Raw genomic sequence first — 56,397 nt, 5'->3', positions numbered from 1 at the left:
TTACAAATCCCATGGCTTCCGACTCAACCCCCGGCATCCGCCGCGTGGTCCTCGCCTCCGGCAACGCCGGCAAGCTGCGCGAGTTTTCCGCGCTGTTCGCCCCGCTGGGCATCGAATTGATTCCGCAGGGCCAGCTGGGCGTGCCCGAGGCCCCCGAGCCGCATTGCACCTTCATCGAAAACGCCCTGGAAAAGGCGCGGCACGCCAGCCGCATCACGGGTTTGCCGGCGCTGGCCGACGATTCGGGCCTGTGCGTGGATGCCTTGGGCGGCGCGCCCGGCGTCTATTCCGCCCGGTATGCCAGCATGAACGGCGGCGAAAAGTCCGACGCGGCCAACAACGCGCTGCTGGTGCGTGAGCTGGCCGGACGGTCGGACCGGCGCGCCTGTTATATCGCCGTCCTGGCGCTTGTACGGGCCGCGGACGATCCGCGGCCGCTGCTGGGCGAGGGTATTTGGTACGGCGAAATCGCCGATGCGCCGCGCGGCGGCCACGGCTTCGGCTACGACCCCCACTTCTACCTGCCCGACCTGGGCAAGACGGCCGCCGAACTGGCGCCCGCCGAAAAGAACGCCGTCAGCCACCGCGCGCAGGCCTTGCGCGAGCTGCTGGCCAAGCTGCAACGCGCGGCGCGCTGAACGCGCCGGTATTCGCCATGCCTATCACCATTCCCATCCGGCAAGCCGGCGCCCCGGCCGCCGGAACCGCTACGCTCGACGCGACGGCCGTGACGCGTCCCGGACTGGCGCGTCCCGGACTCATGCGCCCCGGATTGACGAGCCTGCCGCCGCTGTCTGTCTATGTGCACGTGCCGTGGTGCGTGCGCAAATGCCCGTATTGCGATTTCAATTCGCACGCGGCCGACGGCGACATCCCCGAACGCGCCTATCTGGACGCCCTGCGCGCCGACCTGGAGCAGGCCTTGCCGCAGATATGGGGCCGCCAGGTGATTTCGGTATTCATCGGCGGCGGGACGCCCAGCCTGTTGTCGGCCGCCGGCCTGGACGAACTGCTGGCGATGCTGCGGGCCTATCTGAACCTGTGGCCGGACGCCGAAATCACCATGGAGGCCAATCCCGGCACCGCCGAGGCCGGCCGCTTCCGCGACTATGCCGCCAGCGGGGTGAATCGCCTGTCGCTGGGCATCCAGAGCTTCGACGACGCGCAATTGCGCGCGCTGGGCCGTATCCACGATGCCGACCAGGCGCGCCGCGCCATCGCCATGGCGCAGTCCGCGGTCGCGCGCGTCAACCTCGATCTGATGTTTGCGCTGCCGGGGCAGTCGCTGCAGGCCTGCCTGGCCGACGTCGGCGTAGCCCTGTCCCACGGTACGGAGCATCTGTCGCTGTATCACCTGACCATGGAGCCGAACACGGTTTTCGCCAAGTACCCGCCGCAAGACCTGCCGGATGACGACACCGCGGCCGCCATGCAGGACGAAGTGGAAGCCCTTGCCGCCCGGGCAGGGCTGGCGCGCTACGAGGTGTCGGCCTACGCCCGGCCCGGCGCGCGCTGTCGCCACAATATGAATTATTGGGAATTCGGCGACTACCTCGGCATCGGGCCCGGCGCGCACGGCAAACTTTCATTTCACGACCGTATCCTGCGCGAGGCCAGAACCCGCAACCCGGAGCGCTGGATGGCGGCCGCGGTCGCCCGCGACGGCTCGCACATCGCCGAGTCGCGCGAGATCGCCACCGACGAGCTGCCCTTCGAATTCATGCTCAACGTGCTGCGGCTCAAGGAGGGCGTGCCGGCCACGTATTTCGCCGAGCGCACCGGTCTGTCGCTGGCGGCCGTCGCGCACCAACTGGAGGCGGCCGCCGGCAAGGGCCTGCTGGACACGGACCCGACGCGGCTGAAGGCAACGCCTCGGGGTTGGGCATTCCTCAATGACCTTCAAGCACTGTTTTTGAACTGATGCACCAAGTTGGGCCATTTTGTGCGTCGTATTTTGCACATTAATGGTGCATTATTCCGGGATCCGTTCCGCGGCTGGCGGCTCTCCCCGGGATTCCCATGTGAAAACATGGCACGGATGTTGCTTTTTAGCCGAGTGCCAGTCGAGTTGCAGCACTCGACCCTTTATCAACGGAGATGACATGGCAAGTCCTAAAGAAGTCCTGAAACAGATTGCTGACGCGGAAGTCAAGTTCGTCGACTTCCGTTTCACCGACACCGCCGGCCGCGAGCACCACGTTTCGGTGCCGTCCCACGTGATCGACGAAGACAAGTTTGAAAGCGGCCACGCGTTCGACGGCTCCTCGATCCCGGGCTGGAAGGGCATCGAAGCCTCCGACATGCTGCTGATCCCGGACGCCACCACGGCCCGGATCGATCCGTTCATGGAAGAAACCACCCTCATCCTGACCTGCGACGTCGTCGAACCGTCGGACATGAAGGGCTATTCCCGTGATCCTCGCTCGCTGGCCAAGCGCGCCGAAGCTTATTTGAAGTCCTCCGGCATCGGTGACACCGCTTACTTCGGTCCCGAGCCCGAGTTCTTCGTGTTCGACGGCGTGACGTGGAACACCGACATGTCCGGCACCTTCGTCAAGATCAAGTCGGAAGAAGCGCCCTGGTCGACCGGCACCGAATTCGAAGGCGGCAACCTGGGTCATCGTCCCTTGGTCAAGGGCGGCTATTTCCCCGTGCCCCCGGTCGATTCCTTCCAGGACATGCGCTCGGAAATGTGCCTGCTGCTCGAACAGCAAGGCGTTCCGGTCGAAGTGCACCACCATGAAGTGGCCGCGCCCGGCCAGCTGGAAATCGGTACCAAGTTCAGCACGCTGGTCCAGCGCGCCGACTGGAACCAGGTCCTGAAGTACGTCGTGCACAACGTGGCCCATGCCTACGGCAAGACCGCCACCTTCATGCCCAAGCCCGTGGTCGGCGACAACGGCTCCGGCATGCACGTGCACCAGTCGATCTGGAAGGACGGCCAGAACCTGTTCGCGGGCAACGGCTACGCCGGCCTGTCGGAGTTCGCGCTGTACTACATCGGCGGCATCATCAAGCATGCGCGCGCGCTGAACGCGATCACCAACCCGGGCACGAACTCCTACAAGCGTCTGGTTCCGCACTTCGAAGCGCCGGTCAAGCTGGCCTACTCGGCGCGCAACCGTTCGGCTTCGATCCGCATTCCGTACGTCGGCAACCCCAAGGGCCGCCGCATCGAAACGCGCTTCCCGGATCCGCTGGCCAACCCGTATCTGGCTTTCTCGGCGCTGATGATGGCCGGCCTGGACGGCGTGCAGAACAAGATCCACCCGGGCGATCCGGCCGACAAGAACCTGTACGACCTGCCGCCGGAAGAAGACGCCAAGATCCCGACCGTGTGCTCGTCGCTGGATCAGGCCCTGGAAGCGCTGGACAAGGATCGCGAGTTCCTGACGCGCGGCGGCGTGTTCACCGACGACATGCTGGACGGCTATCTGGCGTTGAAGGAGCAGGAAGTGCAGCGTCTGCGCATGACGACGCATCCTGTCGAATTCGACATGTACTACAGCCTGTGATCGCCGGCTGAGTTCCCGGGGGCGCGCAGGGGCGGACCGGGGCACCGGTCCGCCTGTACACCGCCCCGGGTGATGACGATGAATGTAGAAGCCTTTGAACTGCTCGCGACATCGGTACTGCTGGTGAACGAGCGGGGTTGTATCGAATACGTGAATGCGGCGGCCGAGGATTTACTGGGCCGCTCGCGTCGCCAGCTGACCGGTCAACTGGCCGAGGCATTGTTCGACGACCGCGAGGCCATGCAATCCTCGATCGATCTGGCGAAGGCGGGCAATGTCGCCGACGTTCGCCAGATGACGTCGCTGCGGCGCGGAGCCGAGTCGGTCGGCGTTGCGGTGACCACCGTCGCCCTGATGGGCCAGCCCTGGCCCGTGCTGATCGAGGTGCGCGAAATCGAACTGCGGGTGACCGCCGACCGCAATCACCGGCTGGTCGACGAAATCGAGACGCACCGGCAGTTGTTGCGCAACCTGGCGCACGAAGTCAAGAACCCGCTGGGCGGCCTGCGCGGCGCCGCCCAATTGCTGGAAGGCGAGCTGCCCGATCCAGCGCTGGCGGAATACACGCAAGTGATCATTTCGGAGGCCGACCGCCTGCAGGCGCTGGTCGATCGGCTCATCGGGCCGCAGCGCGTGCCCTTGAACGCGCGCGCGGTGAATATCCACGAGATCTGCGAACGCGTCAGCGCGCTGATCCAGGCCGAATTCCGCGACGGCCTGACCATCGTGCGCGATTACGACGCGTCCATGCCGGATCTGCAGGGCGACGCCGCGCGGCTGATGCAGGCCGTGCTGAACGTCGCGCGCAACGCGGCGCAGGAATTGTCCATCCAGCCGGCCGGCGACGACGTGCCGCCGCCGCAAATCACGCTGCGCACGCGCGTGGCGCGGCGCGTCATGCTGGCGCATCGCCAGCACAGGCTGGCCGCCGTCCTGTCCATTATCGATAACGGTCCCGGCGTACCCGAGGAAATCCGCGACCGTATTTTCCATCCGCTCGTTACCGCCCGTCCCGGCGGCACGGGCCTGGGCCTGAGCCTGGCCCAGGACTTCGTGCAGCAGCACGGCGGCATCATCGAATTCGAATCCCGACCCAGGCACACTGAATTCCGCCTGGTACTGCCGATGGAATCCGCATGAAACCTGTATGGATCGTAGACGATGACCAGGCGATACGCTGGGTCCTGGAAAAAGCCCTGGCGCGGGCTGGCATCAGCACCCGCAGCTTCTCCCAGGCCAACGATGTCCTGACGGCGCTGGAAGGCGACGAGCCCGCGGCGCTGGTATCCGACATCCGCATGCCGGGCGGCAATGGCCTGGACCTGCTGCGGCAGATCAAGGAAGGCCATCCGGCGCTACCCGTCATCGTGATGACGGCCTTCGCCGATCTGGACAGCACCGTGTCGGCGTTCCAGGGCGGCGCTTTCGATTACCTGGCCAAGCCTTTCGACGTCAATGAAGCGGTATCGCTGATCCAGCGGGCGGCGCAGGAGTCGGTCGACGGGCAGGGCGGCGATGCGTCCGGCGCGCAGGTCGAATCGGGCGAACGCTGGATGATGACCCAGTCGGCGTCGCCGGCCATGCAGGAGATCTTTCGCGCCATCGGGCGCCTGGCGCAGTCCAAGGTAACGGTGTTGATCACCGGCGAATCGGGTACCGGCAAGGAATTGGTGGCGCGCGCCCTGCATGGCCATGGCGCGCGGTCCAAGGGGCCCTTCGTCGCGCTGAACGCCGCGGCGATTCCGCGCGACCTGCTCGAGGCCGAATTGTTCGGCCATGAACGCGGCGCCTTCACCGGCGCCAATACACTGCGCCGCGGCCGCTTCGAAGAAGCCCACGGCGGTACGCTGTTCCTGGATGAAATCGGCGATATGCCGATCGAATTGCAGACGCGCCTGTTGCGCGTGCTGGCCGAAGGCACCTTCTACCGCGTCGGCGGGGCGCAACCGGTGCGCGTGGACGTGCGCATTGTCGCCGCGACCCATCAGCCGCTGGAGCAGCGCGTCGAACAGGGCCTGTTCCGTGAAGACCTGTTCCATCGCCTGAACGTCATACGCCTGCGGCTGCCGCCCTTGCGCGAGCGTGTCGAGGACATCCCCGCGCTGGCGCAGCATTTCCTGACGCTGAGCGCGCGGCAGCTGGGCGTATCCGCCAAACGCCTGACGCCGGAGGCGCTGGCGGTGCTGACGCAGTTCGATTTCCCCGGCAATGTCCGCCAGCTGGAAAACTTCTGCCACTGGTTGACCGTGATGGCGCCGGGCCAGACGATCGAACGCGCCGATTTGCCGCCGGAAATCCGCGCCATGGAACATGGCGGCGCGCCGCACTCCGCGACGCCGCAATCGGCGCCGCGCGTCATATCGGCGACTCCCGCCGCCGGCGCGCCTGTCGGCGACGCCGCGCCGCAGAACTGGCAGGAGTCCCTGTTGCGCGATGCGCAGAACCGTCTCGATCGCGGCGAACCGGCGATCATGGCGACGCTGACGCGGCAGTTCGAGCGGATCCTGCTGCAGACGGCCTTGCAGGCCAGCCGCGGCCGGCGCGTCGAAGCCGCGTCGCGCCTGGGCATAGGCCGCAATACGATCACGCGCAAGCTGCGCGATCTGGGCATGGAAGACGAATAGCATCGTCTGGCGGGGCGGGTGGCGCCGTCCCTGGCCTGCTTCAGAATAATCACCTTCTTGGTTGGAATGGGCGGTGTCAAGATGCGCCCGCTTACCTCAACACCTCCGACCAGTATGAGAAGGACATGCCTATCCGTATGATGCGCAAGGGCTCCGCGCGAGTCCATATGTTCAGGGGCGCCAGCTTCGTCGAAGATCGCGGACAATATTCACCGGCCTTGCGTTCGTCGCGCACCAACTGCTACCACTTCGATGACAACGCCGTGGGGGCGCGGCCGCTGGTCCTGATCGGCACCCTGGCCGAGATCAGTGATTTCCTGGTGAACGAGTCGCGATATGGCATCGTGAACGATATCGAGGGGCTCCCCCATATTTACGTCAAGGCCGCGCGCTACCGCGCCAAGGAGCGGTTCAGCGACCTTTCCGCCGGGCGTGCGCTGGCGGCGGGCGCGACCGATACCATCAAAACCCTGGCCGGTATCGTAGGCGACCCGGCGGTCGCCAACGCGACCGGCATCGCGGGACGCATGGGCGGGAGTGTCACCCTGGTCGACGCCTTCAAGGCCGGGCTGGATACCACCATGGCTTTCGATGGCGCGCGCGGCGCGTTCAAGAGCATCTTCGGCATGGGCGACGCGGCATCGGAAGCCGATCCCAGGTTCTACGTCGAATTCACCCCTATCAAGGGAGACGGGACGGAATGGGTGGGATGCTATCGGGTGTATTTCGCCGCCGATAATGTGGTCCAGGCGGTCGCCGAGTCGATGCGCAGATGCCGTTAGGTGGCCGCCGGCGCGTCCACCAGGCTGCCGCGCAGGCGCGGCGACTCCAGCTTCTTCAACCACCATTTCAGGGCCTCGCCGCGGGCGGGCGCGCGCCACGCGCAGGACAGGCGTTCGTGCATGTCGCCGTCGCGGGTGGCCTTCGCCACCAGTAGCCCCTGGTCCAGGTACGGCGCGGCCAGCAGCCGGGGAATGTAGCCGCAGCCCACGCCGCGTATCTGCGCGTCTATCTTGGCCTGCATGGTGGGCATGACCACGCGCTGCTGGGTGTCCAGCAGGTTGCGGGTCAACGGGGGCAGGGCGCGCGATGTGTCGGCCACCACGACGGCGCAATGCGCGCCGATGTCCGCCGGCGTCAGGGGCCGCGCGACCTGGGCCAGCGGGTGATGCGGCGCGACGCAGAACAACAGATGCACCTCGCCCAAGGGCTGGGTGGCGAAGCGTCCCGGCGGCGCCAGCGCGGCATCGCCGCCGATCAGCAGATCGGCGCGGCCGCCCGCCAGGGCGTCCCAGGTACCGCTGAGCACTTCGCTGGTAAACCGCAGCTTGGTCGTGCTGCCCAGCGATTGAAACTCCTCTATCAGATCGTATAGCGGCGGCCACGGCAGCACGCCGCTGACGGCGATGCGCAGTTCCAGCTCCCAGCCGGTGGAGATGCGGCGCACCCGGCGGGTCAGGTCTTCCAGCGATTTCAGCAGCAGGCGGCCATCGTCCAGCAGGGCCTGGCCGGCGGGCGTCAACACCGCGCGGTGGCCGCTGCGGTCGAACAGCAGCACGTCCAGGCGGTCTTCCAGGCCGCGGATGGCGTAGGTGACCGCGGACGGCACCTTGCCCATCTCGCGCGCGGCTTTGGCAAAGCTGCCGTGGCGGGCGATGGCGTCCACCAGCAGCAGCAGTTCGGGGGTGATGAGCGCGTCGGACGACGGCGCGGGGACGGGCGTGGACATGTTCCGAGACCATTCAAATTTATTGAATGATGTCTTCAAAGCGCTTCAGCCGCAAGCGGTCCGCGGAAGCCGAGAATGACGTTCATCGACAACGTTCACAAGGAGTCCACGCCATGCTTACCCTGCGACGCAGCGAAGAACGCGGCTATGCCGACCACGGCTGGTTGAAGAGCCACCATACTTTTTCCTTCGCGAATTACTACGATCCGCGGCATATGGGTTTCGGTCCGCTGCGCGTGATCAATGACGATCACATCGGCGCCGGCCGGGGGTTCGGCACGCACGGCCACCGCGATATGGAGATCCTGACCTACGTGCTGGACGGCGCCGTCGCGCACAAGGACAGCATGGGCAACGGGTCGACCATCCGTCCGGGCGACGTGCAGCGCATGAGCGCCGGGCGCGGGGTGCTGCACTCCGAATTCAACCCGCAGCCCGACCGCGGCACGCACCTGCTGCAGATCTGGATCGAGCCCAATGCCGTCGGCATCGATCCGGGCTACGAGGAAAAGCGCTTCGAGGAAGCCGACAAGCGCGGACGCCTGCGCCTGGTGGCGTCGCCGGATGCGGCGGACGGCTCCGTCCTGATCCATCAGGATGCGCGTCTGTACGTCGGCCTGTTCGAAGGCGATGAAAGCGCGACGCTGCCCCTGGCGAGCGGGCGGCGCGCCTGGGTCCACGTGGCGCGCGGCAAGATCACCGTCAACGGGCAGGCGCTGGTCGACGGCGACGCGCTGGCCGTCGAAGACGAAGCGCTTATCTCCCTGGAAAAGGGCGAGGACGCCGAAGTCCTGGTGTTCGATCTGCCCTGACGCCGTATCGTCCCATCCCGCGGTTTTCCGCGCGGGTGGGACGAAATTCGAATTCCAGCGCGCCGACCTGGCGTATCGTGATCATCGTTTCCGGATGGAGAAAACCATGTCCCAGCTCACGCCCCCGTTTCCCGCATCGGTCGAAACCGTGGTGATTCCCCGCACCAGCGATATCGGCAATTTCGAGGTGCGGCGGGCCCTGCCGTCGCGCGAGCGCCGCACCGTCGGCCCTTTCGTCTTCCTGGACGAGATGGGCCCCGCCATGCTGGCCGCCGGCCTGGGCATCGATGTGCGGCCGCATCCCCATATCGGCCTGGCGACCGTGACGTATCTGTACGAAGGGGCGATCATGCATCGGGATGGCGCCGGCAACGTGCGCACCATCCTGCCCGGCGAGGTGAACTGGATGACGGCCGGGCGCGGCATCGTCCATTCGGAACGTTCGTCGCCGGAAAGCCGCAAGCAGCCCCAGCGGCTCGCGGGGTTGCAGTCCTGGGTGGCGTTGCCGGCCAGCCTGGAGGAAACCGACCCCGGCTTCGTCCACTACGACCGTGACCAGCAGGCCGTGGCGGAAGGCGAGGGCGTGCGGGCGCAGATCGTCGCCGGCTCGCTGTTCGGACAGACGTCCTCGGTGCGCACGCTGTCGCCCCTGTTCCTGGGCGACGTGGCGCTGGAAGCGGGCGCGCGCGTGCAGCTGGACCCGGAATATGAAGAACGCGCCGCCTATATCGCCCGCGGCGAGGTCGAGATAGACGGGCAGCGTTTCGACGCCGGCCGCCTGGTCGTGTTCGCGCCCGGCAAGGCAGTGACGCTGAAGGCCGCCACCGCCGCGCGCGTGGCGCTGCTGGGCGGCGAGCCGCTGGACGGTCCGCGCTACCTGTGGTGGAACTTCGTATCGAGCCGGCGCGATCGCATCCATCAGGCGCGCGAGGATTGGGAGCGCGATCGTTTCGGCCAGACCGTGCCGGAGGATACGACGGAGTTCATTCCCGCGCCGGCCTGGGCGCCGTTGGCGCCGCTGCCCGAGCGATAGTGGCTGGCGCCGGTATGCCTGTCCGGGCGCCGCTGGCGGCGAATCGCGTCGCGGCGTGACGCGTATTGGCGGCGGGCGCGCGCAGGTGTGGCCCACCCTGCGCGAGCTTCATGGCCCCGGCCGCAAGGCGCCGCGCGCGTAGGCCGCGGCGCGGCGTTCGGCCAGGGCCTCGCGCCGGATGAAATCCGCCACGAAAGGCGTGGCCGGATGGTGGCGCAGGTTATAGGGCGTGTCCCATTGCGCCACGCGGCCTTCGCTCATCACGCCGATGCGGTCGGCGATGGCGAAGGCTTCCGCCTGATCGTGCGTCACCAGCATCGCCGTATGGCCGGTCTGCTTGAGGATGTCCCGCACTTCGAAGGCCAGCCGTTCGCGCGCATCCGCATCCAGATTGGAAAACGGCTCGTCCAGCAGCAACAGGTCCGGCGAGGGCGCCAATGCGCGCGCCAGCGCCACGCGTTGCTGTTGTCCGCCGGACAGTTCGTGGGGATAGCTGTCGCCGGCCTGCGCCAGTCCCACCAATTCCAGCATTTCGGCCACGCGCCTTTCCTGCCGCGCGCGCTCCATGCGACGCAGGCCGAAGGCGACGTTGCGACGCACGTTCAGGTGCGGAAACAGCGCATAGTCCTGGAACATCATGCCCACGCGCCGTCGTTCCGGCGCGACGCAATGCGTGGGCGTGGACAGCTCGGCGCCATCCAGCAGAATGCGTCCGTCCACGGGCGGTTCGAAGCCGGCGATGGCGCGCAGCACCGTGGTTTTGCCGCAGCCGGACGAGCCCAGCAGGCAGCCGATATGCCCGCCGGGCAAGGCCAGGGTAAGGCCGTCCACCACCCGGCGCGTGCCGTGCGGCGTGTCGTAGGCCAGGCTCAGGCGGTCCAGTTCCAGTGCCGCGGTCATGATGTGGATGCCGTTATGATGAAGATGCTTGTTCGGTTGCCGCGTGTCGGCGCGGGCGCGCGGCGCGGGCCGGCGGCCGTTCCTGGCCGTGCGCCAGCAGGATGACCGGGATCAGCCCGGCGGCGACGATGGCCAGCGCCGCCACCGCCCCTTCTTCGTAGGTGCCGCGCGCGGCCTCCGCATACAGCCAGGTCGCCAGCGTATCGAAATTCATCGGCCGCAGCAGCAGGGTGGCCGGCAGTTCCTTCATGGCGTCGACGAAGACCAGCAGGGCGGCCGACGCCATTGCCGGCCTCAGCAGGGGCAGATGCACGCGCCGCAAGGTGCCGCCGGCGGTCTCGCCCAGCAGGCGGGAGGCCTGTTCCAGCGACGGCGGGATGCGCGCCAGGCCGGCCTCCAGTCCGCCGGAAGCGATGGCCAGGAAGCGGATCGCATAGGCGCACACCAGCGCCGCGGACGAACCCATCAACACCAGGCCGGTGGTGCCCAGGGTCGCCGACAGGGTGCTGTCGATCAGGTTGAACGGCGTGAGCAGCCCGATCGCCAGCACCGTTCCCGGCACCGCGTAGCCCAGGCCCGCCGCTCGCGCATAGAGCGCCGTCAGGCGGCGCCGGCCGCCTTCGCGTAGGGTCCGTGCCGCCCAGGCCACCACGATGCCGCAGGCCAGCGTCAGTATGGTCGCCGCGCCGGCGATGGTGACCGTATTGCCCGCCGCGGCCCAGAGCTGGCGCGACACGCCGCCGACCAGGTGCAGGCGCTTCTGTGTTTCCCACAGCAGGTACAGGGCGGGGGCCAGGAACCCCAGCGTTACCGGCAGCGCGCCCAGCGCGGCGGCAAGCGCCGCGCGCCAGCCGTGCAGGCGCACCGGCTGCATCGGCCGCATGCGCTGCGCGCCCGCATAGCGCTGGCGGCGGCGTCCATGCCGTTCCAGCAGGATCAGCGCGACGACGATGACCAGCATGGTCAAGGCGATCTGCGCGGCCGAGGCCAGGTCGGAACGGGTTACCCAGGTGGTATAGACGGAGACGGTCAGCGTCTGCACGCCGAGAAACTCCGATGCGCCGATATCGTTGAGGGTCTCCAGCAGCGCCAGGCTCAGGCCCACCGCGATGGCCGGGCGCGCCATCGGCAGGGCCACGCGCCAGAATGCGGCAATGCGCCCGGCGCCCAGCGTGCGCGCGGCTTCCAGCACATTGGCCGCCTGCGTCATGAACATGGCGCGGGTGGTCAGATAAACGTAGGGATAGAGCGCGCAGCCCAGGACGAAGATGGCGCCCGGCAGGGAGCGCAGCTCGGGCAGGCGGAACTGGCGCGGGCTGTCGTAGCCCAGTAGCGCGCGTATCGCGCCTTGCACCGGTCCGATGGGATGCAGCAGATCGAGGTAGGCGAAGGCCACGATATAGGTGGGCACCGCCAGGGGCAGCAACAGCGCCCAGCTCAGGACGCGCCGTCCGCGGAACTCATAGGCGCTGACCAGCCAGGCGCTGCCCGTGCCCAGCACCGCCGTTACCGCGCCCACGCCGAGCAGCAGCAGCCCCGTATTGGCGGCCGCCTGCGGCAGGACGTAGTGCGCCAGGTGCGACCAGTGGCCGGCATCGCCGCCCCAGGCCTGCCACCCCAGCGCCGCCAGCGGGGCGCATACCGCCAGCGCGATCAGTGCCGCGCCCCACGACCAGGCCATCAGTTATCGAAGCCCACCTTGTCGACGAGCTCGCTCGCTTGTTTGCGGTACTTGGCGATCTCGGCCACGGACAGGGCGTCGACCTTGAGCGGACCGAAGCTGGCCACCACCGGATCCAGCTTGACGCCTTCGCGTATCGGATACTCGTAGTTGGCCTGGGCGTAGAGCGCCTGGGCCGGCGCCGACACCAGGTATTCCAGCAGCTTGACCGCCTCGGCCTTGTGCGGAGCATGCCTGGCAACGGCGGCGCCGCTGATGTTGACGTGCGTGCCGCCATCCTTGGCCTTGGCGAAAGTGGGACGCACGACCTTGATGGCGTCGCCCCACTTACGCGCGTCGGTACCGGGCTCGGCATTCTTCATATGGCCGACGTAGTAGGCATTCGCCAGGCCGATATCGCAGATGCCGCCCAGGATGTCGCGCGCCACGTCGCGGTCGCCGCCGGCCGCCTTGCGGGCCAGGTTGGCCTTGACGCCGCGCAGCCATTTTTCGGTGGCTTCGGCGCCGTCGTGGGCGATCATCGCGGCGATCAGGCCGGTGTTGTACGGGTGCTGGCCGGAGCGTATGCAAACCTTGCCTTTCCATTTGGGATCGGCCAGGTCTTCGTAGTGGAAGCTGTTCACCGGCAGGTCTTTTTCGACGTACAGGACGCGGTCGCGCAGCGACAGGGCGTACCAGCCGCCGCCCGCGCCGCGCAGGTTGGCCGGCACCACGGATTCCAGCGTCTTCGACGGCGCGGCCTGGGTGACGCCGCCGTCCACCAGGTCCAGCAGATTGCCGATGTCCACCGTCATCAGGACGTCGGCGGGCGACTTGTCGCCCTCGGCCTTGACGCGTTCCAGCAGGCCGTCCTTCACGAAGACGGTATTGACCTTGACGCCGCTTTCCTTGGTATAGGCGTCCAGCAGCGGCTGGATCAGCTTGGGCTCGCGGGTGGTGTACAGGGTGACTTCCTCGGCGGCCAGCGCCGGGGCGGCATGGGTGGCGCCGGCCAGGCACAGGGCGCCCAGCAGCTTCGAGACGGTGGAACGGCGGAATTTCATGGTCGGCTCCGGACTTGCTCTCCGGCACGCCCGCGTCGCGGCCGGAAGGTTGTTAACGAAAATTATTCTCAGTCAGAGGCTGGGCACGATAGCAAGAATTCCTGGTTTGTTCAACTTTATGTAAGTTTGTCGCCATGCCCGGCAGGCATATGGGGCTGGCAGCGGGTTTATGTTTGGTTATTTGCTTACAACCAATCTGTCTCTATAAATACGGCTCGCACGCGTCAGTTGAGAACCTTTATCAACAGAAACGGTTAAAATCGGGTTATCCCTCACTCTGTTGGGCGGGTCTTTTTTCCGTCCGGCGGCCGCGCCTCCAACGACGCTGCCGCGTGTCATCTTCGATCACCTATGGCAGCCTTCAACACCGAGCGCGTCCTGAGCGTGCACCACTGGAACGACACCCTGTTTTCCTTCAAGACCACCCGCGACGCGGCGTTGCGCTTCCATAACGGTCATTTCGTCATGATCGGCCTGGAAGTCGAAGGCAAGCCTTTGCTGCGCGCCTACAGCATCGCCAGCGCCAACTACGAGGAAAACCTGGAGTTCCTCAGCATCAAGGTGCCCGACGGCCCATTGACGTCGCGCCTGCAGCATTTGAAGGAAGGCGACACCATCCTGGTCAGCCGCAAGCCGGTCGGCACGCTGGTGGTGGATGACCTGAAACCGGGCAAGAACCTGTACCTGTTCGGCACGGGCACCGGCCTGGCGCCGTTCATGAGCATCATCAAGGACCCGGACGTCTACGAGCGCTTCGAAAAAGTCGTGCTGGTGCACGGCGTGCGCTGGAAGAGCGAGCTGGCCTATGCCGACTACATCCAGAACGAGTTGCCCGCCAATGAGTTCTTCGGCGACATGGTCAACGGCAAGCTGATCTACTACCCGACCGTGACGCGCGAACCTTTCCGCAACCAGGGCCGCATTACGGAGCTGGTGGAAAGCGGCAAATTGTTCCAGGACATCGGCCTGCCGCCGCTGAATCCCGACACCGACCGCGCCATGATCTGCGGCAGCCCGCACATGCTGGCCGACATCAGCGCCATGCTGGACAAGCGCGGCTTCACCGTATCGCCGGGCGTCGGCCAGCCGGGCGACTACGTGGTGGAACGGGCTTTCGTCGAGAAATAACTGGCCCTGCTACAGAAGCCGGCACTGCTGTCGTTCTTCGAGTGGTGCTTGATGCCCTTGGGCGAGGCTACGTAGCTGCCGGCCTCCGCTAAATACGCGTCATCGCCGATTTCGATGGTCAGCGTGCGTGCCAGGATCAGGCGGCCGGCTTCTTCATGGCGAAGCGTCGCAAACTTTCGATGGCGTGGTTTCAGCCCGTATAGCCGTCATTTGCGCCGGCGAGTCGGCCAGTACCGCGTCCATGCCCAGGCATGCCGCCGCACGGTAGTCGGCGGCGTTGTTGACCGCGATGGCGATCAGGCGTACGTCCGGTTGGCGGCGGAAGCATGCGACCGTGGCGGGGGTCCACAATGTTGCGTGGATTTCCGAGCGGCCTTCGCCCAAGGTGTACTGTTCGGCGACCGTGAGGGTACGGTGCAGCTCGAACGCGCTGCGCGTATGCGCGGCGGGCGGGTCGATGCAGCCTTCGTTGAGCAAGACCTGCAGCAGCCGGGTACGCGTCGCATCGCGGGACTCGAACATTCTGGCCCGCGGATAGGCGGCGAAGGCCTGCTGGTAGGCGGCTTCCGTGGAATAGAGCGTGACGCGGGACCAGGCGTTTTCTTCGGTCAATACCTGGGCGACGGCGCGCGCCTGCGGTTCCGCGGGCAGGGCCTTCATGTCCAGGATGATGGGCATGTCCGGCGCTATGGCGTGCAACGCTTCCCGCAGCGTCGGAATGCCCACGGGCGCGCGGCGGTAGGGATGATCTTCCCGGCCTTGCGCGTCCACCGCCTTGAAAGCCCAACCCGCATTGATGCGCGCCAGCTCGGCGGCGGTGCGGGTGTTGACGGCGCCGCTGGCATCGGTCTGCGCGGACAGGTCGGCGGGGCGATAGAGCACCGGCACGCCGTCCTTGCTGAGCTGGACGGTCAGCCACATTTCGTCGGTGTGGTGCGCGATCGCCGCGCGGATGGCTTCCAGCGTGTTTTCCGGCGCATCGCCGGTGCCGCCGCGGTGCGCGATGATGCGGGGCAATCCGGGCGCGGCCACCGCGCCGGGATGGCTATCCGGCTGGGCGCGGCCGGCGGGGCCGGCGCAACCGGAGAGCGCGCCGGCGCAGATGGCGATAGCGAGTTTCTGGAGGATCAGGCGGGGCATTGCGTATCGCGGCGGTAGAAATACACCGCCGGATTCTAGCCGGCCGGGCCCTTGCTTACTCGGGCTCGATGCCGGCCTGCTTGATGATGGTCTGCCACTTCTTCGATTCGGCCTTCTGGAAAGCCGCCAGCTCCGCCGGCGTGGAGGTCGCCGGCTCGGTTCCGGTGGTGCCGTAGAACTGCTTGGCGGGCGCGCCTTCCGTGGCCTTGGTCAGCAGCGTATTCAGGCGCTTGACGACGTCGGCCGGCGTGCCGGCCGGCGCGTAGGCGGCGAACCAGTAGCCCATTTCGTAGCCGGGCACGCCCGATTCCGCGATGGTGGGCACGTCCGGCGCCAGCGACGAGCGCTTCAGCGTGGTGACGCCCAGGGCGCGCAGCTTGCCCGATTGCACCTGCGGCAGGCCGGTGGCCATGTCGGTGATCATGGTGCTGATCTGGCCGCCCAGCAGATCCGTTATCGCCAGCGGGTTGCTCTTGTAAGGCACGTGCAGCAGCTTCACATTGGCCATCTGCTGCAGCAGTTCCCCCGCGATGCGGCTGCTGGAGCTGCCGCTGCCGAAACTCAGCTTGCCGGGTTCCTTGCGCGCCATGGCCAGGAACTCGCCCACCGTTTTCGCCGGAAAGGACGGGTTCACCACCATGATCTGGCTGCCTTTGCCCAGCAGCGTGATGGGTTCGAAATCCTTGACCGGATCGTATTGCAGCCGCTTGTACAGATGCTCGTTGGCCGCGTGCGTGGTGTTGGTGGTGATCAGCACGCGGTAGCCGTCGGGCTTGGCGCGGGCCACGTCCTGCGCGCCTATCATGGCGCTGGCGCCTGGCTTGTCTTCGATCACTACCGCCTGGCCCGTCTGTTCCGTCACGCCTTGCGCCAGCGCGCGGGCGATCTGGTCGGTCGCGCTGCCGGCGGCGAATGGAACCACGAAGGTAATGGGGCGGGTGGGAAAGTCCTCGGCGGCGGCGGTCAGCGGTGCACAGGCGGCGGCGAGCCAGGCGGCCAGGACGGGCAGGGCATGTATTTTCATGTTTCGTCTCCTTCGCGGCCACTATAGGTAGCCGTCGTTGATCCGTAAAATAGAAATAGCAAATTGATTGATAGATACGCTGGATCAATCTACCGCCCATGGGCAAAGCGTGAAGTTCTCGTCCCGGTTGCACATGCACCGGGACTTTCACGGTAGCCTATGGCTGATTAAACTTCGATAGAAGTTTTCCTATGTCTTTCCGCCACGGAGCCGCCCCATGAACAAGCAGATCATTCACACCCAGGACGCCCCCAAGGCCGTTGGCCCTTATTCGCAGGCCGTGGCCGTCAGTGGCTCCAAGACGATTTACCTGTCCGGCCAGATCGGCCTGGAGCCGCATAGCGGCGAACTGGTGTCCGAGAGCTTCGAGGGCCAGGTCAAGCAGGCTTTCGCCAATATGCTGGCGGTGGTGCAGGCCGCCGGCGGCGCCAAGGAAAACGTGGTCAAGCTGACCTTGTTCCTGACCGACCTGGGCAAGTTCGCCACGGTCAACACCATCATGTCCGATGTCTTTCCTGAACCGTATCCGGCGCGCTCCACGGTCGGCGTCGCCAGCCTGCCCAAGGGCGCGCAGTTCGAAGTGGAAGCCGTCGTCGTCCTGTAAGCGTCGCCTTTCGCCGTCCGTACGCTGATCGCCACGCCGTCACATGCCTGCCGCCGCGGCCCCGGGCAAAACACGCGCATCCCGTAACACCGCGCCGGCCGCGCCCGCCGACGCGGTGACGCGCCGCCTGCACGCGCTGGGACTGGTCGAGCCCGCCGACCTGATCCTGCACCTGCCCTTGCGCTACGAGGACGAGACCCGCGTCACGCCGATCGCGGCGCTGCGGCCCGGCTACGCCGCGCAGGTGGAAGGCGAAATCATCGGCAGCGAAGTGCAGTACCGGCCGCGCCGCCAATTGACGGCCAAGATCGCCGACGAAACCGGCGAGCTGCAGCTGCGCTGGCTCAATTTCTACCCCAGCCAGCAGCGCCAGCTGACCGTGGGCCGCCGCCTGAGGGCGCGCGGCGAAGTGCGCGGCGGCCTGTTCGGGCGCGAAATGGTGCACCCGCGCATGGCCAGCGCCGACGCGCCGCTGGCCACCGCGCTGACGCCGGTCTATCCCACCACGGAAGGCCTGCAACAGCCGGTGCTGCGCAAGGCCATCGCCCAGGCGCTGGCGCAAGCGGACCTGGCCGATACGCTGCCGGCCGAGGTGCGCGAACGCTACGGGCTGGCGCCGTTCGACGAATCCATCCATATCCTGCACGCGCCGCCGCCGGGCGTGTCGGAATATGAGCTGGTGGAACGCGCCCATCCGGCATGGCGCCGCATCAAGTTCGACGAACTGCTGGCCCAGCAACTGTCGCTGGCCGCGGCGCGCGCCGCCCGGCGGCTGCACAAAGCGCCGCCGCTGCCGCTGTCGGGCGATGCCAAGGGCTTGCTGGCACGGCTTTACGAAGCCCTGCCGTTCACGCTGACCGGCGCGCAGCAGCGCGTCGTCGCGGAAATCGCCGCCGATCTCGCGCGGCCTTTTCCCATGCACCGCCTGTTGCAGGGCGACGTCGGCAGCGGCAAGACCGTGGTGGCGGCGATCGCCGCCGCGCAGGCGATGGAAGCGGGCGTGCAAGTGGCCATGATGGCGCCGACGGAAATCCTGGCCGAACAGCATTTCCGCAAACTCGTGGACTGGCTGGAACCGCTGGGCGTGCGCGTGGCCTGGCTCAGCGGCAGCGTCGGCGCCAAGGCCCGGCGCGAGGCCGCGGCGGCCGCGGCCGATGGCAGCGTCCAGCTGGTGGTGGGTACGCAGGCGCTGATACAGGATCATGTCGCCTTCCAGCGCCTGGGCCTGTCCATCGTCGACGAACAGCATCGGTTCGGCGTGGGCCAGCGGCTGGCGCTGAACCGCAAGGGCGAAACCGCGCGCGGGCGCGTCGTGCCGCATCAGCTGAATATGAGCGCGACGCCGATCCCGCGCACGCTGGCCATGACCTTCTTTGCCGATCTGGATGTGTCGGTGATCGATGAACTGCCGCCGGGCCGTACGCCGGTCGTCACCAAGCTGGTCGCCGATGGCCGCCGCGAAGAGGTCATCGCCCACATCGCCCAGGCGGCTCGCGGCGGGCAGCAGGCCTACTGGGTATGCCCGCTGGTCGAAGAGAGCGAAGCGCTGGAATTGCAGACCGCCGTGGATACCTACGAGGCCATGCGCGCCGATCTGCCCGACCTGCGGATCGGGCTGGTGCACGGACGCCTGGCCCAGCACGAAAAGGCGGAGGTCATGCAGGCCTTCCGTGAAGGCAACATCGACGTGCTGGTGGCGACCACGGTGATCGAGGTCGGCGTGGACGTGCCGAATGCATCCTTGATGGTGATCGAGCACGCGGAACGGTTCGGGCTGGCCCAGCTGCATCAATTGCGCGGCCGGGTAGGGCGCGGTACCGCCGAGTCGGTCTGCGTGCTGTTGTACCAGTCGCCCTTGTCGCGCATCGCGCGCGAGCGGCTGCGCGCCATGTTCGAGACCGCCGATGGTTTCGAAATCGCGCGGCGCGACCTGGTGCAGCGCGGACCCGGCGAATTCCTGGGGACGCGGCAGTCCGGCCTGGCGCTGCTGCGTTTCGCCGATATCGAACTGGACGCGGCCATCGCGGAACAGGCCCGCGAGGCCGCTGCCTGGCTGCGCAAGGACCATCCCGACGCCGTACAGGCGCACCTGGCGCGCTGGATGCGCGGCCGCGAGGATTTCCTGCGGACGTGAAGATCGATCGAGACCAACGAGCCGCGCAGGCGGCCATGATACGGAATCCACCATGACCCTTACCGAACTCAAGTACATCGTCGCAGTGGCGCGCGAACGCCATTTCGGCCGGGCGGCGGAAGCCTGTTTCGTCAGCCAGCCGACGCTGTCGGTGGCGATACGCAAGCTTGAGGACGAGCTGGGCGTCACCATCTTCGAGCGCGGCGGGGCCGAAGTGGGCGTCACGCCCATCGGGCAGCGCATCGTCGCGCAGGCGCAGAAGGTCCTGGAAGAAAGCGCCAGCATCAAGGAAATCGCGCGGCAGGGACACGACCCGCTGGCCGGTCCGCTGCGCGTGGGCGTGATCCACACCATCGGCCCCTACCTGCTGCCCCGGCTGGTGCCGGTGCAGATCGAACGCACGCCGCAAATGCCCTTGCTGCTGCAGGAGAACTTTACGCTGCGGCTCGTGGAGCTGCTGCGCCAGGGCGAGATCGATTGCGCCATCATGGCCTTGCCGCTGCCGGAGGCCGGCCTGGTCATCCAGCCGCTGTACGACGAGCCTTTCCTGGTGGCGGTGCCCAAGGACCACCCCTGGGCGGACCGCAAGGCGATACCGGCGCAGGACCTGAAGCAGCAGACCATGCTGCTGCTGGGCAGCGGTCACTGCTTCCGGGACCAGGTGCTGGAGGTCTGTCCGGAGCTGTCGCGGTTTTCCGCGGCGAGCGACGGGATCCAGCGCACTTTCGAAGGGTCGTCGCTGGAGACCATCCGGCATATGGTGGCCGCGGGTATCGGTATCACGGTATTGCCGGTGACCGCAGTGCCGGAGAAACCGCCGGCCGATAGCCTGCTGCGCTACGTGCCCCTGGAAGCGCCGGTGCCGGATCGCCGCGTGGTGCTGGCCTGGCGCCGCAGCTTTCCGCGGCTGGCGGCCATCGAGGCGCTGGCCCAGGCGGTGTACGCGACGCCCATGCCGGGCGTGCGCATGCTGGAAGGCGTGGCGGCCGCGCACCAGGATTAGCGCGCGGCGGGCCGCGGCTAGGCGCGGTTCCAGCGGCTGGCGCTGTTCCGCGCCAATGTGCTTTTCAGGGCGGCGAGCAATCCGGCGTCCACCGTGGGCGCCGTGTCTGGCTGCTTGAAAGTGCTCATGCTCTTGAGCGTACCCGTACTCGTTGCCGTTGGCGTGGTTGTGTCCCTGACCGTGCTCGTGGTCCCGCTCATGCCCGCGCGCAGCTTCGTCACCGTGTCCGTGGCGCGCCGCGGGGGCGGCGGGGCGGGCCGCACAGGTGTCCGCGGCGCGTGGAGGACTTCGTACAGATGCCCGTCCAGCTCCAGCTGCGAACCGCGGTTGTCGTTGAAACCGCTGTCGTCGGACAGGGCGGTGCTGACGCGGCCGCGGGCGCCGGGCGGCGCGTCGCCGGTCCGCATGCCGACCGGCCGTTCCATCGTGTCGTAGCCGCTGTCCCCGCTATGTACGCTGGCCGCGCTGTCGGAAACGTGGTCGCTGCCATCGTTGATATCGCTGACATCGCTTGGCACGGCATAGATCGTCTCCGTGGAATGCCGGCGGCTGCCGGCGTATCCCGGCTCCGTCGAAGACTTGCGGATACTGGCGTAGATCGGCTCGCCGGACGGTGTGGCGGCGTCCGTGCCGGTCTCCGCCGCCGGCGCGGCGCGGCGTCGGCTGAACAGTCCTTTCACTTTGGCATAGCCGTCCGCGGCGACCGACTGCGTCGACCTGGCGCTCGCGCGCACGCCGCCTCGTTTCAGCGTGGCGTCGCCGTCCGCCGCCCACAACCGCGGCGTATCCATCTGTCTGCCCCCATCGCGCGGCAAGCGGCGCGCAAAAGCATTCAGCTCATCCCATATCCCGGTTTGCTCGAGGATATGGCCCACCGCGGTATCGCGCCATGCGTCCGTGATGGCGCCGGACTGGAATCGCGCGATGCCCAGCACCTTCATCCCGGCATCGAGCCGCGCATGCAGCGCGGATATATCGCGGCACAGGCCGTCGATCAGGTCCCGCACGACGTCATAGCCGTTCGGCGTACGCAGGAACCTCGTTCCCATCCGGCCGGCTGCCGCCTGCCCGCCATGTTCATGGTTGAGGCGTCCCAGTATCGCCGCGTCGCGGATCAATTGCTCCAGCGTTTGGGGCAGCGACCCGTTGACGGCGAGCATTTCCGGCTTGTCCAGCAAGGTTTCCAGCGCGCCCGCGTGCTCGAACAGCCGGGCGCCGAAGTCCGGTATCAGCGAGTCGCGCAGCGCATCCATGCGCTTTTCCGCCTGCGCTCGCGCCGCGTCGTTCAACTGGATCAGGAAAGCATGCATGCGAGCTTCCTGACGCGCGGGCAGGGCGGAATCCGCGGCGGCGCGGCGGAAGCTGCCGCGCAGATATCGGGTCATTCGCTGGCCGAGCGACGGCCTCCATGAACCGTCCGGCGCTGGCGGCGTCACGGCCAGCGCCTGGATCAGGGCGCCCAATTCCGTATCGCCGACCTCTTCCAGCCCCGCGTTCAGCAGCGTCGCGGGATCTACTTTGTCGTCGGCCAGCATGCCGATACGATCTTGCAGCCCATTGAGCTGAAGATACAGCGTGGTACCGGCGGCCATGCCGCCGGGCGCCGCCAGGGACGCGCACCATGTCTTCAGGAAGGGGCCGGCATTGCGCCTGGCCGATGCGGCGCGTATCGACGTCCAGATGTCGCCCAGCAGCTTGTCGCTTTCAGCGCGCGCGGCGCTGTCCGCCACGCTGGCCGTCAGCTCCCCGGTTCCGCGTATATGGGCGTGCAAGGCGCCGCTGTTCAGTGTTCGCAGCTGGCGGTCCTTCAGACGCATGGTCTCGCGGTCGATCAGGCGGCGCCATAGGCCGGGAGCCGCCTCCGCGTGCAAGGCGGCCAGCGCGGCATAGGCTTCCCTGAGCGCTTCCAGCTTGTGCGCGGATAACGGCTTGCCGTCCGGGCGCGTGCTGGCGTCCAGCAACTTTATGACCGCGCGCTGCGCATTCTTCTCGGCGTTCCTCACATGTTTCGCGAATACGTCGGCACGCCGCGCGGCCCGGGCCTGGTAGGTCCGTGACGACAGGCGCGCGCCACGGGATGCCGCGGCGGCCAGCGGCCTTCTGGCCGAACCCTCGGCGCGCCTGTCCGCGCTTCCATCCGCGCGCGGGTCCGCGGCGTCCGCCCGCAGCCGATGGGTTTCGCCAAGGATGCCCGTTTCTTCCAGCACATCGAGCATCAGCGACTGGCGCAACGCGTCGATGTCCGCCTCGGATGCATGTCCGGCAACCCGGTGCCGGTCCAGCGCCTCCTGGATACGGTCCGTGATCTGCTTCAACTGCGGCCGCAGGCCGCGCAGCAATGGGGTCACGTTACAGGGCGGCACGGCCGTGGTGCCCAGGGCTTCGTTGACGGCGTGCTCCAGCACCATCCGTACGGCATCGGCGGGCCGCGCCTGGAGCAGGGCATCCTTGCTGCCCTGTGCCAGGCCGCGTTCATGCCAGCGCTGCACGCTGGCGTGCAGTATCGCGGCTTCCTTGAACAGGCCCGCCTGGACTTCGTGAGCCCATGCGGGCACCTGGGCGCGCAATTGTTCACGCAACACCTTGCCGGCGGCCCCCGCCATGCCATCCAGCAGCTTGTCGATGTCGGCGGTCAATCCCTGCCGGGCGGCGTCGCCATGACGGCCATGCGAGTCGGGGGCACCGCTTGCCGGCCAGACATCGAACCAGCTTTTGTCCGCTCGCAGATCGGCGCGCAGCCCGTGCGGACTGTCGCCTCGCGCCTGCAAATCCTGCAGCAGGTTGCGCAGCATCGCGTCGCCCGCGCCGGGGCCGGCCCTGCTGCTTTCCTCATAGACCAGTTTCATCGCCGGATACAGGAAGTCAGCCGCGTCGCGGTCCTGGCCGCGCAGCATTTTCATGCCATCCAGCAGGCCGGCCAGGTTCCGGACGAAAGGAGCCGTCAGGGGCATGCGACCGCCATCCTCGCGGTATGGGGCGCATAGCGCCCTCATCGGCTGGGCTGTCGCCTGCAGCGCGGTGGCGGATTCCAGCGCGCCGCGAACGGCGCCCGGCGCGGCGCCGGTCTGCCGGTGATCGCCCAAGGCACTTTGCCGCAGCTTGATCAGCTTCTCGCAGCGCTGCCCGGCCTGCCGCGGGCCGGCGTCGGGCAGGCAGGCGCGTACCGTCCGGTCGAGCAGTACATCGCGCAGCGAATCATGGACACGCGTCTGCCTGCGCAGCTTGGCTTCGTCGCGTTGCAGTTTCGCCAGATCGCCCGCGGCCGGCGGATGGCGCGCATCCGCATACAGGCGTTGCGTCGTCGCGGCCAGCCGCTGGCGGCAGCGCGCCGCCTTGTTCATGCGCGCTTCGTGTTCGCCGCGCACCAGCGTATACGGCGCGCGCGCGGGGGTGCCCGAATGCCAGGCCTGTATTCGTTTGGACAGTCCCTGGACCGCCTTGAACGCCAATCCGTGCGGACGGCGGGTGGGCTGGATGGAAAGGGGGGAGGTGACTAGCGAGAGGGGAGCCGGGACGGCTCCGGTGATGGGGGGCATGATGCGTGATCGTGATGCTTGCAAATCGCGCAGCAAGTCTAGGCGCGCCATCGGCCCCTAGCCATAAGCAGCACGGCAGGCACGGCGGCGATTTGCCGACAAGCCTTGTAGGGCGAGCCTGAAGCGACGGCCCGTCGTTTTACGGGCGCGGTCGCGCCATGGGGGGTATGCGGCGCGCCGGCGCCGGTACCCGCCAGGCCGAACGGCGGCGCAGCGCGCGCAATATCTTCAGGCCATCGGGCCAGGGGCCGTAGCCGGCCGCGGCATTGATATGGCCGGCGCCGGACAGCACCACCAGCCGGCTGCCCCAGTGCCGCGCGAATTCGCGGGCGCGAGGCAGGGTGCAATAGGGATCGTCGTCGCTGGCGACCACCACGCTCTGGAAGCCCAGCGAACGCAGGGTGATGGGAGCGAAGGCCGCCAGGCAGGGCGCGGCGCCCTCGCGTTCGATATCGGCGGGGGCCACCAGCAGCGCGCCCGCAACGCGGCCGTGCAGCGCGGGCGGCAGGGCGGCCGTGGCGACACAGCCCAGGCTGTGGGCGATCAGCAGCGCCGGCCAGGGCGCGGCTTCCACACACGCGGCCACCGCGGCGATCCAGTCCCGCGGGTCCGGGGTTTCCCAGTCGCGCTGGGCCACCCGCACGGCGTGGGGCAGGCTGTCTTGCCACAGCGTCTGCCAGTGATCGGAGCCGGAGTTTTTCCAGCCCGGGACAATGATCGGTTGAAATCGCATAAGACGATAATGCCGCCCCGCCTTCATTGCACAAACAACTTAATTTCTGTTTGGTTATATGACTTCCGTTATATAACGGAGGCATTGAAACCGTGCATTACTTCGTTTAAAGGGAGCTGACCGATATTTGCGGCAAGCACCCGGAGGGCCGGGATCCGGCCTCGCTTTACGGTATCCTTTGGACCCTTCCGGCGGCTGGCGAAATCGCCCTGGAGAACCCGTGGAGGACCACAAGTCCGCCATTTGGCATGGAGCGCAACAGGAGATGACGATGAAAAAACACCATCAAACACCCCTTCGCTTGGCGGCCGTGGCCGCGCTCGCACTCGCGGCCGGGATGGCCGCCATTCCGGCACAGGCCCAGACGCTGAAGATCGCCGCGGTGGGCCCGACCACCGGACCCGTCACACAATATGGCGATATGGTCCGCGAAGGCATCAGCACCGCCGTTGAGCAGGTCAATGCCGCGGGCGGCGTCAACGGCAGGAAGCTGGAAGTCGTGGTGGTCGACGACGGCTGCGAGCCCAAGCAAGGACCGACGGCGGCCAACCGGGTGGTGAACGAGCACATCGGCTTCGTGGTGGGCCCCGTCTGTTCCGGCGCCAGCATCGCGGCGGCGCCGATCTACGAACAGGAAGGCGTGGTCATGATCACGCCGTCGGCCACCGCGCCCGCGCTGACCGATGGCAAGAAGTACAACTTCATCTTCCGCACCATCGGCCGCGACGACCAGCAAGGCCCGGCGGCGGCCGCCTATATCGTCGACAAGCTCAAGCCCAAGAAGGTCGCCGTGCTGCACGACAAGCAGTCGTATGGCCAGGGCATCGCCACCTCGGTCAAGAACCAGCTGGAGAAGGCCGGCGTCCCGGTCGCCGTTTTCGAAGGCATCAATGCCGGCGACAGCGACTATTCCGCCATCATCACCAAGCTGAAGAGCGAGAACGTCGACTTCGTCTACTACGGCGGCTATCACCCCGAAATGGGCCTGCTGATGCGGCAGGCCGCGGAACAGGGGCTGAAAGCCCGCTGCATGGGACCGGAAGGCGCCGGTAATCCGGACATCAACGCGATTGCCGGCCCGGCGGTGGAAGGCATGCTGCTGACGCTGCCGGCCGACTTCTCGCAGGATCCCAAGAACGCCGATCTGGTCAAGGCCTTCAAGGACAAGCAGCGCAACGCGGCCGGCGCGTTCCAGCTGACGGCCTATACGGCGACCATGGCCATCGTCGACGGCATCAAGGGCTCGGGCTCCACCGATCCCTCCAAGGTCGCGGCCTGGCTGCATAAAAACAGTATCGATACGCCGATCGGCAAGGTGTCGTGGAACTCGCAGGGCGACTTGAACAACTTCGCCTTCAAGGTTTACGAGTGGCATAAGGACGGCACGCATACGCTGGCGAATTGACACCCGTGGCCGACACCCGCGGTCGACACCCGCGGTCGACACCCGCGGCGCGGCATCGGCGGGGCGGCGAGCTCGCCGCCCCCGGTCCCTGAGCCGCGCGAGCTGTACAGGAGCTTCATTCATGAGTAGCGGTGATGCAGTGTCCCCAACCGTAAGGCCCGATTTCATGCCGTACGAGGCCTTCGACAGCGCCTCGGCGGCGGTCGAGCGCCTGATCGAAATCTACGAGCGCAACACCGCATACCTGCGCGCGGGTCTTCAGCGGGTCACCCAAGGCGACGATCTGCAAGGCGTGCGGGTGCGCGCGTGCTATCCCAGCGTGCGCATCGCGGTTCACACCTACGACCAGGTGGATACCCGGCTTTCGTACGGCCACGTGGCCGAGCCCGGCGTCTACCAGACCACGATTACCCAGCCGGGGCTTTTCAAGGACTACCTGACCGAGCAGATCGGTCACCTGTTGCAGAACCACAAGGTGCCTGTGGAGGTGGGCGAGTCCAACGTGCCCATCCCGCTGCATTTCGCCTTTCCCGACGGCGCCTACGTCGAAGGCGAACACCTGGAAGCCCTGAAGCGCCCGCTGCGCGATATCTTCGACGTGCCGGACCTGGCCATCACCGATGACGCCATCGTCAATGGCACCTGGTACGGGCGCGAAAACGAGCCGCGCCCGCTGGGACCATTCACCGCGCCACGGGTGGATTACTCCCTGCATCGCTTGCAGCATTACACGGCGACGGCGCCCGGGCATTTCCAGAACTATGTGCTGTTCACCAACTATCAGTTCTACGTCGATGAATTCTGCGCCCGCGCCCGCGCCATGCTGGCCGCCGGCGAAGGCGATTACGACGCGCTGATCGAGCCCGGCAACCGCGTCATGCGCCGTGGCGAACCCATCTCCACGGATGCCGTCGCCGGCCGCCTGCCGCAGATGCCGGCCTACCATCTGACCCGCGCCGATCACTCCGGCATCACGCTTGTGAATATCGGCGTCGGGCCGTCCAACGCCAAGACCATCACCGACCATATCGCCGTGCTGCGGCCGCATGCCTGGCTGATGCTGGGACATTGCGCCGGCCTGCGCACGTCCCAGCGCTTGGGAGACTACGTGCTGGCGCACGGATATGTACGCGACGACCACGTGCTGGACGCCGACCTGCCCACCTGGGTGCCGGTGCCGCCCCTGGCCGAAGTGCAGGTGGCCCTGGAACAGGCGGTGGAGGAAGTCGCCGGCCTGTCGGGCTGGGAGCTGAAGCGCATCATGCGCACCGGTACGGTCGCGACCATCGACAACCGCAACTGGGAACTGCGCGACCATACCGAGCCGGTGCAGCGCTTCGCCCAATCGCGCGCCATCGCCCTGGACATGGAATCGGCCACCATCGCCGCCAATGGCTTTCGCTTCCGGGTCCCCTACGGCACCTTGCTATGCGTGTCCGACAAGCCGCTGCATGGCGAATTGAAGCTGCCCGGCATGGCCACGGCCTTCTATCGGCGGCAAGTGGGCCAGCATCTGGAAATCGGCATCCGCGCGCTCGAACGCCTGCGCGAAATGCCGCCGGAGCGCCTGCACTCGCGCAAGCTGCGCAGCTTCATGGAAACGGCGTTCCAGTAGGTGGCTGGGGCGGTGGCTGGGGCGGTGTCTGGGGCGGTGTCTGGGCAGGCGCCTCGGCGCAGGCCTCTCCAGCGCCTATCCTGCACAGGTCGGCGCCTGCTTCCAGCCTCAGCGGCGTGCCGGCGGGCAGCGCCGCCAAAGCCTGCCACGTGGCTTCGTCGACCACCGCGATGGGCACGTCGATGCCATATAGCTCGGATGCCACGATGCAGCCCAGCGCCACGATCAGGTCGCGTTCGCGCATGACGATGGCGGCGGGCCCGGTGCCGTTGCGTATGGCTTCCGCCAGTACGCTGCTGCTGGAGCTCGAGCCCTTGGCGCGCGCCATCAGCAGGCAGCTGCCCTTCAGCGCCGCGCCGAACTGCGGATGGCGCGGTTCGATGATCCGGCCTGCCTGGGCGTCGTAGCCGCCCCAGAAGCTGAGCGGCTCCCGCAGCACCAGCAGGCCGCCATGAGCGCTGCCCGGTACGACCGTGACGCCGGCATAGGGCCGCGGGCCCGGCGCGATGGGTTGGACGGGATCATGCTTCATCGAAACATACCTTGCCGGCCAGCGCCGATCGCACGCATTCGCGCAGGCTGCCGTAGGCTACCTGTACGCCGATATTGGCGGGCGCGTAGTGCGCCCATTTGCCGGAATTCGTCATGACCAGGCCGCGTGTCTGCCGCATGATGGGCGTGATGTAGGTACAGGTGTCGGTGACGAACTGCACCCCCGCCGCGCGCAGCCGGTCGGCCCGGCCGGAGGCTTCCAGCTCCCACAGGATGTAGCGGCTGGTATTCACGTAGAAGTCCACGGCGAAGCGCTGCGTACCCCGCGGCGACGACGGATCCAGCAGCCGTTCCAGCGCGGCGCATTCGGCCAGGGAAAAATGCGGCGTGCCGACGCTGACCGCGGCCAGCGGGGCACCGGGGGCCGCCTGGTTCAGCGTCGCGCGTACGGCGCCCAGCGCGGCGCGATCGACGGTGACGGACGTACCGGACGGGCGGCCGCCCAGGGCCGCTTCGAGCGTGGGCGCTTCCGGTGTGATGCCGACCGCATGGAAGAGCGCGATGGCGCCGCTGGAGGCCGCCGCCGCGCCCAGGGCCTTGAGTTCGTCTTCCGTCGTGTCGCCGGGCAGCCCCGTGATGGCGGGAATGGCGCCGCCCGCGCGCTGCCCCACGAGCAGGCCCAGCGCGGCGTACCAGATATCGCGGCTGGCCGGATCGCGTGGAAAATCGCCGGCCACCGCGAAGACGACGCCGGCGTGGCGGTTTTCCGTCAGATGCAGGCCGCAGCGCGGCGCGCGGCCGGTCAGCGCGGCGCACAAGTCCATGAAATCGCCATAGCGATTGGTACGCGCGCCCAGCACGGAATTGGCGAAGACGATGGCATTGGATTCGGCCCAGGCGATCTGCTGGCCCAGGCGCGGCCGGTGCTTCAATTGGTAGGGCGCACAGGTAAAACTGGACTCGCAGCCCAGCTCGATATGGGCCTGCATTAGCCGGGTACCCGCGTTGCGCAACGCATCGTCGCCGCGGAAGAGCTCGGGATGGATCAGGTCCATGGAGCCGACGTTCAGCGTGGTTGGCACCACGACCTTGCCGCCGCCTTCCACCAGCTTTTCGACGAAGTCCAGGCTGGCCTGGCCATGATAGAGGCAGCCGTCGATATGCGCGCTGTCGATGTCGATCAGGCTGTCCGCGCCCATCACCGCCGCCGAGCGCACCAGTATTCGCATGGCCAGGGCGGCGGCGGGACCGCGCTCGCCCTGGAGCAGGGCCTGGTCGTAGTCGGAAAGCGCGATCACGGATCTTCCTTGCGCGGGGCGGAACCGCGATTGTAGGCGAGGCCGCCGGGCCCGGCCCAGCCGCGGAAACTATCTTAAAAAAAGAATGAAGATAGCAGTAGTATTCCGCATAAAGAATCAGGAATTCAGATGGAAATCGCCGAACTGGAAATCTTCCGCGCGGTAGCCCAGGAGCAAAGCGTGACCAAGGCAGCCAGGCGCCTGCGGCGGGTGCAATCCAACGTGACGACACGGGTCAGGAACCTGGAGGAAGACCTGGGCGCGACGCTGTTCCGGCGCGGCGGCAGGCGCATGGTCCTGACGCCCGAGGGGCAACGCCTGCTGGACTATGCCGACCGCATCCTGGCCCTGACGGCCGAGGCGCGCCAGGCCGTGCGCGACGAGGCGCCGCGCGGCCCCTTGCGGCTGGGTTCGATGGAAGCCGCCGCCGCCAGCCGGCTGCCCGGCGTGCTGGCCAGCTTCAACCGCAAGTGGCCGGCGGTGCGTATCGACATCAAGACCGGCACCACGCAGGCGCTGGCGGATGCGGTCGGCGCGCACAGACTGGATTGCGCCATCGTGGCGCACCCGGCGGCCGGCCGTCCGCAGCAGGCCGATATGGCGCGCCTTGGCCCGGAACTGGAAGGCAGCTATCTGTTTTCGGAACGCCTGTTGCTGGTGGCGCCGCCGTCTCATCCGCGCATCCGGCGCGCGCGCGATATCCGCGTGCGCACCATCGCGGCCTTTGGCCAAGGGTGTACCTACCGCAATTGCATCGATGACTGGCTGGCGCGGGACGGCGACAGCCTGGACGGGTGGGGCATCCTGGAGCAGGGGTCGTACGCCTCCATCCTGGCCTGCGTAATGGCCGGCACGGCGGTCGCGGCGGTGCCGCAGTCGGTGCTGGACATGCATCCCGCCGCGGCGTCGGCGTCGACGACCTATCTGCGTTCGGTCAATAGCTTCCTGATCCGCCGTGCCGGGTTCGGTACGTCCGCCTACAAGGCCTTTTACGAGGAGATGCGGCGCGCGGCGGATTGAGTTCCGGCGCCGCATTCCTTATCGCGATCGAGCCGGCCGGATGCCGGCATCCGGCCAAACCCGTCGAAGGAGCGCATCATGGCTGCCCGTATCAGTACCCCGCTTACCGAACGTCTGAGCATATCCACGCCCATCATTCAGGCGCCCATGGCGGGCGTCACCACGCCGGCGCTGGCGGCGGCGTCCGCCAATGCCGGCGCCCTGGGATTCCTGGGCGTGGGCGCCATGGCGGCGCCGGCCGCGCGCAAGGCGATCGCCGATACGCGCGCGCTGACGCAGCGGCCTTTCGGCGTGAACGTCTTCTGCCATGCTCCCGCCGTCGCCAACGCCGCCGGCGAGGCGGCATGGCTTTCCTATCTGGCGCCGGTGTTCCGCGAATTCGGCGCCGAGCCGCCGGCGTCGTTAAGCGAGATCTACAAGAGCTTCGTGCAGGACGATGAAATGCTGCAGGTCTTCCTGCAGGAGCGGCCGGCCGTGGTCAGCTTCCATTTCGGCCTGCCGGACGCCGGACGCATACGCGCGCTGCGCGATGCCGGCATCTACCTGATGGCCAGCGCCACCAGCGTGGAAGAGGCCCTGCGTATCCAGGAAGCCGGCGTCGACGCGGTGGTCGCCCAAGGCTATGAGGCCGGCGGCCATCGCGGCGTATTCGATACCGAGGCGCGCGATGAACGCCTGGGCACGCTGGCCTTGACGCGGCTGCTCGTACGCCAATTGCAGGTTCCGGTGGTGGCGGCCGGCGGCATCATGGACGGCGCGGGTATCGCCGCCGTGCTGGCCCTGGGCGCGCAGGCCGCGCAGCTGGGTACCGCGTTCGTGTCATGCCCGGAGTCGTCCGCCGACGCGGCGTTCCGCGCCGCGCTGGCCGATCCCCGGGCCGTGACCGCCATGACCGCCGCCATATCGGGGCGTCGCGCGCGCGGCCTGTACAACCGGCTGATGCGCCTGGGAGAAGCACCGGAAAGCCCGCCGGTGCCGGATTATCCGATCGCCTACGACGCGGGCAAGGCCTTGAACGCCGCCGCCAAGGCGCGCGGCAATAGCGACTTCGCCGCCCAGTGGGCGGGCCAGGCGGTGCGCCTGTCGCGGGCCCTGCCGGCGGGCGAGCTGGTGGAGACGCTGGCTGCCGAGCTGGAGGAATCCATGCGCGGCGTAGGCGCTTTGCGGGGATAGCGCGGCCGTCCGCCCCACCGCGGCGATGCCGGGCATTGGCTGGCCGCGCGCCATGCCGTTATGCGTCTCCGCCTTCCTTATCGAAGTGTCCGAGCAGATTGCGCAGCAGCGGGCCGATGGCGCGCAATTCCTCGAAGTGCGCGGACGATAAGGCATCGAGCTTGTCCTGCGCCGCCTGCGTCAGCCCGATATGGACTTTGCGCCTGTCCGACGCATCCGGGTGGCGCTCCACCAGCCTCATGCGTTCCAGCCGGTCGATCAGCTCGCCGGCGCTATGCGGCCGCAGCAATAGCCAATCGGCGACTTCTCCAACCGTCATGGTTTCGTCGGGCGCGGCCTTGATGGCCAGCAGGGCCTGATGCTGCTGCGGCGTCAGGCCGCAGCCGGCGGCCGCGTTTTCGCTGAACGCCATGAACCGGCGCAAGGCGAAACGCAGTTGCGCCAGGGCGACGAAGTCGGCTGGCCGCAGGGTGCGGCTCTTGCCGTCGGAACGACGGCGCGCGGGTTCCGCCGGAGTGGGGTGGGGCAGGCGTGACATGCGCCTTATCGTACCGCGCGCACCGGCTGCCGCGTCACCGTAGGGGAACCCCTACAAAAACTATCCCCGAAATGCCGATAGAGGCCACCCGCCCGAATCCGGACAATGCCTGCATCTGCACACGGGAGCCGCTACTATGGACAGCCTACAAACCGACATGCTCGTACATTTCGATGCCGCCATCGGCTCGGCGCCGTGGCGCGACACCACGCCCAAGGCCGCGCCCGCCACCCGGCCGGCGTGTGACGGTTGCGGCGCCCGGCGGCTGTGCCAGGCGGCCCAGCTCTGCCGCGGCGACGGCGAACGTCGGGTATCGTTGCCGCTCTGCTCCCGCAAGGTCAACGCGGGCGAGGCGGTCTACCGCGCCGGCGACACGTTGCGCAACCTCTACGTATCGCGCGCCGGCACCTGCAAGACCACGCGCTTGTATCGCGACGGCCGCCAGCAGATTACCGGCTTCCATCTGGGCGGCGACTTCCTGGGCATGGACGCGATCGCAACAGGGCGCCATGAGACGGAAGCGATCGCGCTGGAAGACATGGTCGTCTGCGTGCTGCCGTACCACGAAATCGACGCGCTGGCCGACGAGTTCAGCGACGTGCGCCGCGGCATGGAGCGCATGCTCAGCCGCGAGATCGTGCGCGAATCGCGCCTGCTGATGCTGATGGGCAACCTCAGCGCGGAAGAGCGCGTGGCCGCCTTCCTGGTGGATCTGGCCGACCGCTATGCCGAACGCGGCTATTCGCCGGTCGCCTTCACACTGCGCATGAGCCGTGAAGAAATAGGATCCCACCTGGGCATGAAGCTGGAAACCGTCAGCCGCATGTTCTCGCGTTTGCAGCAGCGCCGTCTGATCGCGCTGCATGGCAAGGAAGTCCGCATACTGGATATGGACGCGCTGCGACTCATCTGAAGCGCAGTCCGCATACAGGCGGTTTTCAGCGCCGCGCCGGTAAAGTCCGCGCCGGAATCCGCTGAAGGCCGCGCGTCTTTGCCGTCCCCGCCATGCTTCGCGGCATGGCGGGATGGGGCGCTTGCCGTCATCGGGGCTTGCAGAATCCGTCCCGTCACTTTCCGGCATGTCGACCTCTTCGAATCCAGGCGCTGTACCGCGGCTCGCGGGTGAACAATGGCTCGCGCTGGGACGTGCGATGCACGGCGCCGGCCGATATGGCGAAGCCGTCAACGCGCTGCAGCGCGCGGCCGCGCAACTGCCGCTGGACCTGGACGTCTATCGCGCATTGGTGGCCGCGCTGGATGCCGGCGGACAGGTCGCCGATGCGGCGTCCGCGCGCATCGGCATCGACGCCATCGAGCGGCGCCGCGCGGTGGATCTGTTCGAGATCGGCCGCGTATACGCCCGGCACAAGCAGTGGGATGCCGCCGGCCACTGGCTGGAGCGGGCTTTGATGATTGAGCCCGGGCTGCACGTCGCGCACATCTGCATGGCGTGGGTATTGCGGCAGCTGGGCTTGCGGCACGGCAGCGGCCGGCACGCCTGCCGCGTGTACCGCGGGCAGCGGGCTTTCGCCGAAGCCCGGCGCGGCCGACGCCGCCGCACGGTGCTTATCGTATGTTCGAGCGGATACGCCAACGTGCCGTTCCGCCACCTGGTGCCACCCGCCTTGAACCGCGTCATCCACTGGGTAATCGACCTGGGCGCCGTGGGCATAGGCTGGGGACGCAGCCGCGCGCTGCCGCCGTACGACATCGCCTTCAATGTGATCGGCGATGCCGATCTTGGGGCCTTCTGCCGCGCCGAGCTGGCGCAATTCGCCGAGCGTGCGACCAGGCCCATGCTGAATCGGCCGGAGCGCATCGCAGAGACCACGCGCGAACGGATCAAAGGGCTGCTCGACGGGATACGAGGGATATACGTGCCGACGACGTGCCGCTGGGATGGCGGCCACCGGACGGCCGGAGACGTGCATGCCGCGATCGCGGCGGCCGGCATCGGCTACCCGGTCATCACGCGGCCGGCGGGCGAGCATGGCGGCAAAGGCGTGGTGTTGCTGACGGGGCCGGAAGACGCGCCTACGCCGCCGCAGGCGGCTTCGCACGACTCATCCGCGACGCCGGCGTCTTCGCATGATTCGTCCGCGGCGCTATCTTCCTCCGAGCCGCCCTTGGTCCCGCCGACGGGCGAGATCTACCTGACCGCGTACCACGAGTACCGGTCCGCCGATGGCTACTACCGCAAGTACCGGGTTATCTTCATCGACAGGCAGCCATATCCGTACCACCTGGCCATCGGCAAACAATGGCTGCTGCATTATTTCTCGGCCGATATGTTGTCCGAGCCTTGGAAGCTGCAGGAAGAACGCCGCTTTCTGGAGAATCCGCGGGCCGCCCTGGGCGCGCAAGCCTGGACGGCCCTGTGCGCCATCGGCGCCCGCATGGACCTGGACTATTGCGGCATCGATTTCACGCTCCTGCCGGACGGCCGCGTCCTGGTGTTCGAAACCAACGCCACCATGCTCGTGCATCCCGAGGTCGAAGACGATGGACTGCGTTTCAAGAACGTCTACATCCAGAAGATATTCGACGCGCTCGACGAGCTGATGCGGCGCCGCATGGCCGCCGAGGCGGCTGCGTAACAGACGTTGCCGCCGGATCAGGGTGTTCTGACGTAGTCCGGATACCGCTTGCAGATATCGTCCACCTGGTTCAGCGTGCCGGACAGGTGTTCGCGCAGGGCCTGCTGCGCGCGTGGGGCGTCGCGGGCGATGATGGCGTCCAGCACGCGCTGGTGGTCTTGCAGGATGCGTTGGGCCTTGCCGGTTTCGGGCAGGTGCAGGCGGCGCAGGCGGTCGACGTGGCCGCTGTAGCGCTGCTCCAGTTCCCATAGCTGGGCGACGCCCGCGGCCTCGTGCATTTCGCGGTGGAAGGCCTGGTCAGCCGCGATGAACCGGGCGTACTCATTGGCCTTCAGGCTGGCGCGCTGCAGGTCGATGTGGCTTTGCAGGCGGGCGGCCAGCAGCGGGTCATCGCGCTGCGCCAGTACGTGGACGATCTCCAGCTCCAGCGAGCGGCGCAGAAAGTGCGCCTGCCGGGCCGCCGCGATATCGATGCGGCTGACCTCGGTGGTGTGCTGGGGAAAGATGTCCACCAGTCCTTCCTCGCTCAGCCGCAGCAGCGCGTCGCGTATGGGGGTCTGGCTGAGGCCGAAGGCTTCGGCCAGTTCGGGGCGGGGCAGGACGGTGCCGGGCGCGAGTTCCAGCGACACGATCAGTTCGCGCAGTTTCTCGAAGACCTGGGGCGCCGCATGACGCGAGCGGTCCAGGCGCAGGGTCGATAGGGTTTCCGTCAGGGACATGGTGTTTCTTCAGTAAGCGCCGAATTGTAGCGGCTGGCTTGCGTTGACATACTAATACATTAGTGTTTCAATGCGCTCGAGACAATGCTCCGAACCGGATAGCCATGTTGCGCGGCCCGCCAGGGCGGCCGACATTGGGCCCACCGCGTTGGACCTACCTAGAGCCACACTCGGCCCCATAACCCTTATACGAGTGAAATCCATGACACGTACTTACGACAGCCTGCGCAGCGCGCGCTGGATGGCCAAGGACGACCTGCGCTCATTCGGCCACCGTTCCCGCATGATGCAGATGGGCTACGGGCCGCAGGACTGGGAAGGCCGTCCCATCATCGCCATCATCAATACCTGGTCCGACCTGCAGCCTTGCCATATGCATTTCCGCGAACGCGTGGCGGACGTCAAGCGCGGCGTGCTGCAGGCAGGCGGGTTCCCGGTGGAGCTGCCGGCGCTCTCCGTGTCGGAATCCTTCGTCAAGCCCACCACCATGCTCTACCGCAACATGCTGGCCATGGAAACGGAAGAGCTGCTGCGCAGCCATCCGGTCGATGGCGCGGTGCTGATGGGCGGTTGCGACAAGACCACGCCGGGCCTGATCATGGGCGCGATCAGCGCGGGCCTGCCCTGTGTCTACGTTCCGGCCGGCCCGATGCTGCGCGGTAACTGGAAGGGCAAGGTGCTGGGCTCCGGGTCGGATGCCTGGAAGCTGTGGGACGAGCGCCGCGCCGGCAACATCAGCAAGGTCGAATGGACCGAGGTGGAAGGCGGCATCGCGCGCAGCTACGGCACCTGCATGACCATGGGCACGGCCAGCACGATGACCGCCATCGCCGAGGCGATAGGCATGACGCTGCCGGGCGCGTCGTCGATACCCGCGGCCGACGTCAACCACATGCGCATGGCCGCCGATTGCGGCCGCCGCGCGGTCGAGATGGTGTGGGAAGACCTGACCCCGCGGAAGATCCTGACGGTGGCGTCCTTCAAGAACGCCATCAATGTCGCGATGGCCATGGGCTGTTCCACCAATGCCATCGTGCACCTGGTCGCCATGTCGCGGCGCGCCGGCTGCGCGGTGGGGCTGGACGATTTCGATGCGGCCAGCCGCAAGGTGCCGGTCATCGCCAATATCCGGCCCAGCGGCGATACCTATCTGATGGAAGACTTCTACTACGCCGGCGGCCTGCCGGCGTTGATGAACCGGATGAAGCAGCATCTGGATCTGTCGACCATGACGGTCAACGGCAGGACGCTGGGTGAAAACATCGAGGGCGCCGAGGTCTATAACGACGACGTGATCCGTCCGCTGGACAACGCCATCTACGACGAAGGCGCGCTGGCGGTGCTGCGCGGGAATATCGCGCCGGACGGCTGCGTCATCAAGCCCAGCGCCTGCGCGCCGCGCTATCTGCAGCATACCGGTCCCGCGCTGGTCTTCGACGACTATCCCAGCATGAAGGCCGCGGTGGAAGACGAAAACCTCGACGTCACCGCCGACCACATCCTGATCCTGCGTAACGCCGGCCCGCAGGGCGGACCCGGCATGCCGGAGTGGGGCATGCTGCCTATCCCGACCAAGCTGGTGAAGCAGGGCGTGCGCGACATGCTGCGACTGTCGGATGCGCGCATGAGCGGCACCAGCTACGGCGCCTGCATCCTGCATGCCGCGCCCGAGGCCTATATCGGCGGTCCGCTGGCGCTGGTCCGTACCGGCGACATGATCACCGTGGACGTGCCCGCGCGCAGCATCCACCTGAACATCAGCGACGAGGAAATGGCCGCGCGCCGCGCCGCCTGGAAGCAGCCGCCGCGCCGCTACGAACGCGGCTACGGCTGGATGTATTCCAAGCACATCCTGCAGGCCAACGACGGCTGCGATTTCGATTTCCTGGAGACGGAGTTCGGCGCCCCGGTCTCCGAGCCCGATATTTTCTGAGGAGTTCTTCGTGTCGCAACTCAACCCCGATACCAAGGCCAGGCTGGAGCAGGTCAGCACCGCCACGCTGTGCACGGCGCTGTTCAAGCGCGGCCTGCGCAATCAGTTCATCCAGAACGTGCATCCGCTGAACGGCGATTTGCCGAATATGGTGGGCTTCGCCTTTACGCTGCGCTACATCCCGGCGCGCGAGGACCTGAACCACATCAAGGTGTTCGAGGACCGCACCCATCCGCAGCGCGTGGCCGTCGAAACCTGCCCGGAAGGCGCGGTGATGGTCATCGATAGCCGCAACGATGCGCGTGCCGCATCCGCCGGTTCCATTCTGGTGACCCGCCTGATGAAGCGCGGCGCGGCCGGCGTGGTGACCGACGGCGGTTTCCGCGATTCGCCCGAGATCGCGAAGATGGGCTTCCCGGCCTATCACCAGCGGCCGTCCGCGCCCACCAACCTGACGCTGCACCAGGCGCTGGATATCAACGTGCCCATCGGCTGCGGCGACGTCGCGGTGTTTCCGGGTGACGTCGTGGTGGGCGACGGCGAAGGCGTGGTGGTGATCCCCGCGCACATGGCCGATGAAATCGCCGCGGAAGCCACCGAAATGACCGCATTCGAGGATTTCGTCACGGAGCGCGTGCGCGAAGGCGCCTCCACGCTGGGCCTGTACCCGCCCACCGATCCGGCGTCGCGTGACGCGTTCGCCGAGTGGCGCAAGGCGCGCGGACGCTGAAGCCGACCCATCACCAAAAACCATAGACAGGAGACAACCATGACATCGCAACGACGCAAGGCGCTGGCCGCCTTGGTGGGCGCCGGCTTGCTGGCGACTTTGAATGTGCCCGCGCATGCCGCGGACTGGCCGCAGCAGAAGCCGATTTCCTACGTGGTGCCCTTCACCCCGGGCGGTTCGACCGACGTGGTCGGCCGCGTGATCGCGCAGAAGCTGTCCGAGCGGCTGCACCAGTCGGTCGTGGTGGAGAACAAGCCGGGCGCGGCGGGCGCGATCGGCGCGGCGTATGTGGCCAAGGCGCCGCCCGACGGCTACACGCTGTTCGGCGGCACGATCAGCACGCATGCCATCAACCCGAGCCTGTACAAGAACCTGAGCTACGACCCGGTGAAGGACTTCGAACCGGTGTCGCTGGTGGCGACCTTGCCCAATGTGCTGCTGGTCGATCCGAAGCTGAAGCTGAAGTCGGTGGCCGACCTGATCGCGCTGCTGAAGAAGGATCCCACCAAGCGCACCTTCGCCTCGTCCGGTGCCGGGACGTCCACGCACCTGACGGGCGAGCTGTTCGCGCAGACGATAGGCGTGCCGCTGACGCACATCCCGTACAAAGGCACGCCGCCGGCGATGGTGGACGTGTCCTCGGGCAACGTGACGTTCATGTTCGACCAGATGACCGCTGCCTTGCCGCTGCTCCAGCAGGGCAAGCTGCAACTGCTGGCCGTGACCACCGCCAAGCGCATCCCGCTGGCGCCGGACGTGCCTACGCTGCAGGAAGCCGGCGTGCCGGGCTTCGACGTGTCGTCCTGGCAGGCGGTCTATGCCCCCAAGGGCACGCCCAAGCCCATCGTCGATCGCCTGTCCAAGGAGATCGCCGCGATTTTGAAAGAGCCGGATGTGCAGGAGAAGCTCGGCAAGACCATGGGCATGGAGCTGGTCGGCGGCTCGCCTGAGCAGTTGCGCGACCTGATGGCCACCGAGATTCCGCGCTGGGCGGAGGTGGTGAAGAAGTCCGGGGCGAAGGTGGAGTAGCGCTCAGGGGCCGTCGCGCTGCCGGCCACGGTCTTCGCCAGAACCGGCCGACATGCCCGTCGGCGGCTTACCTGATCAGGAATCCGGCACCCACGGGATCATCTCGATCCACCGTCCAGCGGGCCGTGCCCAGTATGCTGGCCGTGCCCTTGACCGTCGGTCGTACGGCGCGCGTGCCGTTCAGGTCGACCGTGCCGAGCAGGCAGCCTTCGAAGGTGCCGCTGCCGAGCAGGCCTTCGGACAGGATGGGCTGGTTCAAGCCCATCTTCCCGCGTGCTTCGAACATCGCCATCATCGCGCTGGTGCCGGTGCCGCCGGGCGAGCGGTCCAGCTGGCCCTGGCTGAACACGTGCACGTTCTTGTAGAAGGCGCCCGGTATCGTGGCCGGATGCCAGAACGTGATGTAGTTCAGGTTGTTGATGTGGGGCTGCGTGGGATGCTGGATGCGATGTTTCGCATTCAGCTGGTCGCGCACCGCCAGTCCGAGCCGCGACAGTTCGCTGCCGTTGTCCGGCGAAATACGCAGCGTGCTTCCGGTCAGGTCGACGATGCCGAAGTAATTGCCGCCCCATACGATGTCGGCTTTCAATTCGCCGTAACCGGGCACGGTCACGGGCAGGTCCTGGGCGGCGACGTAGGCCGGGACGTTCTCGAAGCGCGTCCACAGCACTTCATCACCTTCGGATTTCACGTCGGCCACCACCAGGCCGGCGGTGGTCTCGAAGCGGATGCGCGTCAGGCCGTCCTCGCTGCGCTTGACCAGCCCCAGGGCCACCATCGCCATGGCGACGGCGATCGTGCCGTGGCCGCACATGTGCGAGTACTCGGTGCCGTCGATGTAGATCAGGCCGGCGTCGTAGTCCGGCGACGACGCCGGCGTCAGGAACACGCCGAACATATCGCGGTGGCCGCGCGGCTCGCGCATCAAGGCCTTGCGCAGCCAGTCGTAGTTGGCCTCCAGGAAGGCGCGCTTTTCCAGGATGCTGGATCCGGCGGGGTAGGGGATGCCGCTATGGATGATGCACAGCGGTTCACCTTCGGTATGGGTATAGATGACATCGAACACGTCTTGCTTGCGCATGACTGATACTCCCGGCTTCAAGGAAAGGGATGGGTAAGTGAAAAGGTGAAACGTCGCGGGCCCGTCGGCCCGCGTGTATCAGCGGGGTTCGGACAGCATGTCCAGCCCCACGGTCAGGTCCAGGATCACGATGGCCAGGAAGGCGGCGACGATGGTCGCGCCGGATACGGCGGCGATGGTCGGATCGATGGTGTATTGCACGTAGTTGAAGAGCTTGACCGGTATCGTGTTCAGATCCGCGGTCGTATTGAAAATCGACAGCTCCACATTGATGAACGAGGAGATGAACGCGAAGATTCCTCCCGTCACCAGCCCGGGCCGTATCTGCGGCAGCAGCACCAGGAAAAAGGTCTGCAGCGGCCCGGCGCCCAGGTCGGCCGACGCTTCCTCCAGCGCGCGCTGTTCGGGCGTCAGCATCGCCAGCACGCTGCGCATGACGAAAGGCAGCACGATGACGGTGTGGCCGACCAGCAGGGCGGTGAAGCTGCGCGTCAGGCCTATCGATGAACCGAACTGCAGCAGCGCGGCGCCCAGCACCACGTGCGGCAGCACCAGCGGCGACATCAGCAGCGCGGATATCGCGCCCTTGCCGGGAAAGTCATAGCGCGCCACCGCGAGCGCGGACGGGACGGCCAGTGCGATGGCCACCGCGGTCGCCGCGCAGGCCAGCATGGCGCTGGTGAAGAAGGCCGACAGATAGCTGGGGTCGCCCAGGAATTGCCGGTACCACTGCAGCGTCCAGCCCTGCGGCGGGAAGGCCAGGTACGACGTCGCGGTGAACGAGGCCCCCAGGATCACCGCCAGCGGCAGCACCATGTAGGCCAGCAGGATCCAGGACAGCAGGCGTATGCCGATCCGCGCGATCATCGCGAGCTCCTTGCGGGCTGGCCGACGCGGCCGGCCAATGCCACCAGCGCCAGCGAAAGCGCCAGCAGCACCACGCTCAGGGCGCCGCCCTGGTGGACGTTGAACACGCTGCTGTACTGCTGGAAGATCAATACCGAAAGCACGGTGACGCGCCCGCCCGACAGCAGGGCCGGCGTGACGTAGGCGCTGACCGCCAAGGTGAAGGCCATGATGGCGCCGGCGGCGACGCCGGGCAGCGTCAGGGGCAGGGTGACGTGCACGAAGGTTTGCCAGGGTGAAGCGCCCAGGTCGGCAGACGCCTGCTCCAGGCCCGGATCGATACGGGCCAGCGTATTGCCGACGGCCAGCACGACGAAGGGCAGCAGGATGTAGACCATGCCGATCAGGATGCCCAGCTCGGTGCCCAGGAAGCGCATGGGACGATCGATCAAGCCCAGGCCCTGCATGGCGTCGTTGACGATGCCGTTGCGGCCCAGCATGACCATCCAGCCGAAGGAGCGCACGATGTTGCTGGTGAACAAGGGCACCACCAGGATGATCACGCAGATGCGCCGCCAGTGGCGCCAGCGCACCAGGCGCACCAGATACCAGGCCAGCGGATAGCCGAGCAACAGGCAGACCAGCGTACTGCCCACGCCGATGCGGAAGGTGGTGGCGATGACGTCCCAATGGTAGGCATCGGCCAGCACGTTGACGTAGTACGCCGGCGTGAAGCCGCCGCGCGCCGGGTCGAAAACGCTCGCCAGCGCGACCACGCACAGCGGGGCGACGAAGAACGCCGCGAACAGCGCCAAAGGAACGCAGAGCAGGGCGGCGGGCGTGCGCAGCGATCGCGTCATGGTTGCTCCGCGATCAAGTGGATGCGTGCCGGATCGAAGCTCCAGGTGTGGACGCCGCCGGCCGCCAGGCCGGGGCAGTCGCCAGGCCGGCGCGCTTGCAGCGTCTGGCCGCCGGCGTCGCCCAGGATGGCGGTGTGGCTGCCCACGCGGATGACGTCGGTGACGGTGGCCTTGAACCCGACGTGCCCGGCCGGCGCGTCGGCGCCGTCGGCGATGTGCAGATCCTCCGGCCGCAAGACGGCCATGCCGCGCGCGGGCACGGTGCGCGTCGTGCCGCCAGCTCGGGCCGCCCGCTGCGCTTCGTCCTCAAGCGCCGCGTCCGTTGCATCGGACAGGCCGGTGGCGTGGATGGACGTTCCAGACGGGACGGGCGCCACCAGGCGCGCCAGCGATTCCAGCGCGATGCCATTGGCGGCCCGGGTGAAAGGCAGCAGATTGGCATCGCCGATGAATTCCGCGACGAACTTCGTCGCCGGCGCGCGGTAGATCTCCGGCCCTGTGCCGATCTGCTCGATGCGGCCGGCATTCATCACGACGATACGGTCGGCCATGGTCATGGCTTCCTCCTGATCGTGCGTGACGAACACGAAGGAGATCCCCAGCTGCTCCTGCAGATGCTTCAACTCCAGCTGCATGCGCCGCCGCAGCTTCAGGTCCAGCGCCGACAGCGGTTCGTCCAGCAGCAGCAGCCTGGGTGCATTGACGATGGCGCGCGCCAGCGCCACGCGCTGCTGCTGGCCGCCGGACATTTCGCGCGGGTAGCGCGCGTCCATGCCGGCCAGGCCCACCATGTCCAGCGCCTGCCGCGCGCGCTGCGCCGCCTCCGCCTTGCCCGTGCCGCGGCGGCGCGGCCCGTAGGACACGTTGTCCAGCACGGTCATGTGCGGGAACAGCGCGTAGTTCTGGAATACGGTATTCAGCGGCCGCTTGTGCGCGGGCAGGCGGCTGATGTCCTGCCCTTCGATCAGGATGCTGCCGGCGTCGGGCGGCAGGAAGCCGGCGATCGTGCGCAGCAAGGTGGTTTTGCCGCAGCCGCTGGGGCCCAGCAGGGCGATGAATTCACCCTGCCGCACCTGCAGATCGATGTCGTCCAGCGCGGCATGGCCGCCGAAGCGCTTGCGTACACCGCGGATGTCCAGCAGCACCGGCATCTTGGTTTCCCCGTTCTTATGCAAGGCGTTCTGCTCCGGTCAGCGCTTGCGGGCGACCTGGCGGTTCCACGCATCGGTGATTTCGGCGCGGCGGGCGTTGACCTCGTTCCAGTCCAGCAGTTGCAGGTCCTTCACCGAGCCTTGTTCGCCCCAGGGCAGCTTGCGCGCGGCTTCCGGCGGCAGCTGCACGCCTTGCACCGAGGGGCCCAGATACAGGCGCGTCGCCAGGCACCGCGAGGCTTCGGCGCTCAGGGCGGTATCGATGAATTTTTGCGCCGCCGCCTTGTTGGCCGTCCCCTTGACCAGATGCAGGCGGGCGTCGGTCGCCCATACGCCTTCCCGCGGCACGGCGAAGCCTATCGGCAGCTTCTTGTCGATCAGGTCCCAGGCGCCGACGTTGAAGTGCGCGCCGATGACGGCCTCGCCCGACTGGAATGCATTGGTGGCCGCGCCCGAGCTGTCGAACAGCAAGGCGGTGTCCAGCGCCGCCAGGCGCTTGTAGACCGGATCCAGGTTGGAAGGATCCACGCCCCACACCTTGGCCATGAACAGGATGAAGGGCACGCCGGAAGAGTTCGACGGCGAAGGAATCGCCACGGCGCCGGCATATTCCGGCTTCCACAGGTCCTTCCAGGTCTTGGGCGGCGTGCTGATTTCCTTGGTGTTATAGGTCAGGCCCAGCGAGTAGTAGCCCGTGCCCACCGCGTAGGTCGTGCCGCCGTGGCTGTAGATGGCCTGCGGCAGGACGTGCTTCATATTGGGGATGGCGTTCGCGTCGAGCGTGTCCAGCACGCCGGCGGCCTGCGCCAGTTCGCTGATGCCGCCGTCCATCCAGGCGACGTCGATGGTGGGCGCGTTCTTCTGCTGTTGCAGCTTGGACAATGTGGTGGTGGACGTGCCGATCTCCGGCGTCACGGTGACGCCGGTCGCCTTGGTATACGGGTCCGCCACGCAGGCCTTGAAGGCGTCGCCCCAGTTGCCGCCGTACCACGCGACGGTGATGCGGTCGGCCGCGGTGGCGGGCTGGGTCATGAAGGCGGCGGCGATAGCGCCGGCGAGCAGGGCGTTACGGATCGGTCGTGCCATGGCGATTCCCCTTGCGGATGGTGCCCGGCGCGGGGCCGGGCTTTCGTGTATCGATGGCTGGAATAGTGCGCCCGTAGGGGCAAACCGGGATTGAAATGTCTGGTCAGAAACTTGAATAATTGCGTCATCATGACCGCTGCGCCGCCCGCTTCCGCCGTCGATATCACGCCGTCTCCGGGTAAACCAGAACTCTCGGTCGGACTGGTGCTGCTCGATCAATTCACGCTGGCGGCGTTTTCCGGTTTCGTGGATGCATTGCGGCTGGCGGGCGACCACGGCGGCAAGAGCCGCCGCATCCATACCACCTGGCGGGTGATGAGCTGGGACGGGCTGCCGCGCTCGGCCAGCGCGGGGATGTCGCTGGCGGTGGATGGCGGCCTGGCCGAGGACCTGTCAGGCCTGGACTACGTGGCGATCTGCGGCGGGAACGATTATCCGAACGTCAATCTGCCGCCGGTGCTGCAGCAGTGGATCCGCCGCGTGGCGGACAGCCCGGTGCGCATGCTGGGTATCTGCACCGGCACCTTCGCGCTGGCGCAGGCGGGCGTGCTGGGCGCGCGCAGCGTTTGCGTGCACTGGAACGTACTGGACGCGTTCCGCGCGCGGTTTCCGGGCGTGCGCGCGGTGGTGGACCGGCTGTTCATCGACGAAGGCGACCTGATCACCTGCGCGGGGTCGACGGCGGCGATCGATCTGGCGCTGTACCTGGTGGAGCGTCATTGCGGACGCGACAAGGCCCAACAGGCGGTACGGCACATGATGCTGCAAGGCATGCGGCCGGCGCGCGTGCCGCAGGCGCATTTCTACTCCGACGTGTCGGAGATCGGCGACCTGCGCGTGCGCCAGGCGGCGCATTTCATCGAGCAGCGCATCGACGATCCGCCGTCGCTGGATGCGATCGCCCGCTACGTGGGCGTGGGGCGGCGGCAGCTGGAGCGGGCGTTCCAGCAGGCGCTGGGCGTCAGCCCCATGGTGTTCCAGCGCAACCTGCGCCTGCAGTACAGCCGGTGGTTGCTGGAAAACAGCCGCCTGCCCGTGACACAGGTCGCGCTGGATTGCGGCTTCGCCGACGGCGCGCACTTCTCACGCGAGTTCCGGGGCAGGTTCGGCATGACGCCGCGGGAGTACAAGCAGCAGGCGGCGCGGGATTAGGCACGACCGCCTTGCCCCCCGGGCGGCAGGGGCCGGGCCGGCCGCGGGATCAAGACGGCTGGATGCCGGCGGCCTCCACGTAACCCTTCCAGCGCATCTTGTCGGCCTGCACGAAAGCGTCGATTTCCTTGGGCGTGGCGGGCGGGTAGGTCAGGAAGCCTTGCTCCACGTAGGTCTTTTGCACGACAGGTTTATCTATCGTCTTCTGGAATTCCTTGTTCAGGAAGTCCACGACATCGGTCGGCGTTTTGCGCGGCGCGAATACCGCGTGCCAGGTGACGATTTCGTAGTCGCTGCCGATGACGCTGGCGATGGTCGGCAGCTTGGGCGCCCACGGCAGAGGTTCGGAGCTGGAGACGGCCAGCGCCACCAGCTTGCCGGCCTTGACCAGGGGATCGACCACCGACCAGGCGTCGATGTGGAAGGTATTGCGGCCCGCGGCCAGGTCCGACATGGCGGTCATATCCTTGTAGGGGACATGCAGCACGCCGGTCGCGCCGATCTTCCTGGTGAATATGGTTCCGGCGATGTGGCTGGACGTCCCGATGCCGTAGGAGCTGAAGCTGCAATCCTTCTGGTGCTTGCGCAGATACTCCACGAACTCGCGGGCATCCTTGATCCCCAGTCCCGCGTTGGCGACCAGCACCAGCGGCAGCTTCGCCGTCCGCGACACCGCCGAAAAGTCGTGGTCGGGGTCGAAGGGCAGGGTTTTATACACATAGGGATTGATGCAGAAGGGCGTCGCCGTCGAATACAGCAGCATGCTGCCATCCGGACGCGACACAGCGACCTGGCGCGTGCCGATGTTCCCGGCCGCGCCGGGCTTGTCCTCGACGATGAATTTGCCGCCCAAGCGTTCGCTGACGTCATTCACCAGCAGCCGCGCGATCACATCCGTGCTGCCGCCGGCGCCGTACGGCACGATGACGGTGACCGGGCCGGCGGGATAGCCGCCGGGCTGCGCCCGCGCGTATCGGGGCAGGGCGGCCGCCCCGCAAAGGCCACCCAGGACTTTCAAGGCACTGCGACGCTGCGTATTCATGGATTTGCTCCAATAGTTGTGTCGCGTCCGATCCCTTATTCACGGTTCCGGGCGGGCAGCCTGGTTCCGCATCGGACGATGCAAGGCACGCATTGCGGTTTCCGGACAGGAAGTTCAGGCCGTTGCCGCGGTCCCGGCCGGAATGGTTTCCAGCGCGGGAAGCTCGGCGTAGCGTTCGCTGAGCTGGCGGTATATTCGCTCGATATCGGCGGCGCCGCCATCCTGCGGCGGCTCGCTGCCGGCCAGCGCGGCGAACATCTGGTGCTTGACGAAATGGCGCCAGGTGATCGGCAGCGCCGCCATGATGCGCGTCATGGCGTCATAGCGGGCGCCGGTCCAGATGCTTTCGAAGCGGGTGCGGCCGGGACCATAGTCGAAATGGCCGGCCGGCGCCTTGCCTGCCGCCGCGCGCAGCTGGCGCGTGGCCGCCTCATCGACGGTCATGTCATCGCGTATCGCAACGCCGTAGGCGTCGCGCGCGCGCCGCACGGAGACGAAGCCGGCGCGCACGTCTTCCAATACTTTCTCTACCGGCCGCTCGTGGGGGTCGCCGTAGCCGCCGCCCGCCGGCCCTTCCAGGCGGATCACATCGCCCGGGGCGCAGTTGACCAGGTCGCTGTTACGCAGTTCCTCCGCCGCCGGCGTGTCGGGATTCTTGATGAAGCGCGAGTTCGCGCCGGCCTGGCCTCCAACCACGCCCCAGGCCGCCAGTTCGGACCGGTTGCGGTTGCGGGCGGTCACCACGCCGTTGGGCGCCAGCAGCTTGAATTCCATGGTCGCGGCATTGCCGCCGCGCAGGCGGCCGGCGCCGCCGGTATCCGGCACCAGGCCATAGCGGATGATTTCGATCGGCACTTCGGCCTCATTGATCTCCACCGGCGTGTTCTTCAGGAAGGCGTTATTGGCGCCGCAGCCTTCGACGCCGTCGTACTCCGGGCCGCCGCCGGCGCCGCCGCCGCAGGGACCAATGGAAGACAGCACCTGGCGGCCGCCGCGCGTGGTGGTCTTTACGTTCAGCAGCGTGGATCCGCCCGCGGGGCAGGCCGGCAGGCGATCGGGCAGGGCGCGATTGAAGACGCCGAAGGTGCAGGCCTGGATGACCGCGGCCGTCAGGCTGCGCATGCCCACGGCGGCCGGCGCCACCGGGTTGACGATGGAGCCTTCCGGCAGCACCGCGCGCATGGGCCGCACCGAGCCGGCATTCAGCACGTTGCGCGGCGCCAGCGTGTGCATGACGTAGATCAGGCCCACGGTGATGACCGAATGGTGGCCATCGCCGCCGGTGGGCACGTTCAGCGACGACGCCACCTGCGGATCGCTGCCCGTAAAGTCCATCTCCAGTTCGTCGCCGCGCACGCGCAGCGTGATGTGGATGCGGCAGGGATAGCCATTCACCGTGTCCTCGTCGGCGAATTCGGAAAACTCGTAATCGCCGTCGGGGATGTCGCGGATCAGCGCGCGCGTCTGCTGTTCGGCATAGTCGAGGATGGCCTCCGCGCCCTGCATGAATTCCTCGACGCCGAAGCGGTCGATGATCTCATGCACCTTGCGCTCGCCCACGTTGAGCGCGGCGATCTGCGCGTTCAGGTCGCCATGGTTCTGGTCCGGCATGCGCACGTTCACCTGCATGATGCGCAGCAGCTTCTCGTCGATGACGCCGTCGCGCATGAGCAGCATGGGCGGGATGCGCAGGCCTTCCTGGTGCACCTCGGTCAGCGTGCGCGACAAGGATGCCGGCACCGCGCCGCCCATATCGGTGTTGTGGATGTGGCTGCCGACGAAGCACACCAGCCGCCCGTCGCGGAATACCGGCTTCCATACGTGCATGTCGGGCGTATGGGTGGCGACGTAGCCGCTATAAGGGTCGTTGGTCAGGTAGATGTCGCCTTCGCGGTAGTCGTCGAACATCTGGATGACGCGCCCATAGTCCAGGCCGGTGTACCAGGTGGCGCCGAAGGTCTTGGGCGAGGCGAAGGTCTTGCCCGCCGGGGTCATCAGCTGGGCGGAGAAGTCCTCGGTTTCCTTGACGAAGGTGGAATACGCCGTACGCATCAGCGTATAGCCCATGGCCTCGGCGGCGGCGGTGCAGTGGTTGGCCAGGACCTGCAGGCGGAAGTTGTCCACGCTCATGATGCGGCTCCTTCGAAGGCGATGCGCAGATTGGCGTATTCATCGACGCGGCACAGATGGCCGGCCGGAATGACGGTGGTGCAGTCGTCCTGGGTGACGATGGCGGGGCCGCTGAAGTGCTGGCCGGCGGCCAGGGCGCCGCGGCTGTACAGGTCCACCTCGCGGAAGCCGCCGTCCAGCCACACGCGCACCCTGCGGTCCGCCTTGGGCGCGCCGGCGCGTGTTTCGTACCTGGGAAACCGAGGCTTGTCGTTGTTGCCCGAGATCACCACGCGCAGGCTGACGACCTGTACCGGGGCCTGTGCGTCCGCGTGGCCATACAGCTGCCGGTGCATATCATGGAAGGCTCGCGCCACCGCCTGGATGTTCGCGGTTTCGACGTGCGCCGGATCGAGGACGGTGTCGATTTCATAGGACTGGCCGCGATAGCGCATTTCCGCGGAGTACACATATTCGGCGCCATCGATGTGGCCTTGTTCCTGGCGCAGCCATTCTTCCGCGCGTTCGCGCAAGGCCGCGAATTCTCCACGCACGTGTTGCAGGTTCTCCGGCGTCAGGTCGGTGTAGACGGTCTTCAGGAAGTCGCTCTTGAGGTCGGCGATCAGGCCCCCCAGCGCGCTGAGCGTGCCGGGCGAGGGCGGGACGACGATTTCCTTGACCTTGATCTCCCGCGCCAGGAAGCATCCCAGCATGGGACCGGCGCCGCCGAAGGCCAGCACGGCGTATTCGCGCGGGTCGATGCCATAGCGCGACACCAGGCCGCTGACTTCGGTATACATGCCCGACACGGCGATCTGGATAATGGCTTCCGCCGTTTCCTCGATGCCGCGGCCCAGCTGGCTGGCCAGTTCACCGACGGCCTTGCGGGCGGCCTCGGCGTCCACTTCGACAGCCTGGTAGCCGAGGTCGGAATGGCCGACGAGTCCGCAGCAGACGAAGGCGTCCGTAATGGTGGCGCGCGTGCCGCCGCGGCGGTAGCAGGCGGGGCCGGGCCGCGAACCGGCGCTTTCCGGGCCTACCTTGAGTACGCCCAGCGGATCGACCCAGGCGATGGAGCCGCCGCCTTCGCCCACGGAGGACACGGAGACGGAGGGGATGTAGATCTGGAAGTCGCCGATCAGCTCGCCGACGCCGTACTGCGGCTTGCCGTCGATGATGACGGCGATGTCCGCGCTGGTGCCGCCGATGTCCAGGCTCAGGCAGCGCGGGATGCCGGCGGTGGCGGCGACGTGGCTGGCGCCGATTACGCCGGCGGCCGTGCCGGACAGGATCATTTGCACGCAATCGCGCTTGCCCTGTTCGGCAGTCATCACGCCGCCGTTGGATTTGGTCAGGCGCGGTTCCGGCCGCACGCCGGCATTCTTCAGCGCGGCTTGCAGCGAGCCCAGGTAGTGCGCGACGCGCGGCTGCACGTAGCCGCCGATGACGGCGGTGATGGTGCGTTCGTATTCGCGGATGATGGGCCAGGTTTCGCTGGAGCAGGACACCGGCAGGTCCGGCGCGATGGCGGCGATGATCTCCCGCACGCGCCGTTCATGCGCGGGATTGCGGTAGGCGTGCAGCAGGGAGATGACGATGCCTTCCGCGCCGGCGTTTTGCGCCGCCCGGACCGCTCGTTCGACGCTCGCTTCGTCCAGCGGCTTGCGCACCGAACCGTCGGGCGCCATGCGCTCGGCGATGCCGAAGACCATGCTGCGCTTGACCAGCGGTTCCGGCCGCCGCGACAGCAGGTGGTACATGTCCGGCGTTTTCAGGCGCGCCAGCTCCAGCACGTCGCAGAAGTTCTCCGTGGCGAACAGGGCCAGCTTCAGGCCCTTGCGCTGGATGACGGTGTTGATGCCCACCGTGGTGCCGTGGGTGAAATAGCTGATCTGTTCGGGTTGGATGCCGTAGCGCTCGCCCAGCATGCGCACCCCGGCGATGACTTCCTCGCCCGGCTGGTCCGGGCGGGAGAAAACCTTGAGACTTTTGATGTCACCCGTGTCTTCGTCGAACACGGCGAAATCGGTGAAAGAGCCGCCGATGTCGACGCCTACCCTGTAGCCCATGCTGCCCCCGATCTGTTGCGGAACTCCCAACCGCTTGCGGGGTACCCGAAAGGCAGGCTAGAATGTTCACTAGATGAACAATGATTTCATGCCGTGGTCAAATGAATGATAATAGGTCGGTCCAGCGGTGTCTAGCCATCCTGCGCGGTTTTCGCGGGGGACCCGGGCAATCCCTAACCGCCTTGTCCAAGGCGGTCGACCTGCCGCATTCCACCGTGCTGCGACTGTTGAACACCCTGCAGGGAGAGGGCTATGTGCGCAAGGAAGGTACGCTGTGGTCGCTGACGCCGCAGCTGCTGGAGATCGGCTTCGCCGCGCTCGCCAACACGGGCGTCAATGAGTTCATCCAGTCGTCGCTGCAGGACCTGGCCAATCGGTGCAACGGTACGGTGAACATCGGCGAGAGAGGGCGCGATGAAGTGATCATCATCGCCCGCGCCAGTTCGGATTCGGAACGGCGCAAGATCGTGGTGGTGAATCTGCGCGTGGGCAGCTCGATGCCGAACACCAGCGCCCTGTACCGGGCGCTGGATATGTCGGAAGACTCATGGGCGATCGCGCGCTACACGGACCGCAAGGTCACGACGCTGGGGATCCCGCTGTTCAGCGGACAGTCGCGCAGCCTGTCGCTGGGCCTGTCCGTGAATGACGACGAATATCCGGTCGACAGGATAGAAACCGAATTGCTCGGCGTGCTGCGCGTCGAGCGGGACCAGATCCGCAGGTTGATGCGGCTGGGCGAGGTGTAGGCGCACCGCGCATGGTTCATGCCGCGCAACGCGGCTCAGCCGCTGATCGACACCTGGTAAAAACCGATGCGGGGGATGGAGTCATCCTGTCCGTTCATCGAAAGCAGAATCCGCCCATGGGCCCAGTCCGTCCATATTCCTCCGTAGGGAAAATAGGCGCCCAGGGGATGGTCCCGTGGGCTGGTCGGAATGGTTTGATTGGTCTGCACATCGAAGACTTGCAGGCCGAAGTACGCCGAGGCGGTGTATAGGACGGCTGTATTCGGATCCACCGCCATGGAGGCGCTGAAACCGCCGTCGAGGGTGTCGTAGCCTTGCCGATCCCAGCCGCCATCGCCATGGATGTTGTACGGCATTATGTCCCCCGACGTAGGGTGATAAAGGCCATAGGCTCTCCCGAACTCTTCATCGATGCTGATGCCCCAGGTATCCGATTTCGGGATAGCCAGCTGCGTCACGCTGGAGCCGTCCAGCGCCGCGTAGAGGACATAGGCGTGGCTTTCCCCGATGGCATACAGGTAGTTCTCATGGAAGGCGACCGGCCGGGCGATGCCGGCCAACAGGGAGCCGTCGGTGGTCATGGGGAAGTAGGCGAAAGGGGCTTCGTAATCGTAGTAGGAAATATTCGGCGTCGCCCCGTCCCTCGCCTCGACGGAGAAAAAGGCGTTCTTGCTGCCGCCACCCGTCTTGACGAATCCATAGAGCGTGCCGCTTCGTTGCAGGATGGCTGGAATGCGACCGCTGATTCCATCGAAGGTGATCGTCCCCACTCTTGGCCAGTCAGAATCGGTCAGGCCAGTCTCGTGCAGTTCGATATAGGGAATGTTTTCGTCGACCCTCGCCAGGGCCATCGACCCGCCAGGCGCACCGCACACGGCGGTGAAAGGGCCTAGCGAGGCGGGCGCCAATTGCAGCGAGTTGGAATCCGCGGTCCATCCCAGCACCGCGAGGACATCGCCGGTTGAAGTCAGTCGGCTGCCCAGGATGGCGGCCGACTGGAAGCCGGTACCGTCGGGTAGCGGCAGGGCATCGACGAAGTAGGGGCCCATCGCGCCGATCAGGGCCGACGGTATCGTCAACGGATCCTGCGCGGGGGTAATGGTGGCGATCCTGGAGGCGGTTTGCATGGTGGATCTCGCGTCTGTGCGGCCTAATTGCTCAGTGTCACCTGGTACGCCAGGAGCTTGGACGGATCGGATGTCGCCGCGCCCAGGTAGAGAATCCCGTTGGCACTGTCCGCCCAGGTACCGCCGATGCCGCCGGCAAACGCGGGTACGGGATTCGGGCTATCCGCCGCGAAGGGCACTACCTGGCATGTCGCCGAATCGAAAACCTGCAGGCCGTCGGAGAAGGAACACGTATATAAAAGCCCCAACTGCGTATCCAGCGAAGGGGAATCGGCCGCGCCAGGCTTGACCGTGTCGTATCCCGACCGGTTCAGCGTTCCGTCGCCTTGTATGGCGTAAGGCATGATGTACTCTTTGTCGACCTGGTAGGTGCCGAAGGCCATCGATCGGGACTCATCGATGATAAGCCCCCATGTGTCGGATTTCGCGAGCGGGACGGAGCCGACATTCAGCGAACTCAAGGGCACATATAAGGCGTTGGCATGGCTTTCGTCGATGGCATATATGCGGCCCTGGTAGTACGCAATCCGGCGCGCCATGGTGATGTTCTGCTTGCCGTCATACTGCGACGGCACGGGAAAATAGGCATCGGCGGCCGTTCCGGTGTATGGGGTCAGCTGCGCGGTGGCGCTGTCCTGGGCCGCGACGCTGAAGAACGCGTTCTGGGTACCGCCTTTGATGAAGCCGTAGATCGTGCCGTTGCGCTCTATCATGTTCTGGATAGGGCCGCTGATACCGTCGATAGTGATCGACCCGGTATTCTGCCAACCGCTATCTCCCGTGATCGGTGTCCCATGGAGCGCTATGAACGGGATATTCTCATCGACCTTCGCGACTGCAAGGCGGCCGTCGCTTATTCCACAGACCGCTGTGAATGGCGTGATCGACTGGGGTGCTTCGTTTATCTCGTATTGCGCCGATGTCTTGTTGTAGGCAACCATCCCTATATTCGTACCGTCGTAGGACGCCATGAGCGCGCCCGAACGGTAATTGGAGGAAGTTGCCGATGCGCCGATGCCGTCGATGAAATAGGCGCCGGTCAGATTGGTATGCAGGTCACCCGGGACGGATACCGTCGCGATATTGACGACCTTTACCTGCTTCGTGCCTGCTTGCATGCCTGGTCTCCAGTAAGTTGGCTCGCCGCACCCATGATAGGGATGACTGGAATTCCGGGCGTTTGATTCCGGGCTATTCTGTTTTGAATCCCGGTCATCAAAAAAGAACGGGGCGCCTGCCCGGCGCCCCGCGGTTTGCTCGCTGGATATCGACCTATTCCGCCGTAAGCGGATAAAAGCATGCGACGCGGCGGTCATCGGCGGCGGCGCGCTGTTCCAGTTCGGGGATGCGCGTGGCGCAGTCCGGCCGTGCCTGGCCGCAGCGCGGGTGGAACGTGCAGCCGGGCGGTAGCCTGGTCGGGGCCGGGATTTCGCCGGTGATTTTCGCCAGCGCGATGCGCGCGCGCGGATCGGGCACCGGCGATGAGTCGCGCAGCACGCGGCTGTAGGGGTGTTGGGGCGCGTCCAGCACCTGGCGCGTGGGACCTTGTTCGATGATCCGGCCCAGGTACATCACGCACACGGTGTCGCAGAAATGGCGGACGACGCCCAGGTCGTGCGAGACGAAGACAAAGGACAGGCCGCGTTCTCGTTTCAGGCGTTCGAGCAGTTGCAGGATCTGCGCCTGCACCGATACGTCCAGCGCCGACACCGGCTCGTCGGCCACGATCAATTGCGGATCCAGCACCAGCGCCCGCGCGATGCCGATGCGCTGGCGCTGGCCGCCGGAGAATTCATGCGGATAGCGGTCCAGCGCGGATAGCGGCAGGCCGACCTCCTGGATGGTCTGCGTTATCTTGGCTTCTATCCGCGCCGCGTCGCCCATGCCGTGCACGTAGAGCGGTTCGGCCAAAGCCTGCCGTACGGTGCGGCGCGGGTTCAGGGATGCATAGGGATCCTGGAACACGATCTGCATGCGTTGGCGCAGGGCGCGCATTTGCGCGCTGGTGGCCTCGCCCACGTCCTGGCCGTCGAAAAAGATATCGCCCTCGTCGCGCTCGATCAAACGCAACAGCAGCCGCGCCACGGTGGATTTACCGCAGCCCGATTCGCCGACCAGTCCCAGCGATTGGCCGCGGCGCACATCGAAGGAAACGCCGTTGACCGCATGGACGGTCTGCTTGCGGCCGCCCAGCAGGCCGCCGCCGCTGTGGAAATGCTTGACCAGTCCGCGCACGCGCAGCAGCGGCGCGCCGTCGGCATCCGGCGTGATGTTGATGTTGCTCATGATTGTCCTTCCGCCGGCGCCCGCACCAGGCAGCGCACCTGGTGCGATCCATCAAGCGTGGCCAGGGTGGGGCGCGTGGTTTCGCAGCGGGCCTGCTTCAGCGGACAGCGCGGCGCATAGGCGCAGCCTGTCGGAATGGCCGTGATCGCCGGTACGCTGCCCGGGATGGGCTCGAGCGCATCGGCATCGGCGTCCACGCGCGGCATGGCGCGAAGCAGCGCTTCGGTGTAGGGATGCGTGGGACGCGCGAAAAGCGCGTCCACGTCGGCCGTCTCCACCACTTCGCCGGCGTACATGACGGCCACGCGGTCGGCGATCTGCGCCACCACGCCCAGGTTGTGCGTAATGAAGACCACCGCCATGCCGTGCGCCGTCTTCAGGTCCGCCAGCAGGCTCAGGATCTGCGCCTGGATGGTGACGTCCAGCGCGGTGGTGGGCTCATCGGCCAGCAGCACCTTGGGTTTGCAGGCCAGCGCCATGGCGATCATCACGCGTTGGCGCATGCCGCCCGAGAACTGGTGCGGATAGTCGTCGTAGCGGCTGGCGGCCGCCGGAATTTTCACTTCTTCCAGCGCCCGCAGGGCAACCTCGCGCGCCTCGCGCCAGGAGATCCGGCGGTGCTGGCGGACGGCTTCGGCGATCTGGTCGCCCACCGTCATGGTCGGGTTCAGCGACGTCATCGGCTCCTGGAAGATCATGGCGATGGCGTCACCGCGCAGGCGCGCCATCTCCTTTTCCGGCAGCGCCGACAGATCCTTGCCTTCCAGCAGCACTTGTCCGCCACCGTGGCGCGCACCGGTGGACGGCAGCAGGCGCAGGATGGACAGCGCGGTGACGCTCTTGCCGCTCCCCGATTCGCCCACCACGGCCAGTGTTTCGTTCCTCTTCACCGACAAAGACACGTCGCGCACGGCGGCGTACCAGGCGCCTCCTATGCGGAATTCCGTGCGCAGGTCGCGCAGCTCCAATACGGCGTCCGTCGTGGTCATGAGTGCTCCGAGCGCAGCTTGGGATCGATGGCGTCGCGCAGGGCGTCGCCCAGCAGGTTCAGGGCCAGCACCGTCAACAGGATCGCGACGCTGGGGAATACGGTCAGCCACCAGGCATCCAGGATGTTCTCGAAGCCTTCGCGGATCATGCCGCCCCAGGTGGCCGCCGGTGGCGGCACGCCCAGTCCGATGAAGCTCAGCGAGGCCTCGGTGCGGATGGCGGAGGCCATCCACAAGGACCCCAGCACCACCACGTCCGAAATCATATTGGGCAGGATGTGCACGCCCATCAGGCGCAGCGGCCCATAGCCCAGCGCGCGGCCGGCCTCGACGAAGTCGCGTTGTTTCAGCGCGATGGTCGGCGCGCGGGCGACGCGGACGAAGGGCGCGATTTCGGTGATCGCGATGGCGATGATCAGGTTTTCCAGGCTGGCGCCCAGCATGGCGGCCACCATCAGGCCCAGCAGCAGCGTGGGGAAAGACAGCAGCACGTCCACCAGGCCCATGATGAACTGATCCACCAGGCCGCCGACATAGCCCGCCAGGATGCCCAGCGACGCGCCTATGCTCATGGCGATCAGGATGGCGACGAAGCCCACCAGCAGGGACACGCGGGCCCCGTAGATCAGGCGCGACAGCACGTCGCGGCCATAGCTGTCGGT

General features: G+C 66.9%; 48 protein-coding genes (1 of these 48 only partly in view). 23 read left to right on the top strand and 25 right to left on the bottom strand.

Annotated elements, in window-relative coordinates; translation table 11 throughout:
• Positions 1-11: 11 nt before the first annotated feature.
• The 6 genes from rdgB (at position 12) to ACNA0R_RS19815 (ending at position 6,921) form a co-directional block, all read left to right on the top strand.
• A complete protein-coding gene (rdgB, locus tag ACNA0R_RS19840; protein ID WP_415827770.1) occupies positions 12-638 on the top strand; it encodes an RdgB/HAM1 family non-canonical purine NTP pyrophosphatase in 627 nt (208 codons plus the stop codon).
• 17 nt (positions 639-655) lie between these two features.
• Entirely contained in the window at positions 656-1,921 is a 1,266-nt protein-coding gene (hemW, locus tag ACNA0R_RS19835; RefSeq protein WP_415827769.1) for a radical SAM family heme chaperone HemW, read from the top strand.
• Between the two features lie 181 nt (positions 1,922-2,102).
• Positions 2,103-3,515, top strand: a complete 1,413-nt coding sequence (gene glnA, locus ACNA0R_RS19830; protein ID WP_415827768.1) for a type I glutamate--ammonia ligase — start codon at positions 2,103-2,105, stop codon at positions 3,513-3,515.
• A 78-nt stretch (positions 3,516-3,593) separates the two neighbouring features.
• Entirely contained in the window at positions 3,594-4,655 is a 1,062-nt protein-coding gene (gene glnL, locus ACNA0R_RS19825) for a nitrogen regulation protein NR(II) (protein WP_415827767.1), read from the top strand.
• Positions 4,652-6,139 (top strand): nitrogen regulation protein NR(I), encoded by a 1,488-nt coding sequence (ntrC, locus tag ACNA0R_RS19820; protein ID WP_415827766.1) that lies wholly within the window; start codon positions 4,652-4,654, stop codon positions 6,137-6,139. Before glnL ends, ntrC begins: the two co-directional genes overlap by 4 nt.
• Positions 6,140-6,264: 125 nt before the next feature.
• Positions 6,265-6,921 (top strand): hypothetical protein, encoded by a 657-nt coding sequence (locus ACNA0R_RS19815; protein ID WP_415827765.1) that lies wholly within the window; start codon positions 6,265-6,267, stop codon positions 6,919-6,921.
• Here ACNA0R_RS19815 and ACNA0R_RS19810 read toward each other — a convergent pair.
• Complete coding sequence (locus ACNA0R_RS19810; protein ID WP_415827764.1) at positions 6,918-7,868, bottom strand: LysR family transcriptional regulator; 951 nt, start codon at positions 7,866-7,868, stop codon at positions 6,918-6,920. The genes ACNA0R_RS19815 and ACNA0R_RS19810 overlap by 4 nt on opposite strands.
• Positions 7,869-7,981: 113 nt before the next feature.
• Here ACNA0R_RS19810 and ACNA0R_RS19805 point away from each other — a divergent pair, with 113 nt between their 5' ends.
• Positions 7,982-8,680, top strand: coding sequence for a pirin family protein (locus ACNA0R_RS19805; RefSeq protein ID WP_415827763.1), 699 nt, complete (start codon positions 7,982-7,984; stop codon positions 8,678-8,680).
• 106 nt (positions 8,681-8,786) lie between these two features.
• A complete protein-coding gene (locus tag ACNA0R_RS19800; protein WP_415827762.1) occupies positions 8,787-9,713 on the top strand; it encodes a pirin family protein in 927 nt (308 codons plus the stop codon).
• A 108-nt stretch (positions 9,714-9,821) separates the two neighbouring features.
• Here the strand turns inward: ACNA0R_RS19800 and ACNA0R_RS19795 are convergent, their stop codons facing one another.
• From ACNA0R_RS19795 to ACNA0R_RS19785, 3 genes are read right to left on the bottom strand one after another with little or no spacing between them, the layout of a single operon-like run.
• A complete protein-coding gene (locus ACNA0R_RS19795) occupies positions 9,822-10,613 on the bottom strand; it encodes an ABC transporter ATP-binding protein (RefSeq protein ID WP_415827761.1) in 792 nt (263 codons plus the stop codon).
• A gap of 13 nt (positions 10,614-10,626) precedes the next feature.
• On the bottom strand, positions 10,627-12,294 hold the full coding sequence (locus tag ACNA0R_RS19790; protein WP_415827760.1) for an ABC transporter permease: 1,668 nt from the start codon (positions 12,292-12,294) through the stop codon (positions 10,627-10,629).
• Positions 12,294-13,337 carry a Fe(3+) ABC transporter substrate-binding protein gene (locus ACNA0R_RS19785; RefSeq protein ID WP_415827759.1) on the bottom strand — a complete coding sequence of 348 codons (1,044 nt, stop codon included), beginning with the start codon at positions 13,335-13,337 and terminating at the stop codon, positions 12,294-12,296. Before ACNA0R_RS19785 ends, ACNA0R_RS19790 begins: the two co-directional genes overlap by 1 nt.
• A gap of 351 nt (positions 13,338-13,688) precedes the next feature.
• Here ACNA0R_RS19785 and ACNA0R_RS19780 point away from each other — a divergent pair, with 351 nt between their 5' ends.
• Positions 13,689-14,465, top strand: coding sequence for a ferredoxin--NADP reductase (locus tag ACNA0R_RS19780; protein WP_415827758.1), 777 nt, complete (start codon positions 13,689-13,691; stop codon positions 14,463-14,465).
• 153 nt (positions 14,466-14,618) lie between these two features.
• Here ACNA0R_RS19780 and ACNA0R_RS19775 read toward each other — a convergent pair whose 3' ends face one another.
• Positions 14,619-15,605 (bottom strand): glycerophosphodiester phosphodiesterase family protein, encoded by a 987-nt coding sequence (locus tag ACNA0R_RS19775; protein WP_415827757.1) that lies wholly within the window; start codon positions 15,603-15,605, stop codon positions 14,619-14,621.
• Between the two features lie 55 nt (positions 15,606-15,660).
• Positions 15,661-16,629, bottom strand: a complete 969-nt coding sequence (locus ACNA0R_RS19770) for a Bug family tripartite tricarboxylate transporter substrate binding protein (RefSeq protein WP_415827756.1) — start codon at positions 16,627-16,629, stop codon at positions 15,661-15,663.
• A gap of 217 nt (positions 16,630-16,846) precedes the next feature.
• Here ACNA0R_RS19770 and ACNA0R_RS19765 point away from each other — a divergent pair, with 217 nt between their 5' ends.
• From ACNA0R_RS19765 to ACNA0R_RS19755, 3 genes are read left to right on the top strand one after another with little or no spacing between them, the layout of a single operon-like run.
• On the top strand, positions 16,847-17,233 hold the full coding sequence (locus ACNA0R_RS19765; RefSeq protein WP_415827755.1) for a Rid family detoxifying hydrolase: 387 nt from the start codon (positions 16,847-16,849) through the stop codon (positions 17,231-17,233).
• Between the two features lie 43 nt (positions 17,234-17,276).
• On the top strand, positions 17,277-19,367 hold the full coding sequence (gene recG / locus ACNA0R_RS19760; RefSeq protein WP_415827754.1) for an ATP-dependent DNA helicase RecG: 2,091 nt from the start codon (positions 17,277-17,279) through the stop codon (positions 19,365-19,367).
• 52 nt (positions 19,368-19,419) lie between these two features.
• On the top strand, positions 19,420-20,370 hold the full coding sequence (locus ACNA0R_RS19755) for a LysR substrate-binding domain-containing protein (protein WP_415827753.1): 951 nt from the start codon (positions 19,420-19,422) through the stop codon (positions 20,368-20,370).
• 17 nt (positions 20,371-20,387) lie between these two features.
• On the opposite strand, the gene ACNA0R_RS19750 is transcribed toward ACNA0R_RS19755, so the two are convergent.
• Together ACNA0R_RS19750 and ACNA0R_RS19745 are read right to left on the bottom strand one after the other, a co-directional pair.
• Positions 20,388-23,906, bottom strand: coding sequence for a hypothetical protein (locus tag ACNA0R_RS19750; protein WP_415827752.1), 3,519 nt, complete (start codon positions 23,904-23,906; stop codon positions 20,388-20,390).
• Between the two features lie 139 nt (positions 23,907-24,045).
• The gene (locus ACNA0R_RS19745; protein ID WP_415827751.1) at positions 24,046-24,639 is read right to left on the bottom strand and encodes an RBBP9/YdeN family alpha/beta hydrolase; all 594 of its coding nucleotides are present in this window, start codon (positions 24,637-24,639) and stop codon (positions 24,046-24,048) included.
• Between the two features lie 271 nt (positions 24,640-24,910).
• Between ACNA0R_RS19745 and ACNA0R_RS19740 the strand changes: the two genes are divergently transcribed.
• Positions 24,911-26,044, top strand: coding sequence for a branched-chain amino acid ABC transporter substrate-binding protein (locus ACNA0R_RS19740; RefSeq protein WP_415827750.1), 1,134 nt, complete (start codon positions 24,911-24,913; stop codon positions 26,042-26,044).
• Between the two features lie 166 nt (positions 26,045-26,210).
• Complete coding sequence (locus ACNA0R_RS19735; protein ID WP_415827785.1) at positions 26,211-27,659, top strand: AMP nucleosidase; 1,449 nt, start codon at positions 26,211-26,213, stop codon at positions 27,657-27,659.
• On the opposite strand, the gene ACNA0R_RS19730 is transcribed toward ACNA0R_RS19735, so the two are convergent.
• Together ACNA0R_RS19730 and ACNA0R_RS19725 are read right to left on the bottom strand one after the other, a co-directional pair.
• Positions 27,637-28,191, bottom strand: coding sequence for an aconitase X swivel domain-containing protein (locus ACNA0R_RS19730; protein ID WP_415827749.1), 555 nt, complete (start codon positions 28,189-28,191; stop codon positions 27,637-27,639). The two genes, ACNA0R_RS19735 and ACNA0R_RS19730, sit on opposite strands and share 23 nt — an antisense overlap.
• Positions 28,181-29,449 (bottom strand): aconitase X, encoded by a 1,269-nt coding sequence (locus ACNA0R_RS19725; RefSeq protein WP_415827748.1) that lies wholly within the window; start codon positions 29,447-29,449, stop codon positions 28,181-28,183. Before ACNA0R_RS19725 ends, ACNA0R_RS19730 begins: the two co-directional genes overlap by 11 nt.
• Positions 29,450-29,578: 129 nt before the next feature.
• Here ACNA0R_RS19725 and ACNA0R_RS19720 point away from each other — a divergent pair, with 129 nt between their 5' ends.
• Together ACNA0R_RS19720 and ACNA0R_RS19715 are read left to right on the top strand one after the other, a co-directional pair.
• The gene (locus ACNA0R_RS19720) at positions 29,579-30,469 is read left to right on the top strand and encodes a LysR family transcriptional regulator (RefSeq protein ID WP_415827747.1); all 891 of its coding nucleotides are present in this window, start codon (positions 29,579-29,581) and stop codon (positions 30,467-30,469) included.
• A 48-nt stretch (positions 30,470-30,517) separates the two neighbouring features.
• A complete protein-coding gene (locus ACNA0R_RS19715; RefSeq protein WP_415827784.1) occupies positions 30,518-31,642 on the top strand; it encodes an NAD(P)H-dependent flavin oxidoreductase in 1,125 nt (374 codons plus the stop codon).
• A gap of 58 nt (positions 31,643-31,700) precedes the next feature.
• Here ACNA0R_RS19715 and ACNA0R_RS19710 read toward each other — a convergent pair whose 3' ends face one another.
• Entirely contained in the window at positions 31,701-32,180 is a 480-nt protein-coding gene (locus tag ACNA0R_RS19710) for a MarR family winged helix-turn-helix transcriptional regulator (RefSeq protein WP_415827746.1), read from the bottom strand.
• A gap of 136 nt (positions 32,181-32,316) precedes the next feature.
• Here ACNA0R_RS19710 and ACNA0R_RS19705 point away from each other — a divergent pair, with 136 nt between their 5' ends.
• Together ACNA0R_RS19705 and ACNA0R_RS19700 are read left to right on the top strand one after the other, a co-directional pair.
• Positions 32,317-33,093, top strand: coding sequence for a helix-turn-helix domain-containing protein (locus ACNA0R_RS19705; protein WP_415827745.1), 777 nt, complete (start codon positions 32,317-32,319; stop codon positions 33,091-33,093).
• 166 nt (positions 33,094-33,259) lie between these two features.
• Positions 33,260-34,777 carry a hypothetical protein gene (locus ACNA0R_RS19700; RefSeq protein ID WP_415827744.1) on the top strand — a complete coding sequence of 506 codons (1,518 nt, stop codon included), beginning with the start codon at positions 33,260-33,262 and terminating at the stop codon, positions 34,775-34,777.
• Between the two features lie 17 nt (positions 34,778-34,794).
• On the opposite strand, the gene ACNA0R_RS19695 is transcribed toward ACNA0R_RS19700, so the two are convergent.
• Positions 34,795-35,496, bottom strand: a complete 702-nt coding sequence (locus ACNA0R_RS19695; protein ID WP_415827743.1) for a GntR family transcriptional regulator — start codon at positions 35,494-35,496, stop codon at positions 34,795-34,797.
• Positions 35,497-35,698: 202 nt separating this feature from the next.
• Here ACNA0R_RS19695 and araD point away from each other — a divergent pair, with 202 nt between their 5' ends.
• Genes araD through ACNA0R_RS19680 form a run of 3 tightly spaced genes read left to right on the top strand, consistent with a single transcriptional unit; the run spans position 35,699 to position 39,188 of the window.
• Positions 35,699-37,429 (top strand): L-arabinonate dehydratase, encoded by a 1,731-nt coding sequence (gene araD, locus ACNA0R_RS19690; protein WP_415827742.1) that lies wholly within the window; start codon positions 35,699-35,701, stop codon positions 37,427-37,429.
• Positions 37,430-37,439: 10 nt separating this feature from the next.
• Positions 37,440-38,159, top strand: a complete 720-nt coding sequence (locus ACNA0R_RS19685) for a ribonuclease activity regulator RraA (protein WP_415827741.1) — start codon at positions 37,440-37,442, stop codon at positions 38,157-38,159.
• A 39-nt stretch (positions 38,160-38,198) separates the two neighbouring features.
• A complete protein-coding gene (locus ACNA0R_RS19680; RefSeq protein ID WP_415827740.1) occupies positions 38,199-39,188 on the top strand; it encodes a Bug family tripartite tricarboxylate transporter substrate binding protein in 990 nt (329 codons plus the stop codon).
• Positions 39,189-39,255: 67 nt separating this feature from the next.
• On the opposite strand, the gene ACNA0R_RS19675 is transcribed toward ACNA0R_RS19680, so the two are convergent.
• From ACNA0R_RS19675 to ACNA0R_RS19655, 5 genes are all read right to left on the bottom strand, one after another.
• Positions 39,256-40,269 carry a proline racemase family protein gene (locus ACNA0R_RS19675; protein WP_415827739.1) on the bottom strand — a complete coding sequence of 338 codons (1,014 nt, stop codon included), beginning with the start codon at positions 40,267-40,269 and terminating at the stop codon, positions 39,256-39,258.
• Between the two features lie 78 nt (positions 40,270-40,347).
• Complete coding sequence (locus ACNA0R_RS19670; protein ID WP_415827738.1) at positions 40,348-41,136, bottom strand: ABC transporter permease; 789 nt, start codon at positions 41,134-41,136, stop codon at positions 40,348-40,350.
• Positions 41,133-41,975: an ABC transporter permease gene (locus tag ACNA0R_RS19665; RefSeq protein ID WP_415827737.1), complete on the bottom strand. Its 843-nt coding sequence runs from the start codon at positions 41,973-41,975 to the stop codon at positions 41,133-41,135. The genes ACNA0R_RS19670 and ACNA0R_RS19665 overlap by 4 nt, the downstream gene beginning before the upstream one ends.
• Positions 41,972-43,150 (bottom strand): ABC transporter ATP-binding protein, encoded by a 1,179-nt coding sequence (locus tag ACNA0R_RS19660; RefSeq protein WP_462935918.1) that lies wholly within the window; start codon positions 43,148-43,150, stop codon positions 41,972-41,974. Before ACNA0R_RS19660 ends, ACNA0R_RS19665 begins: the two co-directional genes overlap by 4 nt.
• Positions 43,151-43,165: 15 nt before the next feature.
• Positions 43,166-44,212 (bottom strand): ABC transporter substrate-binding protein, encoded by a 1,047-nt coding sequence (locus ACNA0R_RS19655; protein ID WP_415827736.1) that lies wholly within the window; start codon positions 44,210-44,212, stop codon positions 43,166-43,168.
• Between the two features lie 129 nt (positions 44,213-44,341).
• Here ACNA0R_RS19655 and ACNA0R_RS19650 point away from each other — a divergent pair, with 129 nt between their 5' ends.
• Entirely contained in the window at positions 44,342-45,364 is a 1,023-nt protein-coding gene (locus ACNA0R_RS19650) for a GlxA family transcriptional regulator (RefSeq protein WP_415827735.1), read from the top strand.
• Positions 45,365-45,413: 49 nt separating this feature from the next.
• On the opposite strand, the gene ACNA0R_RS19645 is transcribed toward ACNA0R_RS19650, so the two are convergent.
• The 3 genes from ACNA0R_RS19645 to ACNA0R_RS19635 all read right to left on the bottom strand — a co-directional run bounded on the left by ACNA0R_RS19645 (position 45,414) and on the right by ACNA0R_RS19635 (position 50,584).
• Complete coding sequence (locus ACNA0R_RS19645; RefSeq protein ID WP_415827734.1) at positions 45,414-46,406, bottom strand: Bug family tripartite tricarboxylate transporter substrate binding protein; 993 nt, start codon at positions 46,404-46,406, stop codon at positions 45,414-45,416.
• A gap of 114 nt (positions 46,407-46,520) precedes the next feature.
• Entirely contained in the window at positions 46,521-48,536 is a 2,016-nt protein-coding gene (locus tag ACNA0R_RS19640) for a hydantoinase B/oxoprolinase family protein (protein ID WP_415827733.1), read from the bottom strand.
• Positions 48,533-50,584: a hydantoinase/oxoprolinase family protein gene (locus ACNA0R_RS19635; protein WP_415827732.1), complete on the bottom strand. Its 2,052-nt coding sequence runs from the start codon at positions 50,582-50,584 to the stop codon at positions 48,533-48,535. Before ACNA0R_RS19635 ends, ACNA0R_RS19640 begins: the two co-directional genes overlap by 4 nt.
• 80 nt (positions 50,585-50,664) lie before the next feature.
• On the opposite strand from ACNA0R_RS19635, the gene ACNA0R_RS19630 reads away from it, so the two are divergent.
• Positions 50,665-51,333 carry an IclR family transcriptional regulator gene (locus ACNA0R_RS19630; RefSeq protein WP_415827731.1) on the top strand — a complete coding sequence of 223 codons (669 nt, stop codon included), beginning with the start codon at positions 50,665-50,667 and terminating at the stop codon, positions 51,331-51,333.
• Between the two features lie 35 nt (positions 51,334-51,368).
• Here the strand turns inward: ACNA0R_RS19630 and ACNA0R_RS19625 are convergent, their stop codons facing one another.
• The 5 genes in view from ACNA0R_RS19625 to ACNA0R_RS19605 are tightly spaced (at most 23 nt apart) and all read right to left on the bottom strand, a layout consistent with a single transcriptional unit that may run on beyond the window.
• On the bottom strand, positions 51,369-52,460 hold the full coding sequence (locus ACNA0R_RS19625) for a hypothetical protein (protein WP_415827730.1): 1,092 nt from the start codon (positions 52,458-52,460) through the stop codon (positions 51,369-51,371).
• A 23-nt stretch (positions 52,461-52,483) separates the two neighbouring features.
• Complete coding sequence (locus tag ACNA0R_RS19620) at positions 52,484-53,776, bottom strand: hypothetical protein (RefSeq protein ID WP_415827729.1); 1,293 nt, start codon at positions 53,774-53,776, stop codon at positions 52,484-52,486.
• Positions 53,733-54,746, bottom strand: coding sequence for an ABC transporter ATP-binding protein (locus ACNA0R_RS19615; RefSeq protein ID WP_415827728.1), 1,014 nt, complete (start codon positions 54,744-54,746; stop codon positions 53,733-53,735). Before ACNA0R_RS19615 ends, ACNA0R_RS19620 begins: the two co-directional genes overlap by 44 nt.
• Complete coding sequence (locus ACNA0R_RS19610) at positions 54,743-55,735, bottom strand: ABC transporter ATP-binding protein (RefSeq protein ID WP_415827727.1); 993 nt, start codon at positions 55,733-55,735, stop codon at positions 54,743-54,745. Before ACNA0R_RS19610 ends, ACNA0R_RS19615 begins: the two co-directional genes overlap by 4 nt.
• Positions 55,732-56,397 carry the 3' portion of an ABC transporter permease gene (locus ACNA0R_RS19605; RefSeq protein WP_415827726.1) on the bottom strand. Its footprint extends 213 nt past the window's final position, so 666 of the gene's 879 nt are visible here — the last part of the coding sequence; the start codon falls outside the window, past its right edge; the stop codon is at positions 55,732-55,734. Before ACNA0R_RS19605 ends, ACNA0R_RS19610 begins: the two co-directional genes overlap by 4 nt.

Source organism: Bordetella sputigena (assembly GCF_965137885.1).
Taxonomy (GTDB): Bacteria; Pseudomonadota; Gammaproteobacteria; order Burkholderiales; family Burkholderiaceae_B; genus Bordetella_C; species Bordetella_C sputigena.
Note: the sequence above shows the minus strand (reverse complement) of the source record. Positions and strands in the feature narration are given on the sequence as shown.

Coding starts and splice junctions, on each gene's coding strand:
- ACNA0R_RS19655 (WP_415827736.1), bottom strand. CDS start 44,212: ATGGCACGACCGATCCGTAACGCCCTGCTCGCCGGCGCTATCGCCGCC.
- ACNA0R_RS19795 (WP_415827761.1), bottom strand. CDS start 10,613: ATGACCGCGGCACTGGAACTGGACCGCCTGAGCCTGGCCTACGACACG.
- ACNA0R_RS19665 (WP_415827737.1), bottom strand. CDS start 41,975: ATGACGCGATCGCTGCGCACGCCCGCCGCCCTGCTCTGCGTTCCTTTG.
- ACNA0R_RS19775 (WP_415827757.1), bottom strand. CDS start 15,605: ATGCCCCGCCTGATCCTCCAGAAACTCGCTATCGCCATCTGCGCCGGC.
- ACNA0R_RS19720 (WP_415827747.1), top strand. CDS start 29,579: ATGGAAATCGCCGAACTGGAAATCTTCCGCGCGGTAGCCCAGGAGCAA.
- rdgB (WP_415827770.1), top strand. CDS start 12: ATGGCTTCCGACTCAACCCCCGGCATCCGCCGCGTGGTCCTCGCCTCC.
- ntrC (WP_415827766.1), top strand. CDS start 4,652: ATGAAACCTGTATGGATCGTAGACGATGACCAGGCGATACGCTGGGTC.
- recG (WP_415827754.1), top strand. CDS start 17,277: ATGCCTGCCGCCGCGGCCCCGGGCAAAACACGCGCATCCCGTAACACC.
- araD (WP_415827742.1), top strand. CDS start 35,699: ATGACACGTACTTACGACAGCCTGCGCAGCGCGCGCTGGATGGCCAAG.
- ACNA0R_RS19785 (WP_415827759.1), bottom strand. CDS start 13,337: ATGAAATTCCGCCGTTCCACCGTCTCGAAGCTGCTGGGCGCCCTGTGC.
- ACNA0R_RS19780 (WP_415827758.1), top strand. CDS start 13,689: ATGGCAGCCTTCAACACCGAGCGCGTCCTGAGCGTGCACCACTGGAAC.
- hemW (WP_415827769.1), top strand. CDS start 656: ATGCCTATCACCATTCCCATCCGGCAAGCCGGCGCCCCGGCCGCCGGA.
- ACNA0R_RS19700 (WP_415827744.1), top strand. CDS start 33,260: ATGTCGACCTCTTCGAATCCAGGCGCTGTACCGCGGCTCGCGGGTGAA.
- ACNA0R_RS19790 (WP_415827760.1), bottom strand. CDS start 12,294: ATGGCCTGGTCGTGGGGCGCGGCACTGATCGCGCTGGCGGTATGCGCC.
- ACNA0R_RS19710 (WP_415827746.1), bottom strand. CDS start 32,180: ATGTCACGCCTGCCCCACCCCACTCCGGCGGAACCCGCGCGCCGTCGT.
- ACNA0R_RS19805 (WP_415827763.1), top strand. CDS start 7,982: ATGCTTACCCTGCGACGCAGCGAAGAACGCGGCTATGCCGACCACGGC.
- ACNA0R_RS19735 (WP_415827785.1), top strand. CDS start 26,211: ATGCCGTACGAGGCCTTCGACAGCGCCTCGGCGGCGGTCGAGCGCCTG.
- ACNA0R_RS19810 (WP_415827764.1), bottom strand. CDS start 7,868: ATGTCCACGCCCGTCCCCGCGCCGTCGTCCGACGCGCTCATCACCCCC.
- ACNA0R_RS19740 (WP_415827750.1), top strand. CDS start 24,911: ATGAAAAAACACCATCAAACACCCCTTCGCTTGGCGGCCGTGGCCGCG.
- ACNA0R_RS19750 (WP_415827752.1), bottom strand. CDS start 23,906: ATGCCCCCCATCACCGGAGCCGTCCCGGCTCCCCTCTCGCTAGTCACC.
- ACNA0R_RS19625 (WP_415827730.1), bottom strand. CDS start 52,460: ATGCAAACCGCCTCCAGGATCGCCACCATTACCCCCGCGCAGGATCCG.
- ACNA0R_RS19610 (WP_415827727.1), bottom strand. CDS start 55,735: ATGACCACGACGGACGCCGTATTGGAGCTGCGCGACCTGCGCACGGAA.
- ACNA0R_RS19755 (WP_415827753.1), top strand. CDS start 19,420: ATGACCCTTACCGAACTCAAGTACATCGTCGCAGTGGCGCGCGAACGC.
- ACNA0R_RS19695 (WP_415827743.1), bottom strand. CDS start 35,496: ATGTCCCTGACGGAAACCCTATCGACCCTGCGCCTGGACCGCTCGCGT.
- glnA (WP_415827768.1), top strand. CDS start 2,103: ATGGCAAGTCCTAAAGAAGTCCTGAAACAGATTGCTGACGCGGAAGTC.
- ACNA0R_RS19645 (WP_415827734.1), bottom strand. CDS start 46,406: ATGAATACGCAGCGTCGCAGTGCCTTGAAAGTCCTGGGTGGCCTTTGC.
- ACNA0R_RS19640 (WP_415827733.1), bottom strand. CDS start 48,536: ATGAGCGTGGACAACTTCCGCCTGCAGGTCCTGGCCAACCACTGCACC.
- ACNA0R_RS19630 (WP_415827731.1), top strand. CDS start 50,665: ATGATTTCATGCCGTGGTCAAATGAATGATAATAGGTCGGTCCAGCGG.
- ACNA0R_RS19815 (WP_415827765.1), top strand. CDS start 6,265: ATGCCTATCCGTATGATGCGCAAGGGCTCCGCGCGAGTCCATATGTTC.
- ACNA0R_RS19620 (WP_415827729.1), bottom strand. CDS start 53,776: ATGACCGCCGCGTCGCATGCTTTTATCCGCTTACGGCGGAATAGGTCG.
- ACNA0R_RS19670 (WP_415827738.1), bottom strand. CDS start 41,136: ATGATCGCGCGGATCGGCATACGCCTGCTGTCCTGGATCCTGCTGGCC.
- glnL (WP_415827767.1), top strand. CDS start 3,594: ATGAATGTAGAAGCCTTTGAACTGCTCGCGACATCGGTACTGCTGGTG.
- ACNA0R_RS19635 (WP_415827732.1), bottom strand. CDS start 50,584: ATGGGCTACAGGGTAGGCGTCGACATCGGCGGCTCTTTCACCGATTTC.
- ACNA0R_RS19800 (WP_415827762.1), top strand. CDS start 8,787: ATGTCCCAGCTCACGCCCCCGTTTCCCGCATCGGTCGAAACCGTGGTG.
- ACNA0R_RS19705 (WP_415827745.1), top strand. CDS start 32,317: ATGGACAGCCTACAAACCGACATGCTCGTACATTTCGATGCCGCCATC.
- ACNA0R_RS19675 (WP_415827739.1), bottom strand. CDS start 40,269: ATGCGCAAGCAAGACGTGTTCGATGTCATCTATACCCATACCGAAGGT.
- ACNA0R_RS19650 (WP_415827735.1), top strand. CDS start 44,342: ATGACCGCTGCGCCGCCCGCTTCCGCCGTCGATATCACGCCGTCTCCG.
- ACNA0R_RS19680 (WP_415827740.1), top strand. CDS start 38,199: ATGACATCGCAACGACGCAAGGCGCTGGCCGCCTTGGTGGGCGCCGGC.
- ACNA0R_RS19770 (WP_415827756.1), bottom strand. CDS start 16,629: ATGAAAATACATGCCCTGCCCGTCCTGGCCGCCTGGCTCGCCGCCGCC.
- ACNA0R_RS19745 (WP_415827751.1), bottom strand. CDS start 24,639: ATGCGATTTCAACCGATCATTGTCCCGGGCTGGAAAAACTCCGGCTCC.
- ACNA0R_RS19615 (WP_415827728.1), bottom strand. CDS start 54,746: ATGAGCAACATCAACATCACGCCGGATGCCGACGGCGCGCCGCTGCTG.
- ACNA0R_RS19730 (WP_415827749.1), bottom strand. CDS start 28,191: ATGAAGCATGATCCCGTCCAACCCATCGCGCCGGGCCCGCGGCCCTAT.
- ACNA0R_RS19765 (WP_415827755.1), top strand. CDS start 16,847: ATGAACAAGCAGATCATTCACACCCAGGACGCCCCCAAGGCCGTTGGC.